Annotated in this window: 43 protein-coding genes and 1 pseudogene (1 of these 44 only partly in view); 36 read left to right on the top strand and 8 right to left on the bottom strand. The window is 34.9% G+C overall.

Annotated features, from left to right (window positions below):
- Nucleotides 1-31 precede the first annotated feature (31 nt).
- Nucleotides 32-748, bottom strand: a pseudogene (locus tag ACHRWY_RS24070) (recombinase family protein); the annotation flags it as partial.
- On the opposite strand from ACHRWY_RS24070, the gene ACHRWY_RS24065 reads away from it, so the two are divergent.
- The 3 genes from ACHRWY_RS24065 (at nt 734) to ACHRWY_RS24055 (ending at nt 4,341) form a co-directional block, all read left to right on the top strand.
- Complete coding sequence (locus tag ACHRWY_RS24065) at nt 734-1,315, top strand: Wadjet anti-phage system protein JetD domain-containing protein (RefSeq protein WP_395357935.1); 582 nt, start codon at nt 734-736, stop codon at nt 1,313-1,315. The pseudogene ACHRWY_RS24070 and the gene ACHRWY_RS24065 sit on opposite strands and share 15 nt — an antisense overlap.
- Before the next feature lie 539 nt (nt 1,316-1,854).
- Complete coding sequence (locus ACHRWY_RS24060; protein WP_395357934.1) at nt 1,855-2,169, top strand: DUF3892 domain-containing protein; 315 nt, start codon at nt 1,855-1,857, stop codon at nt 2,167-2,169.
- A gap of 564 nt (nt 2,170-2,733) precedes the next feature.
- Nucleotides 2,734-4,341, top strand: coding sequence for a class I SAM-dependent methyltransferase (locus tag ACHRWY_RS24055; RefSeq protein ID WP_395357933.1), 1,608 nt, complete (start codon nt 2,734-2,736; stop codon nt 4,339-4,341).
- A 123-nt stretch (nt 4,342-4,464) separates the two neighbouring features.
- Here ACHRWY_RS24055 and ACHRWY_RS24050 read toward each other — a convergent pair whose 3' ends face one another.
- The 5 genes from ACHRWY_RS24050 to ACHRWY_RS24030 form a co-directional block, all read right to left on the bottom strand.
- A complete protein-coding gene (locus ACHRWY_RS24050) occupies nt 4,465-5,103 on the bottom strand; it encodes a porin family protein (RefSeq protein ID WP_395357932.1) in 639 nt (212 codons plus the stop codon).
- A gap of 57 nt (nt 5,104-5,160) precedes the next feature.
- Complete coding sequence (locus tag ACHRWY_RS24045; RefSeq protein ID WP_395357931.1) at nt 5,161-11,295, bottom strand: M4 family metallopeptidase; 6,135 nt, start codon at nt 11,293-11,295, stop codon at nt 5,161-5,163.
- Nucleotides 11,296-11,391: 96 nt separating this feature from the next.
- Nucleotides 11,392-11,529, bottom strand: coding sequence for a hypothetical protein (locus ACHRWY_RS24040; RefSeq protein WP_395357930.1), 138 nt, complete (start codon nt 11,527-11,529; stop codon nt 11,392-11,394).
- Between the two features lie 185 nt (nt 11,530-11,714).
- Nucleotides 11,715-13,328 carry a hypothetical protein gene (locus ACHRWY_RS24035; protein ID WP_395357929.1) on the bottom strand — a complete coding sequence of 538 codons (1,614 nt, stop codon included), beginning with the start codon at nt 13,326-13,328 and terminating at the stop codon, nt 11,715-11,717.
- A 171-nt stretch (nt 13,329-13,499) separates the two neighbouring features.
- Nucleotides 13,500-15,365 (bottom strand): TonB-dependent receptor plug domain-containing protein, encoded by a 1,866-nt coding sequence (locus ACHRWY_RS24030; protein ID WP_395357928.1) that lies wholly within the window; start codon nt 15,363-15,365, stop codon nt 13,500-13,502.
- A gap of 66 nt (nt 15,366-15,431) precedes the next feature.
- Here ACHRWY_RS24030 and ACHRWY_RS24025 point away from each other — a divergent pair, with 66 nt between their 5' ends.
- A complete protein-coding gene (locus tag ACHRWY_RS24025; RefSeq protein WP_395357927.1) occupies nt 15,432-16,925 on the top strand; it encodes a PLP-dependent aminotransferase family protein in 1,494 nt (497 codons plus the stop codon).
- Nucleotides 16,926-17,098: 173 nt separating this feature from the next.
- Here ACHRWY_RS24025 and ACHRWY_RS24020 read toward each other — a convergent pair whose 3' ends face one another.
- The gene (locus ACHRWY_RS24020) at nt 17,099-21,073 is read right to left on the bottom strand and encodes a hypothetical protein (protein WP_395357926.1); all 3,975 of its coding nucleotides are present in this window, start codon (nt 21,071-21,073) and stop codon (nt 17,099-17,101) included.
- A gap of 419 nt (nt 21,074-21,492) precedes the next feature.
- On the opposite strand from ACHRWY_RS24020, the gene ACHRWY_RS24015 reads away from it, so the two are divergent.
- From ACHRWY_RS24015 to ACHRWY_RS23965, 11 genes are all read left to right on the top strand, one after another.
- Complete coding sequence (locus tag ACHRWY_RS24015; protein ID WP_395357925.1) at nt 21,493-23,613, top strand: hypothetical protein; 2,121 nt, start codon at nt 21,493-21,495, stop codon at nt 23,611-23,613.
- 20 nt (nt 23,614-23,633) lie between these two features.
- Nucleotides 23,634-23,825: a hypothetical protein gene (locus ACHRWY_RS24010; RefSeq protein ID WP_395357924.1), complete on the top strand. Its 192-nt coding sequence runs from the start codon at nt 23,634-23,636 to the stop codon at nt 23,823-23,825.
- 190 nt (nt 23,826-24,015) lie between these two features.
- Nucleotides 24,016-25,674 carry a leucine-rich repeat domain-containing protein gene (locus ACHRWY_RS24005; RefSeq protein WP_395357923.1) on the top strand — a complete coding sequence of 553 codons (1,659 nt, stop codon included), beginning with the start codon at nt 24,016-24,018 and terminating at the stop codon, nt 25,672-25,674.
- A 657-nt stretch (nt 25,675-26,331) separates the two neighbouring features.
- Nucleotides 26,332-28,434 (top strand): hypothetical protein, encoded by a 2,103-nt coding sequence (locus ACHRWY_RS24000; RefSeq protein WP_395357922.1) that lies wholly within the window; start codon nt 26,332-26,334, stop codon nt 28,432-28,434.
- A gap of 451 nt (nt 28,435-28,885) precedes the next feature.
- Nucleotides 28,886-29,080 carry a hypothetical protein gene (locus ACHRWY_RS23995; RefSeq protein ID WP_395357921.1) on the top strand — a complete coding sequence of 65 codons (195 nt, stop codon included), beginning with the start codon at nt 28,886-28,888 and terminating at the stop codon, nt 29,078-29,080.
- 61 nt (nt 29,081-29,141) lie between these two features.
- Entirely contained in the window at nt 29,142-29,612 is a 471-nt protein-coding gene (locus ACHRWY_RS23990; RefSeq protein WP_395357920.1) for a hypothetical protein, read from the top strand.
- 19 nt (nt 29,613-29,631) lie between these two features.
- The gene (locus tag ACHRWY_RS23985) at nt 29,632-30,189 is read left to right on the top strand and encodes a DUF6046 domain-containing protein (RefSeq protein ID WP_395357919.1); all 558 of its coding nucleotides are present in this window, start codon (nt 29,632-29,634) and stop codon (nt 30,187-30,189) included.
- Nucleotides 30,182-31,483 carry a hypothetical protein gene (locus ACHRWY_RS23980; protein WP_395357918.1) on the top strand — a complete coding sequence of 434 codons (1,302 nt, stop codon included), beginning with the start codon at nt 30,182-30,184 and terminating at the stop codon, nt 31,481-31,483. Before ACHRWY_RS23985 ends, ACHRWY_RS23980 begins: the two co-directional genes overlap by 8 nt.
- 9 nt (nt 31,484-31,492) lie before the next feature.
- Nucleotides 31,493-32,491 (top strand): hypothetical protein, encoded by a 999-nt coding sequence (locus ACHRWY_RS23975; protein WP_395357917.1) that lies wholly within the window; start codon nt 31,493-31,495, stop codon nt 32,489-32,491.
- Nucleotides 32,492-32,494: 3 nt separating this feature from the next.
- Nucleotides 32,495-33,130 carry a DUF4280 domain-containing protein gene (locus ACHRWY_RS23970; protein WP_395357916.1) on the top strand — a complete coding sequence of 212 codons (636 nt, stop codon included), beginning with the start codon at nt 32,495-32,497 and terminating at the stop codon, nt 33,128-33,130.
- Nucleotides 33,131-33,137: 7 nt separating this feature from the next.
- The gene (locus ACHRWY_RS23965) at nt 33,138-34,094 is read left to right on the top strand and encodes a hypothetical protein (protein WP_395357915.1); all 957 of its coding nucleotides are present in this window, start codon (nt 33,138-33,140) and stop codon (nt 34,092-34,094) included.
- A 124-nt stretch (nt 34,095-34,218) separates the two neighbouring features.
- On the opposite strand, the gene ACHRWY_RS23960 is transcribed toward ACHRWY_RS23965, so the two are convergent.
- Complete coding sequence (locus ACHRWY_RS23960; protein WP_395357914.1) at nt 34,219-35,019, bottom strand: XRE family transcriptional regulator; 801 nt, start codon at nt 35,017-35,019, stop codon at nt 34,219-34,221.
- Between the two features lie 284 nt (nt 35,020-35,303).
- Here ACHRWY_RS23960 and ACHRWY_RS23955 point away from each other — a divergent pair, with 284 nt between their 5' ends.
- The 21 genes from ACHRWY_RS23955 to ACHRWY_RS23855 form a co-directional block, all read left to right on the top strand.
- A complete protein-coding gene (locus tag ACHRWY_RS23955; protein WP_395357913.1) occupies nt 35,304-35,879 on the top strand; it encodes a hypothetical protein in 576 nt (191 codons plus the stop codon).
- A gap of 598 nt (nt 35,880-36,477) precedes the next feature.
- Complete coding sequence (locus ACHRWY_RS23950; RefSeq protein WP_395357912.1) at nt 36,478-37,809, top strand: DUF2586 domain-containing protein; 1,332 nt, start codon at nt 36,478-36,480, stop codon at nt 37,807-37,809.
- A 137-nt stretch (nt 37,810-37,946) separates the two neighbouring features.
- Nucleotides 37,947-38,372, top strand: a complete 426-nt coding sequence (locus ACHRWY_RS23945) for a hypothetical protein (protein ID WP_035684757.1) — start codon at nt 37,947-37,949, stop codon at nt 38,370-38,372.
- A 400-nt stretch (nt 38,373-38,772) separates the two neighbouring features.
- Nucleotides 38,773-39,117 (top strand): hypothetical protein, encoded by a 345-nt coding sequence (locus ACHRWY_RS23940; RefSeq protein WP_395357911.1) that lies wholly within the window; start codon nt 38,773-38,775, stop codon nt 39,115-39,117.
- 37 nt (nt 39,118-39,154) lie between these two features.
- The gene (locus ACHRWY_RS23935; RefSeq protein WP_395357910.1) at nt 39,155-40,453 is read left to right on the top strand and encodes a hypothetical protein; all 1,299 of its coding nucleotides are present in this window, start codon (nt 39,155-39,157) and stop codon (nt 40,451-40,453) included.
- Nucleotides 40,454-41,024: 571 nt separating this feature from the next.
- Nucleotides 41,025-41,507 carry a M15 family metallopeptidase gene (locus ACHRWY_RS23930; RefSeq protein WP_395357909.1) on the top strand — a complete coding sequence of 161 codons (483 nt, stop codon included), beginning with the start codon at nt 41,025-41,027 and terminating at the stop codon, nt 41,505-41,507.
- Between the two features lie 4 nt (nt 41,508-41,511).
- Nucleotides 41,512-41,979: a hypothetical protein gene (locus ACHRWY_RS23925; protein WP_395357908.1), complete on the top strand. Its 468-nt coding sequence runs from the start codon at nt 41,512-41,514 to the stop codon at nt 41,977-41,979.
- A gap of 4 nt (nt 41,980-41,983) precedes the next feature.
- Nucleotides 41,984-42,316 (top strand): hypothetical protein, encoded by a 333-nt coding sequence (locus tag ACHRWY_RS23920; RefSeq protein WP_395357907.1) that lies wholly within the window; start codon nt 41,984-41,986, stop codon nt 42,314-42,316.
- Nucleotides 42,317-42,528: 212 nt separating this feature from the next.
- Nucleotides 42,529-42,816: a hypothetical protein gene (locus ACHRWY_RS23915; RefSeq protein ID WP_056252824.1), complete on the top strand. Its 288-nt coding sequence runs from the start codon at nt 42,529-42,531 to the stop codon at nt 42,814-42,816.
- Entirely contained in the window at nt 42,803-43,105 is a 303-nt protein-coding gene (locus ACHRWY_RS23910; protein ID WP_395357906.1) for a hypothetical protein, read from the top strand. The genes ACHRWY_RS23915 and ACHRWY_RS23910 overlap by 14 nt, the downstream gene beginning before the upstream one ends.
- Before the next feature lie 194 nt (nt 43,106-43,299).
- Entirely contained in the window at nt 43,300-44,373 is a 1,074-nt protein-coding gene (locus ACHRWY_RS23905) for a hypothetical protein (RefSeq protein WP_395357905.1), read from the top strand.
- A 15-nt stretch (nt 44,374-44,388) separates the two neighbouring features.
- A complete protein-coding gene (locus ACHRWY_RS23900; protein ID WP_395357904.1) occupies nt 44,389-45,042 on the top strand; it encodes a hypothetical protein in 654 nt (217 codons plus the stop codon).
- A gap of 83 nt (nt 45,043-45,125) precedes the next feature.
- Nucleotides 45,126-47,480 carry a fibronectin type III domain-containing protein gene (locus tag ACHRWY_RS23895; RefSeq protein ID WP_395357903.1) on the top strand — a complete coding sequence of 785 codons (2,355 nt, stop codon included), beginning with the start codon at nt 45,126-45,128 and terminating at the stop codon, nt 47,478-47,480.
- Between the two features lie 94 nt (nt 47,481-47,574).
- A complete protein-coding gene (locus ACHRWY_RS23890; RefSeq protein WP_395357902.1) occupies nt 47,575-48,039 on the top strand; it encodes a hypothetical protein in 465 nt (154 codons plus the stop codon).
- A gap of 15 nt (nt 48,040-48,054) precedes the next feature.
- Nucleotides 48,055-48,525, top strand: a complete 471-nt coding sequence (locus ACHRWY_RS23885; RefSeq protein ID WP_395357901.1) for a phage holin family protein — start codon at nt 48,055-48,057, stop codon at nt 48,523-48,525.
- A gap of 690 nt (nt 48,526-49,215) precedes the next feature.
- Nucleotides 49,216-49,755, top strand: a complete 540-nt coding sequence (locus ACHRWY_RS23880; RefSeq protein WP_395357900.1) for a phage tail protein — start codon at nt 49,216-49,218, stop codon at nt 49,753-49,755.
- A 47-nt stretch (nt 49,756-49,802) separates the two neighbouring features.
- Nucleotides 49,803-50,342 carry a phage tail protein gene (locus tag ACHRWY_RS23875; protein WP_395357899.1) on the top strand — a complete coding sequence of 180 codons (540 nt, stop codon included), beginning with the start codon at nt 49,803-49,805 and terminating at the stop codon, nt 50,340-50,342.
- A gap of 15 nt (nt 50,343-50,357) precedes the next feature.
- Nucleotides 50,358-50,897 carry a phage tail protein gene (locus ACHRWY_RS23870; RefSeq protein ID WP_395357898.1) on the top strand — a complete coding sequence of 180 codons (540 nt, stop codon included), beginning with the start codon at nt 50,358-50,360 and terminating at the stop codon, nt 50,895-50,897.
- Between the two features lie 66 nt (nt 50,898-50,963).
- A complete protein-coding gene (locus ACHRWY_RS23865; protein ID WP_395357897.1) occupies nt 50,964-52,094 on the top strand; it encodes a hypothetical protein in 1,131 nt (376 codons plus the stop codon).
- A complete protein-coding gene (locus tag ACHRWY_RS23860; protein ID WP_395357896.1) occupies nt 52,091-53,029 on the top strand; it encodes a formyltransferase family protein in 939 nt (312 codons plus the stop codon). The genes ACHRWY_RS23865 and ACHRWY_RS23860 overlap by 4 nt, the downstream gene beginning before the upstream one ends.
- A 16-nt stretch (nt 53,030-53,045) precedes the next feature.
- A protein-coding gene (locus ACHRWY_RS23855) for a T9SS type A sorting domain-containing protein (protein WP_395357895.1) crosses the window boundary here: on the top strand, nt 53,046-57,671 show its 5' portion. 3,027 nt of this gene lie beyond the right edge of the window; only the first 4,626 of its 7,653 coding nucleotides appear in the window; its start codon is at nt 53,046-53,048; the stop codon falls past the right edge of the window.

Below are 57,671 nucleotides of genomic sequence, written 5' to 3'. Positions count from 1 at the left end.
CCGTCCTTATTTTTTCAGGTTTCTTCATTTTATTCTGTACCATCTGCCAGGTAGTAATATCAATAATTGGCTCATGGATAGCAGGAAAAATACCACCCGGATATTCTTTATAGCCCTGGACTTTTAACATACCGGCATAAACAGGGTTTTCAAGAACCCTTTCAATAGCCATATTTCCCTTTGTTTTAAAACCTAATTCATAGGCTTTTTCTTTGATTTTATATAATGGCATATCGCGAAGAAAAGCATCATATATGAACTTTATGACCTTCGCTTCCGTCTCTTCAATAATTAACCTTCGTTCTTTCCTTTCTCCCTGTTTAATATATCCGTATGGAGGTGTAGTCGCTATATAGCGTCCTTCCTTCGCTCTGGCAGTATAAAGCCCTCCCTTTATTTTTATACTTCTATTGATGTTATCTTCTTCGGCAAGTAATAACTGTAATCCAGCTCTGAAGAAACTGCCAGGAGTGTCATAATCAAATGTGATCCCCTCCGTAACGCTAACTACTTGTATGCTGTATTTCCGCTGAAGCATTTTAACCATGCTCATTGCTTCTCCTGCATCCCGGCTGAACCTGTCCAATTGATCCACCAATAGGTAGTCAACTACTTTATAATGTTTTGAGATAAATTCTTGCAGCTTTATAAAGTCAGGTCTGTCGAAAGTCTTGGCACTTTTACCTCTATCAATAAAAGTATCTACCAATTCCACACTATTAAATTTTAGCCATTGGTCTGTGTACATTTCCTGCCGCTCTATGGAGCAATTAGAATACGTTTTTTAGACAATAAAGAGCAACATGATTATCGGTTTGCTGACATCAGCATTCCACTTTCAGATTTTGAGAAACTTGAATTGCCAGCAAAAAATATACTGATCACCGAGAATAAAATGAATTTCCTCACCCTGCCCTTAGTTGCCTCTACAATAGCTATTTGGAGCGGAGGTGGTTTCAATATCAGCTACCTGAAAAATGCAACATGGCTTCTGAACAAAAAAATCATTTATTGGGGCGATATCGACGAGCACGGTTTTCAGATACTGCATCAATTACGGAGCTATTATCCGCATACTATAAGTGTAATGATGGATAGGCAGACTTTTGACCTTTTCCATACTTATGCGGTAGATGGCTCACGCAATAAATCTGAAAGCCTTAGCCTACTAACTAATGACGAGAATGACCTTTTCCAATTTTTAAAATCGTTGAATAAAAACAATAGACTGGAACAGGAAAAAATACCCCAAGTATATGTGGACAATTGTTTGAAAAATGGTATGATTGAAACTAGCTCTGATGGACAGTCCTAAAGAATGGTTGGTAAATTGACAATGGCATGTAATTTTTAAAAATCTGGGGGATGATTTTGACTTTTGTTTTCATGTATAGCGTAACCTCTCCTACATAAAGTAGAATTTTTCGAAGTTTATATATATAGTCTGATTGACAATGTTCTAGTAGATAACTTTCGTATTTTGACAGTCTAAGTTTTTCTCAAATGACATATTGACATGCTTAGTCGCTCATACGCTCGTATTTACCATTTGGTATGCAGATTGTAAATATTTGCAATATCAAAACAAATAGAATGGTGGACATGCTTTGTAATGAAGCAGAAGGATCAGCAGTTAATAAACCCAGACTGTCCCGGAGGCTAACCAACCTCTTAAGAGCAGGACTATTTTTCAGCAAGATGCAAAGATTTTTAACTACCAAGTCTTGGTGTTCTCTCAGGGTTTCGAATAGTTCATGATTCGTACTGGAAATTCCAATGGACAAATTTAATAACAAATCCACCGGTTAAAAAAAATATCGGGCTGAATGAAAGAGGTCAGGAAAATCTATATTTATGAGTACATTTTACATAACAGCAGTACGCTACAGTTCAGATCCATCACATATTAGCCATGTTTTGGTACACACCCCAACAGAATCTGGTAGGTTATCAAAAGGCGTAATAAGGAGTAAAAACGAGGTAATAACCAGTATGGGTCAAAAAAACACGTATAAAACAGCCGTCCATAATTATAATACAGGAAAATGGAATAACGGTGCGGACGTAGGTACAGTAAATATTGGCAACATTACTTACTTGCGCACCGATCCTGATAAAACGGCCAAGGATAACCTAGGTAACCTTTTGTTGATAGACGAGTTGCGCTAGTTGCCAATTACCTTTAACAATTCAGTTTTGTTAGGCAATTTATTACAGGTAATCGTCAAAGTTTATTTTACATTTTAAGTTCGGAGAATAGTGGGCTCGATTTTGTTTTAGAGTAATCATTTTTTTTTAATTGCTAGGTTAAAGAGAATTCAAACCAATGATCCCGATCGCCATCTGCAGATACTCCTTTTTTGCAGATGGTGATTCTGGATGCAAGACATTAAGTATAAATCGTGTATTATCTAAGTAACTCTTAATCTATTTATAGGAATTCCTGATAGAACTTCTTAAGCAAAGAACTTAAGTATTAAATGCAAGTCGCTATTCTTACACAATTTTAAGGCCATCAAAAAAGGTCAAAATGGGTATAAGGTGTTCGACTGTGATCCCTCCCAGTCCACAAAAAAGCCTGTAAACTTATTGTTTACAGGCTTTTTTTATTAATCCCTTTTTGCACAAACAAGATACTCAAAACAGCGGGCAAATTTATAGTACATAAAAATACAATTGATATCGTCTTCGTTTAAAAAATCACTATTTTTGAATAAACCATCATCAATTCTTATGACTGAGAAATCTCAACTCCGCAGTTCTATTTTTAGACATCTCGATGGATTAGCCGTTGCTCCTGTAGCAATCGCATTGAAGAATAATGGAGTTTTAGAATTTATTCTAAGCAAAAAACAAGTTGAGTTAGCAGAGCTTACAACTGTTTTAAAAGCAAATGAAGGTTATCTGAATGTTGGCTTGAGGATCCTCGCCTCTCAGGGTTTTCTGGATTACGAAGTCAATAACGATACACAGAAAATTGTGATTTCAGTAAATGAGAGAACAGAAACAGCGTTTTCTATGTTTTATCTTTATAAAGATGTCGTTGATTTACTTCATTTTTCTACCCAGTTTCATCCACGTCTTTTTGAGGATGCACCTTTTGAAAAGCTCAATCTTATTTTTGAAAAATATAAAAAAAATTATGGAATCAAGCCGTCAGAAGATCATCTGAATAATAGCATTCAAGATCAGATTTTAAAACATATTGAGGGTTATTTGATTGGACCAACGATCGTGCATTTGGCAATGAACGGGATGTTTCACAAATATTTTATGGAAACTTCTTTCAAACCCGAAGAGTTTCATAAATCTCCTGAACAGTTTACAAAAATATTAGATTTCTTTGTGTACCTTGGATGGTTTCTGAAGAAAAATGGCAATTATCAATTTACTGAAACAGGCTTATTTTATGCAAAAAGAGCCAGCGCTTATGGGGTTACAGTTTCTTATTTACCCACCTTTGCCAAAATTGAAGAATTAATTTTTGGTGATCCTGTTATTTTACGAATGATTAGCGATGGTGAAAATGAAATTCATGTTGATCGCGAGATGAATGTCTGGGGAAGCGGTGGTGCACATGATACTTATTTTAAAATTGTAGATGAAATTATCGTCAGGCTTTTTAACCTGCCAATTGAAGAACAACCCAAAGGAATACTAGATATGGGTTGTGGGAATGGCGCTTTCCTGCAGCATATTTTTGAAGTAATCGACAGACAAACTTTAAGAGGAAAAATGCTCGATGAATATCCTTTGTTTCTGGTTGGGGCTGATTATAATCAAGCTGCTTTAAAAGTAACGAGAGCTAACCTCATCAAGGCAGATATTTGGGCAAAGGTAATCTGGGGAGATATTGGACGCCCTGATGTACTTTCAGCCGACCTGAAAGAAAATTATAATATTGACCTGAAAGATTTACTTAACGTCAGGACCTTTTTGGATCACAATAGAATTTGGGAAGAACCAAAACATATCAATAAAGATAGAATTAGTAAATCTACGGGTGCATTTGCCTATCGGGGAAAACGAATCAGCAACAATCTGGTAGAAGATAATCTATTAGAACATTTACTAAAATGGTCACCGTTTGTGTCTAAGTTTGGTTTGCTGTTGATTGAATTGCATACTGTAGATCCAAAACTTACAGCCCATAACTTGGGAAAAACTGCTGCAACCGCTTATGATGCGACTCATGGTTTTTCTGATCAGTATATTGTTGAGATAGATGTCTTCAATAGTATTGCTGCAGAAGCGGGATTATTTCCGGATCCATCAATTTTCAGACGATTTCCAGATGCTGATATTGCTACGGTAAGTATCAATTTATTGAAAGGAAACTAACTTTTAATATAGTTGAGTTAAGAAATACAACTACTAAATTAAATTTTCAGCAAAAAATAAACATAAAAAAACCACTCTGTATGAAAGTGGCTTTTTAGAGAGGCTTAAATAATACTAACTCTATTAAAAAAAATAGCCAATCGTAACTTGAAAAACTCTATTCTTCATGTCTCCGTCAATGAAATGATTGGCATCTCCATCTTTGAAAACATTAGAATAAGAGACATTATATCTTACATCTGTATAAAATTTATCTTTAAACTGATACCCTAATCCAAAATTCACCGAAGTATCAATACCGGTGGAATAATCCTTCAAATTAAACGTTTCATGATTTTCGTAACCTAAAAAGTTGTCCTCATATTTATTATTTGCCTTAAGAAGTATTCCTATTTGTGGTCCGGCTTGCACACTGAATCCCTTAACTATATAATACTTTAGCATTAGCGGAATGTTTAAATAGTTCAATTCGATGGTACTTTTATAGTTCGAATTTGTTACATCTTGATCATAAAAAGAAGTTTTTGATCCTTGCTGACTGTAGAGTAATTCGGGTTGAAGCGAAAAATTTTTCGCCATAGGAATTTCGATCATCACTCCTGTCGTGAATCCCGTTTTACCTGACGAACCCAATCCGCTTTGATCAAAAGTAAGGTTAGCCAAATTCAAACCTGCCTTCACTCCTACTTTCACCTGTTGATTTTGAGCAACAACTGTCACACCTAAAAATAGTGTGCACAATATTAGCATGTATTTTTTCATATCGTTTGTGTTTTAAGAAGGGTAACTTTCAAAAGGAAAGCTACCCGATTCTGTTTTTTACTTCTTAATCATTTTGGTCGTATATTTTTTGCCTTGCACATTGCATTCCAAAATATATACTCCGGGGCTTAACCCGCTTACATTTATATTTGACGGCATACTTGCATACGTTTTACTCAGGACTGCTTTACCATCCATTCCATAAATTTTGATTTGCGTTTCTCCTTCAACTTTGTCTGCCAGGAATATATTTACTGTATCAACGGCCGGATTTGGGAACGCTCTAAAAGGATTTGTTATTTTTCCGACCAGCATACCTTTCGAATCAAATGGCGCCGAAATACTATTACATCCGTTATTATTGGTAACCTGAAGGCTATAATTCCCTTCCCAAATTGTAATTACAGATTTTTCAACAGCATTGGGTATTGGTTTGTCATTTAAGAACCATTGGTACGATACTCCCTCAGTTAAGGCCGTTAATTTTTTATCGCCTACAAGCTCAATTTGTGGTACAATATTGTTTTCAAGAATTGAGATGGTAGTATTTAAAATTTTACCAATGCCATTCTCATTATACACGGTTACATAATAATCTCCGTCCTCTGTTGTAACATAAACTGGTGCTGTTGAGCCGTCGAACCACTCGTAAGATTTGTAATTTCCCGGAAATAAAGTGACCTCTGGACCACAAATAGCTCCGCTTGATAATTCAGATTCAAAAGTGTCAAATGTTGCAGTTATAGTTTCTGTCAGTATGCACCCATTTTTCATCACTATTGTTACACTATAATCTCCTTCTTTATTAATTGAAATACCATTAGTAGTATCTCCTGTACTCCATTTGTATGAAGCTGCCTTTAATTTTTTAGCACTAAGATTAGTTTGGGCATTAATATAGAGCGTTTTACCGGCGTATCCATGAACTGCCGGATGGTCAAATATTTTAAAATCTGACGGTACACCCTGATAGATATAATTTTTTATTTCATTGTTTTGCTGAATAGCATCATTCTCTAATTTTGCAACAATATTAAAAACATGAGAATCACCACTTTGATCAAGCTTAGGTTGTTTTTTCAGAATATATTCTATGCTTTCACCAACAGGAATTCCTGAGTCAATAGATTCTGAAATAGTTTCATTGGTGTTGATATATTCTAAATTCAATTGAATTGCGTTTGCGGAAATTGCAATTTCTCCTTCATTAGTCAATTTAACTTTAACTTCAGATCCTCCACAGACATCTTTTGGCGAAAGCAGCTGTATTGCTACATCCAGAATAGGATCTGTAATTACTTTTAAATCATCAAACACCATATAAGAATAACCTGCTGTCAGGGAATGCCTAAATCGAAGCAGGATAGATTTTCCTTTATATTTATCTAAATTAATGCCCCCTTTTTGCCATTCTTTGTCTGCATAAATTCCTTGTTTAGTAGTTCTGTATACTTCATTCCATTCACTTCCTATGGTTTTAACATCTAGAATAAAAGTGTTTTCGCTGTTGCTGTCGATTGCATAATAAAATTCCATGGCAGTTGCGTTTTCAGGTAATCTGTACATTGAAGTGACTAATTCTCCATAGTTAGCACCTTTTTCGAGCGGATGGTAAAGCATGGTAGCGGCAGCATCTCCTGTATGATCTTTAACAGGAATACCTAAATATTTATTATCAGGTTTAACTACTGCAGTCCATGGAATTGTTCTGTCACTTTGGCTCGAAACAAACCCTTTTGATCCAAATAGCACACCTTCAGGAATAGCAGAAAAAGTCTCCAGATCTAATTGTGGTGCCTTCGCCATAACCTGAAACGTTCCTGTAAGGCTTTCTGCCTCAGATTTTGGCTGTCCGTTTGTCATTATTTTTACAGTAATATCATAATTTCCTGCCGGCAATTGCGGAATACCATCTATTGTATAAACAATAGTTTGATACTGGAGAATCTGATTATTTCTTTCCAACACAATGGGTTCGGTCACCGCTTTGCCATTTTGGCTGATTTGATATTCGATCGCTGCTTTAGTAACTGTATTATAATATAGATTCTTTGCGCTTATAAAAAATTGATGTGAAGGTGCATCTTCATAAACATTTTCTGCTACACTTAGATGCGACAGCTGCACATAATCTGCTTTATCTTTGATTTTAATATTATCAACTGCGAAACCACTGGCAAATAAGCCGTTATCATCCTGCTGAAATGCTACAAGAACACAAGGTTTACCTGCATAAGGGCTCAAATTCACATGATATTCGAACCAGTTACTGATATAAGGTATTTTAAATACCGTCTCCCAGGTTATACCTCCATCTGTACTTACTTTTACATATCCGTCTGAAAGTTTTTTCCCGTCTCCAAAACCATCAAATGATAAATGTGCTTCTTTATAATTGCTCAAATCAAATACAGGAGAGATTAACATATCGTTTGATGAGTCACATTTACATTTATCATCGTTACTCGCCATAAAATGTGAGTGCTCTGTTACAAGCCATCCTGGAGAACGCAGATTAGTGTCTACGCCATGTTGCCAGCCTGCAGCATCTTTGTTTTCAGATGTTCTCCATCCTTTATATTTGGTCGCATCTTCAAAATCCATGGTATACGGAAGTACAGCTACTTTCATATCTTCATTATTCCAGCTGTCGTAACCTAATGTGAAGGAATTATTTTGTGGTTTAACGTCCTGAGTTACATCCTCAGGAAAAACAGAAACTACAATTGTATTTGCACCAATGCTTGCTAAATTAATATTTGGAATAGAATACGCTATGGTATCTCTGTATTTAGTAAATACTAATCCCGCTTTCTCAGTTTTTGAGAAAACTTCTTTTTGTTGACTGTCAAGAATTTTGACTGAAATATTGACCTGTTCATTAGTTGTTGAGAAATTGTTAATGATCTGCGCCTTTATCGTTACATTATTATTGTTAATAGTACAAGTTCCGGCATCTAATTTTACATCTGCAACTTCCAGATCATAAGGCGCATTACTTACACTGATATTGTCTATAAAGGCTCCTAAATACCTACTGCTATTATTATCTGTAATTATACGAAAACGAATAGCGCCTTTTTTACCTGCCAGTTCATTGAGATGCATTCCGTATGGCTGTTTTTTCAAATCAGTGTTAATTCCGCTAAACCATGGCCCCGAAACTAAATCATTGTAATGCACAGTATCAGGATAATTGATACCACTAACTTTTTTCCAGTTTTTACTGTCTTCAGAGTATTCAACAATCAAACCGTGATATCCTTTGTAAAATAAATACATCATATCAAACTCAACATACGGAGAGGTGATATTGGTAAAATCAAATATTGGCGATTGTAATGTAAAATCAGCATTAAGCGGCAATACTTCAGAAGTGCCAAGTTTTACAGAGCCCCACAAATATTTCGAATTCGTGTCTCTAAATGAATAAGCAGCAGGCTGCCATGTAAATTTTTGATTGCTAACCAATGATTCTGAAAACCAGCCTCCAGGTGTTCTTTCAAAATTCTGACTGTATGGAAACTGATTTACAACACCGTTATAAACAGCATTTATAGTACTGTTATTAGCTGCTACCGGATCCTGGCTGTAGGTTACAAAAGCTTCGTATGTATGCAGACCAGCCATAGATAAATCGATCGTATCATCAAAAGGAATTGTTATTTCTGAGTTCCCTTTAAAGGCAGTATCTAGTGTAGTTTCTTTCCATACGGTTTGATTTCCCGGAAGCGTATTTGTATATCCTATTTTTAACTGAGATCCCGCCGGGATATCCTGACAGCCTAAATTGTAGATCGTAACCGCTAATGGATGACTACCCAACAAGGCTGCGCCTGAATATGCCGGAAGATTTAATCCTACCAGTTTTAAGTCAAAATCTTTTTGCCCCGGAGGAACCACTAAATCCGAAACGAAGGAAACTCCGTCTTTTGGACCAAACGCTTCAACAGGTTTGAAATCAAATTTAACTTCTAAATAGTTTACAAGGGTTGCACTTATTTCATAAGGAAGTTTCTCCTGAATCCTGATAGTAGTTTCTTCGCCTAACGCCAGATCTTTAGCAAAACTAATACTACCCGTGTTATCGTAAATAGTAGTAAACTTACCACCAAATCCAGGTATCATTAACCTTAATTTATAATTTAAGGTTTCATTTGCTTTAATAACAGAAGATCCTGTGTTTTTAATTTTCACATAAAAAGGTTCATCTCCTTTTAAAGGACCACATGTTACAGATGGTTTTTCAACGGAAACAATGGCTATTTGTTGATCTGCATAAGCAGCTCCAATACCAATAGCATACCAGGCATTGGAAACTTGTTTGTATTCTTCAGAAGCTAATCCGTACAGATCTTCGACAACCATTAAACTTGCCTGGCGCATATCGCTAAAGTTTGAAGAAGGAGATAAATATTCTGTAAGCGTGATATAAGCAATTTTCTCTGCCTTAGCAAGACCAATAGCTTTAACATCGTAACTGTTCTTAAGGTCATTTACACCCTGACCCCCTTCGCTTAAAAGATAAAACCAATAATTTGTAATGCCGCTATTAATATGTACACCTCCATTATCGTAAGTAATGGCCAATGGACTTACCCAGTTTACTCCTCCGTAGGTGTCGGGTTGTCCCTGAGCTTTCGGATTAGACATATTTCTCATGCTGCCATGGGTGTACAATTCATTACCCAGCATCCAAATATCTTCTTTTTTATCTTTTCCAACATAAAATTCAACGGCTACGCCAAAGATATCACTGAAAGATTCATTCATCGCACCTGATTCACCCTGGTAGATTAAACCGGCCGTGAAACGTGTTACGCCATGAGTTAGTTCATGCGCTGTAATTCCCAAACCAACATAAGGACTATCAAAACCATCTCCAAATTGTGCCCATCCGCCAGTCCATGAAGCATTTTCGACGTTAGTTCCTAAATGTGCCAGACCAATAATGGCCATTCCTTTATCATCGATACTATTTCGATTAAACCTTTCACCATAATATTCTATGGTTTTTTGCATACCCCAATGAATATCCATAGCCACCTCATCATGATCTTTATTATGGAGCTCATTCCAGATATTATCCTGATCAATAAATTCTGTGATCACTTCATCTGAAGCATTATCGGCATGATTCATATTCCAGGTATACATCGGTACATTGTATTTACCCTGCAGCCCCTCCAATCTGTATCCGTCGGCATATTGCCTGGTATTAAATTCTACTTCTCCGGAATATCTTGATTTGCCTTTACCTAAACTTTGCCCGGTAAAGACAGCATCCCGATTAAGGTCAATAGTAAGAATTATTTTTCCTGTATTTGCATCTGTATAAATGGTTTGGCTTGACTGCGGATTGGTCGCATAAATATCAAATTTCCAGGCCAGATAATACTCTTTTAATTCAGAAGAAAAATTAGGCCCCACATAAACCAATTCACCTTGCGGTTTTGTACTGATATTTTTGTCTAATAAAGAGCCTAATTTTTTATTTTCCCAGATATATTGCTTCGCATTTACCCTTTTAAGCACACTCTCTAAAGCTGTTGCAGCATTTATTTTATAAGTACTGCTTACTGACAATTTCTTAGCGGTAGATCCAAATGCATCAATCTTAGTTTTATTTTCTCTCACCTTATAAATGGCGCCTTCAACGGGAACCGAGTTATGCATTTGCTGATAAGTAGCCAATGTTCTGCCATGATTATCAGAAATTGATTTTAACTGCATTTTATCGGACGCAGACAAATCAAAATCTCCCTTTTTAACTTCAAATATATTTTTCGCCGTTAAATTTGAAGACTTTGCAAAAGATCTGACCTTTGTACTCACGGAATCCTGCGGATTTGTTTTCCCGGAGGTATTTGTTGGATTTTGTCCTACTATTTTTTGGCTTTCCTGAAGTTGTTTTTTTACTGCCTCGCTTTCTTCCTGAGAAAGTTCTTTGCCTTTTATCTTTTCTTCGTTCTGACTAAAGAGATTATTGGCATCCTTATCCTGATTAGAATTTGGATCAATGTTTTTATTAGAGACCTGATCCTTTTTTTGGCTTGCTGCCGGCGGTCCTATGGCCGTTTTTACATTGCCATTTTGCGGTTTTTGAGAAGGCGACTGAGCGATTCCTGCGGAACAGGCAAAGAGACTTAACAAAACCAGCAAATACTTGCTTTTGAAGTAAATTTGGTTCATTCTTTTAAATTTAAAATTAATAATACAGTTTAGTTTGGTTCATAATCATTACGCTTTCATGGCTCATAGCAAAGCCATAAAAGCAGTTTCTAAATATCAATTTGGAGGTTGACCTTTAGGATTTTCTTTTGTTATTTTTTGCAGAATTTTTAAGAGGGTTTCTTTTTTTGTTTTTGTTTCTTCTAAAAGCTGTTCTAAACTTTTAGCCGGTTCCTTTTTTTTCTTTGCATTCATTCCAGCTTATTTACATCGATTGGGTAAATGTAGAATGGACGTCTGTTTTTTGAAAAAAAAGGACTATTGCAAAAACACTCTCAGGTGAAAAAGGGTTACCTGAAAAACACTCAAAACAACATAATACAAACTAAATCAGTAAGTTAATTTTAATTCCGGATTATTCCAGTCTGTATTTAATCCAGTTAAAATGTATTCAGGTAAGTAGAGAGATTAACTTTTTCATTGGTTAAATCAAACTTTTTCCGAAGTCTTGTCCGGGCATTTTCGATAGATTTAAAAGATTGACCTGTAATTTGAGAAATTTCTTTTGTACTTAAGTCCAGATACAAAAGAGCACATAGTCTGCGATCCTTTGGGGTAAGAGATGGATAATCTATTGTTAATTTATCAAAGAAAGATTTATGCACCTGCTCAAAACTGATTTCAAATTCTTTCCAGATATCTGTATTCAGATTCTTTTCCAGGCGCTTTAAAACGATATCAATAGCTTGCTGCATTTCTTTATTAATGGTTTTGAGCTTAATTTGTTTAAGATCAGTCAGGATTTCATTAATACTATCAGTACGATGTATTTCTGCCATTGCTTTTCCTATCAGAACCTTTTTTTTAGCTTCAAGACTTTCGTTTAAAGCCTGCATATTCGATTTTAATTTTTCTTGTTCAAGCTGATTTTTAATATTCTTGTTTCTGTATTTTATCAATAAAATAATTAAAATTAATATCCCGATAACTAACACCAGACCTACTACAGAATACTTAAACAGCTTTTTTTGTTCTATAAGCGTTTTTATTTGAGTACGCACTTTGTAATCCTGTTCCAGCTTTATTCTTTCTATGTTCACTGCTTTTTCTTCGACATGTATACTATCGTTTATTGCATTATAGCGCTTAAAATAATAAACTGCATTCTTATAATCTTCTTTATTTATATATACCTGATAAAGTATTTTGTTCAGGTTTAAACCGGAATAACTGTATACATTTTCTTTGCGTAATTCTAATGCCTTTTTTGCGTTTACAATTACCTCATCATATTTTTTGTCTTTTAGCTTGTACTCTGAAAAAGATTCATAGACAAAAGCCTGTCCTATATTATCAACGTCATTATTTAATAAAGAAAAAGCTTTGTCAAAATAATAATCAGCCTTTTTTTTGTCTTTTTTTAAAGCATAAGCCCTTGCTAAATTAGTACAGACATTAACCTCTAAAGAATTGTCTTTTATGAGTTTATTTATAGAATAAGCCTGATGATAGTAGTGCAAGGAAGAATCTAAATTTTTATTTAGATATAACGTGCCAATATTATTTAAAATTTTTATACGCTTAACAGAATCATTCTTAGATTTTTGATAGCGATATACATTTAAAAAATATTTTAGTGCTTTTTCTTTATTGTTTCCTACTGCATAAATAATCGCAAGATTGTTTTCTAATTTGGCTACTTCCTCAAGATTGCCGCTATTTTTATAAATATCATACGCTTTCAGATAATATTGTAACGCAATATCTAAAACATCTTTTGAAGCATACATTTTGCCTGCAGTACTGTAAACATTAGCCAAAGTAAGTTCTGATTCCTCTATTTTTTTTGCTTCAGATTCAGCTAATTCTATATATTTTATCGCTCTGTCCCAATCTGATTTTTGCAATCTCAATGCTATTTTACGGGAGAGTTCTGATTTTTCCTGATGATTGTTAATACTGTTTAAACTATCAATCAGCTCTTTTGTTGAAGACTGTGAATGAATACTAATAGACTGAATAAAAAAGAGCAGGGATAATAATCGTACTAACATAGTTTAAAATCTAAAAATGAATATCAAATTTATAGATAATACGCAAGAATTATAGTACAGAAAAAGAAAAAACAGCGGTTGATTTTTACTACTTCTGAGATTATGATCAATTAAAAAAAGCCTGTAAACATTAAGTTTACAGGCTTACTAAAGTTTATGATTTCTTTTCTTTTAAAAACTAACAAATTTCAATCCCGCACTAAACCATCTTCCTGGCAAAGGGAACGCGCCAACTTCGTAATAAGTGGTATTGAATATATTTTGTGCATCTATAAAAACAGTAAACTTTTTAATCGACTGACTGACTCTAAAATCATTAATCCAATAAGACGCTCCGGTGACTCTTTCGTTAAAACGGGTAGCCACTAAAACCGTAAAATTTTCATGTTGAAAATCGATGGTATTGGTGATCTGGTGTTTTAAAGATGAAATTAGATATTTTGAAAAAGGTTCCGGACGTGTATCTTTAAATTTAGAATCTAAATAAGAATAACCAAGGTTAAAATTTAATTTAGATGCTTTAGATAAATCAATTTTGTAGTTCCCCCGCATATTGATCCCATTTGTAATTAAGTCTCCATAATTTTGACTTTGCCAGGGCATGGTCGTAACCATTCTTGTCCAGTCAATGTAATGGCTTATTTCTCTGTAAAAATAATTTACATTTAGGTTCAACGCTTTTCGGTTGAATTTAAACCCTAACTCACTTTGTAAAGCATTTTCAGATTCAAGATCAGGATTTCCGATATTTCCCGGACGCTGATTCAGGTACAAATCTGTAAAAGAAGGAATCCTTTGACTAGTACCTATATTTCCTATTACTTTCAGTTCGTTTGTTAATTCGTAACTTGCATCGATACCCGGATAAATCTGCCATTTATAGTCTGAATTATAGTTTAAATAAGTTCCTAAATTCACATTTAGTTTTTCAAACAGGTATGTTCTGTATTCGGCATAAATACCAACATTTTCACGATCATGCTCGCCAATATTTGAGGAATTAATATTTTCATTTCTGAATTCAGCTCCAAAACCTATCTCTCCTTTTTCTGTTTTAATAGAAGAATTCAGTTCTGCTGCAATAGAATTGGTGTAATGCTGGCTTCTTCCCGTGTTTAGGTTATTGTTACCCAAATATCGGTAGTCATCATAATTATATCTGTAACTCACTCTTGGCATTATTTTCCATTTATCCGTAATAGCATGTTTAGACTGAATGGTCGCAAATGTAGTTTGCACTACTTCTGTTGAATTTCTATCGCCGGGCGCAGCATAAAATCCGTTTGCTCCAAAACCGTTATTTACATAACCAAATGATCCCAAAATTTCATTAAAGTCATTTATCTGAACATTTCCCTGGTACAATATTTTATTGTTTTCAAATCCTGTATTATAGCGATATCCATTACTTTTATCATGTGATGCAAAAATAGAATGCTGCTGTTTTTCTTTACCCAAAACAGCTCCTGCCTGAATACCTCCTCCATAAAATGTATCACCTGTATACTGAGTGTCTTTTTCAAAATTAGACCCTGCATAAGAACTCACTAAAAATCCAGATTTCGTTGGTTTTTTAGTAATAATGTTGATGGCCCCTGTTAAACTGTTAATTCCAAATATTCTGGCAGCCGGTCCACGCAAAATTTCGATTCTTTCAATAACTTCCACCGGAAGAGGCAAATTGAGCATATTATGAGCAGTTTGTGAATCGATTATTTTCGCTCCGTTTAGTAAAACAACGGTTTGCTCAAAACTTCCGCCATCAATACTTATATCGGCCTGGCCTCCAAATGGTCCTCTTTGTCTGATATCAACTCCGTTGGCATATTGTAGTACTTCCTGAATCGTCCGGCCTGGTAATTTTTTAATAGTTTCGCTATTAATAACATATACATTTCTGTTTTGTTTCGAAATTGGCGTGCTTAAGCGGTTTTCATGAATTATTACCTCATCAATTTCTATAATAGTATCCTTTTTTGTCTGAGAATACATATTGGCAAAAATTAATGTTAAGATAATAAAGTAGTTTTTTTTCATTTCGGTTTAATTTTTTTGCAAAAGTAGTACCTTTCCGTACTAATAAAGTATACCAGTTTTGTAATTATGAGTGGTCCGGTTCAAATTCCTTTTAAAAGTTTTATTCATCTTAAGCCCGAAGAAAACACAGCCCTATACCTGCAGATCGTTTTTGAATTTATTAAAGCGATACAAACAGGCTTTCTGCCTGAAGGTACAAAACTTCCGGGTACACGTATATTGTGCAAACTGCTTGTGGTTAACAGAAATACGCTTATCAAAGCTTTTCAGGACTTAGAATCGCAGGGATGGATTGAAACACTTCCTAACAAAGGAACTTTTATTCTATCGCAACACAAACAAAAAAATCAATCAGAATTTATTGCCTTTAAAAATCAAAACGTATCTAAAGGGAATACAGGCTTTACTTTTAGGCGTTCAGCAATTCTTGAAAACCCAAAAGAAACAAGCGATCTCAGCTGTCAATTTAATGATGGCATGCCTGATGTAAGACTGGTACAAAATGAAGTTTTAGCCCGTCTTTATGTTTCAAAATTAAAAAGGCAGAAAACCTCAAAAGCATACGAACAAATCCAGATACAATCTCATTTAAATTTTAAAACGCATTTTTCAAACTATTTAAACCTTACCCGCGGTTTGCGTATTTCTACATCCAGCTTACTGACGACCAACAGTCATGAAATAAGTTTGTACCTGGTTACAAAGGCACTCATTTCTGCTGGCGATAAAGTTGTGGTCGCTTCTCCGGGTTATTATATTTCTAACATGACGTTAACAAATACCGGAGCAAAGATTATAACAATACCCGTTGATCAGGACGGAATTGACACGAATCGCCTCAAAGAAATTTGTGAACAATCGAAAATCAGGATGCTGTATCTTACCTCGAACTATCATTATCCTACCACAATTTCCTTAAGCGCCAAAAGAAGAATAGAATTGCTGGAACTGGCAAATCAATACGGGTTTATCATTTTAGAAGATGATTACGATTTTGATTTTCATTACGATAATAACCCTATTTTGCCTTTGGCTGCTTTCGATTCCAATCAAAAAGTAATCTACATAGGCTCTTTTGGACGATTGCTTCCGTCGGGATTTAGCTATGGCTTTATTACGGCGCCACCGGAATTTATTGAAGAGTTAGAGAAATATCAAAATATTTTAGAACCCGGAATCGACGTTATTAAAGAACAGGTCTTAACGGAATGCATTACAGAAGGCGAGGTGCATCGTCTCATAAAGAAAAACAAAAAAATCTATCGCGAACGCAGGGATTATTTTGTTTCGCTGCTAAACGAAAAATTAAGCGGCAAAATTAAATTTAAAATCCCTGCAAGAGGACTGGCTGTCTGGATTGAATGGCTTGATAAATTCAATCTGATCACATTACAAAAAGAATGTAATGCAAACGGATTATTCCTCCCTAAAACTATTTTATACCAAACAAAAGATCTCACGGCGACAAGATTAGGATTTGGACATTTAGAAAAAGAAGAAATAGAAAAAGCAGTCTCTATTTTATGCCAGTCAATTGAAGCGATCTCACTAATTTCTTAAAGATCCTTTAAAAACAAAAAAGCAGCTGTACCATCTAATCAGCCTTGTAGCAATCATCTGTCAGAACATTAAAGAAATTTTAAATTGCAGGATCATTTAAGAGAAAAATATACTCCGTTTTTTGATAAAAAACATCTAAAAGCGAAGAGTATATTTTCCTTTATTACCTGAACTTATTGTTTTATTTGAATATGATAACAATTATTCTCTATAAGTACTTTGTCTAATTCTTTTCTTTTGTTTATTTCATCAAGGAAATCATTTTTATTAGATAGTTTACCATAATCAATGTCCAGTGTATTCATTACTTTAAAATCAGCAATATGCTTCGATACAGTAGATGGACCTAAATCTTTAATTTTATTTTCCATGGCCGTAATAATCGCTTCTTTGCTGTCTCCGGATTTTACCCTTTTAGCATAAACATCTACCACTTTCTGTCCCGGAATTGCGTAAATCCCCTTCTGTCTTTCAATTCCTCCAGGTTTTGCACAATTTTGATACATGATTCTTGCCTGATCATATGTACCTCTAGCGGTACTAGTAATGTGAATATTGTAATTCTTAGATTTTATACCAACTTCTTTTAAAATATTTTTTGTTTTGGCAGACAATGAATTCTCCACTGCTGTTTTCCCTTCAAAATGTAATTTCACTTTCTCCAATTCACTATTCGCAATTATCTCTTCCTTTTTCTTAACATTTACACTTGGAATAGTAGTACTTGCAATAGTGACACTTGCAATATTGACCTTTTCATTGCCCTCTTTTAAACTCTCTCGATATTTTACCAAGAGTTCACTTTTCTGAATACCATCATTATTTTTATCCAAACCAGGATTTGCTGCATAGCTATCAGTTCCCTTTTTATACAAAGTATCTGTATTTTCGCTGCCCACAAAACCCGGTGAAAATACCGCTACATAAATATCCTCTGGTACTTTAGGTAAGCGAACAACACTTTTAAAATATTTTCTAACCTTTTCAAGCTGTTTTACTTCAGTCATTTTTGCATATTCCAGCTTTAACTCATGTAGTTTATCAAAGCCTTTTCCATTTTCGAATTCTTTCATGCTTACTAATGCTGCCTGTGTAAATTGTATTAATCCGACTGCTCTGGAACTCATTTTTCCAGTTTTTTTATTAATATTTTCAAAAGATTCTTTAGTCATTTGGTTTCTTGGAATAAGTGATTTGTATCCTGCCATTTGATTTGCTGCAAATGTTTTATTCGTTTCCCTGTACATCACTGCCATAAGTCCATTGGCCATTTCTAATGTGTTTTGAGGCCAAAGGTCTGAACAAATTTCTATTACTTTATCTCTGAACTCTTTATTTACCCTGGCTCCCCAGGTTAGTTCGAAATTAGTTCCACCTGTATTTTCGGTTGTTTTCCCACTATCCATAACCATAGTTAGTGCTTTATTTGTCAAATGTTTTGTCGAATAGCCTTCAACACCCACATAATATTTTATTTTTGTTCCCTTTTTCAACTCTTCATTTAGGTTTTTTAAAATAAAACTTATCGTTGCCACACCTTCTGAATTTACTTTTGACTCGTGTCTGAAAGATGGTTTTTCTCCCTGTTTATGGGCTATTAACACAATCTCTTTTCCTATCATATTTTGCGTTTTGGCTACTATCGTTATAGTTGTAGCTTTATTGCTAAAAGGAATTTCATCTTGTTGCGTTACTCTATTGCCCTCAAACATGAAGTAAGCATCCAGAATTTTTGGATCTGCCGTCACAGACATCACTGTATCAGAATCTTTATAAGCTGGTGTTTTAAATTGATATGGCTTCCCATTTTGAATTCCTTCTATCGTAAATCCAATTTTGGCGTTTTTTGTTTTCGGGAACCCGATCCTTTTCTTAAAGGCAGAATCAAATATTATTTTTTGAAAAATCTCTCCCTTTTTATTAGTTTTTACATCGCAAAAACTATTTGTTTTTGCACCATCCAAATAGAAATATATTCTGGCAGTCTGATTATTGTAATAAGGAATATTGGCTTTTATCCAGTTGCTTTCACCTGAAAAACCGGATGATTCTTTTTTACTTCCGCCACTCCAGGCCCAATAAGCCTCCTTAACCTGTGGGCGCTGTACTTCTATTTTAAAAACACATTCCGCTTTACTGCCTTTTTTAACCTCACTGTAAGCTTCTATTGTATAATTTCCCTCTTTTTGAGGAATAGACATCACATAAGAGCTCCATTCAATAAGGTACGTTTTTTCAGGATCCTTATTTTTGGTAAGCAAAAGATCGCCTGGTGGCAGATATGGTTTATTATTGGAATCGTAAATGATCCATTTTACACTTTCTTTTTCTTTGTCTGTAGGAGGGTTTATTTTAAAGGTTTTAGCTTCTAAAGTTAAAGTTCTGCCCGGATTACCCAATATAAATATGCTTTTGCCTGAATCTTCTTTGATTGGGCCAATACTGACAACTTCATTTTGAATTACTGAAATTTTAGCTTCCTGAGTTAATGCATATTGATCTTTACCAGTTACTTTAATTTTATATTCACCTAATTCAGGCATAGCCAGTTTAATAATACCTTTTGGGTCTAATTCCTGTTCTTCTGCAATTTTGGTTACTTTATTGGCAGTTGTAATTTCGACCTGATAATAAAGCTTTAATGAGTTTAATGTTTTTACTTTAGGATTTTTCAGACTGACGTTAAATAATTGTTCTTTTGTACAAACTCTTGTAATTCCGTTTGTGAGATTACCCGGAGCTGTAATTATAATTTCCTGAGCCACTATTTTTAACTCTATAAAAGCAGATTCTTTTGCACTTTTACTATTTGCGCCAAAACTATTTCCATAGGCTTCTACTTTGTAAGTTCCCGCAGTATCAAAATTATAAATAAACGAAGTTCCTTTATCCTTAAATATTGTTCCTTGTTTTTCTTTACCTTTATAAACCATCCAATTGATATTTTCTTTTTCATACAGGTTTTGTTTTATAAAGGTCTCATCAAGGAAAAATTCGAGACTTTCCCCCACAATAAATGAATTGGCATTGGTATTCTTAATTTTTACAGCTCCTTTGTTTACGACGCTTCCGCGGACGTCCAGATCATTTACTTCTTTAAGAAATATATAAACATGCTCTTTTCCGATGGCAGCATATAACTTGTCCGCACTTAAATTAGGGTATATTTTGGTTTTGGCTGTTATCGTGATGTTGTTTGGCAAAACATCTAATCCTTCGACTTCCTTCAACAACAAAAATAGTTCATCGTATTGCTCGAAAAGATTGGCAATATTGGTTTTATCGTCGCCTAATTGTTTTTTAATTGCTTTCCAGCGTTCTTTACTTCCTGGCGAAATAGTACCATTCAGTATATTAGTATCAATTGATGCAATCATTTTTTCACGAATGATATCCCAATTAAAGTTTTGGGTTTCTGTCGCCACTGCATTTGACTGATTCAGTATCGCATACATTTGGGTAAATAAAATATGATCTGGTTTTCCATCAAAATCTTTGGCTGTAGTCCCTTCATCAAAAGCCTTAGCAAGATTTGTCCAATACCCGATTGCAATAGTATCTTTTGCTGCAATTGCAGCTTCTAATTTCTTTTTGATTTCGGCTTTAATGACTTCTACAGTTGGTTCACCACTATTTGTTTGAAGATTTTGTGGCACTTTTAAGCTTTCCTGAGAGGTTACAGTAGCATAAGTCTGTGTCGTAAGTCCGGTACTAAAGTTTAGAGTGTTATTTTCCACTCCAAAAACCGGAGAAGTAATGTTGGCTGATGTGGCAGAACTCATTGTTGCTTTGCCGTTGATATCAGGAACGCCTCCTCCGATTAGAGCGCCTGAAGTTGACGTTGTTAAACCTGTTAAAACATTCGGGCCTATTTCCCCTGAAGACGAAGGAGTATTACCTGCCGATATTGCTGTTTTTGTTTCAGCTTTGGCATCGGTGGTGCCTCCTTCGGTTAAACTGTGGGATTTTTTCGACATTATACCATTTTGTTGTTCCTGCCATATTTGTACTATATCTTTTTGTTGGTTCATTTCTTTTGAAACTTTAGCCAACTCTTTTATCATAACATTAGTTAGATCTTCTGAGCTTTTAACATCAGTACTATTTTGTATTGAAAGATTGAAATTATGAATTACATTTTTACTCATCGCTAGGGTGTTTTTCTGGATGTAAAAGTAATATCAAAGTTTGCCATTTCTAAATTTTAAATCACTTGTATTCAGTAGTTTCAGCAAATTACCTTTCTACTGAAACTACTGAATAGAGAGCACTTTTTTTACTTCTTTTTCTATTCTTCTGTCTTACTTTTACACCCTCAAAAATTAAATAATTGCGATGTCTTTTTACGCAATATAATGGATCACTGTCTTCTGTTGTTTTCAGAAAAAAAACTCCGCATTCTATTGTAATCATATCAAAAACAATAACCATTATGGATTATCTATTATCAAAAGGCATGGAGAAAATGCCTAAAATTCCCGATAAGGGTAATTTTTTACTTTTTTCAAAATCAAACATTAAAAAAACTCTAATTAGAAAATCAATAATTAATTAAAAACAGAAAAATATGGCCATACAAACATTAGACACCATAAAACAATGGTTTAAAACTAGTTTAAAACCAACACAGACCCAATTTTGGGACACCTGGGATTCTTTCAGACATAAATATGAAAAAGTTCCTGTACAGGATGTTGAAGGAATTGAGGAATTGCTCAATTCTAAAGCAGACAAATCTGATTTTAAAACCATTAATGGAGAAACAATAGTAGGAAATGGCAATATAACTATCGATGATGGAAAATCAGCAACCTTAAATGACGTAGTAAATAATGGTAACACTACACATTATGATCTACAGTTATTTGATGGGGCTGGTTTTAGAGTGCAGGATGTAGAAGACGGGAACGATATAGCAGGTCTCTACTCTATTAATAGTGACACCAATTTATCTGGAAATTTAAGTTTAGGCAGAAAAGACGGAACAGAGATCATAACAAGTGCAATAACACCAAATGAAGCGACGATAGCAAATACGACTTTTAAGCTTCCAATAGGAGATGGAGAACCTAAAACTTTAGCGACTTTAAATGATGTAAAAACGCCAGATATCAATCAGGTTTTAGAAACTGGATATGAAGCATTTGACAAATACTTGTTTATGAAATCAAACTCTTCACCAGATATCTATAATGTACTATATAATCAGGGATTAAGTGTTGTAAACTTAAATAACGGCAGTGCTACCGGAACAGGAATAGGGCCTGATGCGATAAATATGACAAATGTTCCGGCAGGAAGACAACTTTCATTAAATTCTTGGAGTGGTATGAGAATAGATAATTTATCTAATACCAGAACTATGCAAATAGACTTAGAAAGAATTAATTTTTACAATACTGAACCAGAAGGCTCAGCGACTTTAAAATCACTAGAAATAAATGTTAATGGATTGGGCTACCGATATAATTCTGATAGTGGAATAGGTACCTTAAACTTCCCTCAAAAATATCATACTTCTACTATACCTATTTCTGTTAATGGAGTATATGCTAATGAAGAAGGAGATATAGAATTACCCGGTACAACTGCCGTATCTGACACAGTATCTGGTATTGTAAACAATACTGAATTACAAGAACTTGGAGGAACTGACAAAACAATCAATGGAATCAGGATTGGTAAAGGAAATGCTAATTACGAGAATAATTTAGTAATAGGAAGAAATGGTTTAGCTGCTATTACGACAGGAAAATATAATGTTGCTATTGGTAATGGAGATGGAGATGTCGAAGGGCCTTTACAGTATTTAACAACAGGTAACAACAATACAATGGTTGGTTCTGATTCAGGCGTCAGTAATATTACAGGAAACTCTAATACTGGCGTAGGAGCTTTATCATTATTTAGTAATACGACCGGAAATTACAATACTGCGGTAGGAGTAGCTGCACTAAAAAATAACACCACAGGACTATACAATACAGCGGTAGGCTCCAGTGTATTAGTTAACAATACTACAGGGTTATACAATACAGCTATAGGTTCCGGAGCATTAAATAAGAACCAGTTTGGAAGTCAGAATATAGCCATTGGAGTTAACGCCCTAAGGGACAATGTTGGTACTGACGGGTCAAATATATACGGTCACAGAAGTGTTGCAATAGGCGCAAACGCCATGCAAGTAAATACAACCGGACACGGAATAGCGATTGGTAATTTCGCAATGAGTCAGCAGACTACCGGAACACATAACGTTTCTATAGGATTTCAAGCCGGAAGCGGGATTACTACCGGTAACGGAAATGTAATAATCGCAGGAACTGGTTTTATTCAGGCCGGTGGCGGGATTACAACGGGAAATAATAACATGATTATGGCGCCCAATAATGGGAATACTACTGGAATTACAACTGGAAATGGCAATATTATTTTAGGAAAAGTAAGTGGATTAGATGCAGCATTAGAAAATAACATTGTAATCAGCAATGGTGTTGGAAATATAAAAGCTCAAAATGATGGAATTAACTGGAAATTTACCGGCCAATTAAATAAAACGGCCTTAGACACCGCACCAACATCAGCTACAGCAACGGGAACTATTGGTGAAATAAGATATACAGCTAATTATATTTATGTCTGCACTGCTTCTAACACATGGGTCCGATCTGCCTTAACTACCTGGTAATAATCTCAAATTTTAATTATATGAACAAACAAAAAATTGCAGTAATCGTCAGCCTCTTAATTGTCTTAACAGGCTTAATCGACACTTATTTTAACCTGCTCCAAGATGCAGGCTTATCATTGGTAACAATCAACAGGATCAAATTAGCCGGCTTAATTCTGTCAGCAGTATTACCTGGTATCACTCCTTTATTTTCGGAAGAAGAAAAGTAAAAAATCAATGTAGAAATAAACTTTTACATCCTTATTAAAATGACACACTCAAGATTATTGGACGACTATTTTTTTAATAGTCCTGAGTGTGTCTTTTGTTCAGATCAAAAGGAGAATATATGGAAAACTAAAACGATCAATTTGATGCAAAAGGTTTTTAATCAATAATATAACTACACATTAATAAAACATGGCCATACAAACATTAAATACCATAAAACAATGGTTTAAAACAGGATTAAAACCAACACAAATTCAATTTTGGGATACTTGGGATAGTTTCCGACATAAAAATGAAAAACTTTACACTAACGAAGTTGAAGGTTTAAATGAATCGCTGAATTCCAAGACCGATAAATCCGATTTTAAAACAATTAACGGAGAATCTATTGTGGGATCAGGGAATATCATTATAGAAAAAAATGTTCCGGGCATTCAATCCGTAAGAGGAAATAATGTAGATAATACAGATCCGCAAAATCCGGTTATTAGAGAATATAGCGTTATTAAAGGTGAATATATCAATAATACAGAAGCATTATCAGGAGGTTTACTTGAAGGAGATTTATATAATCTTCCTACATACAAAAACAATGCGATCGTTTGTGTCGTTAAAGCTCCCCAGTCAAGATTAAGTTTAACTTTTGCAAACATAGAAACAACTTGCTCAAACGCCGGGATATTAGACAAAAACAATATTAAAGACTGGAATACTTATTTTACATCCGTCAATAGTATGCCCTTTAATTCTGTCCTGATAGAAGGAAATAAAGCGAGTTTTATTGGAAACAGTTTTGCTACACCTGTTATATCATTAAATGGTATGGGGATTATTTTTGCTAATTTCATCGAAGGCTTTAACGGAACTATACTACTAAATTTACAAGAGAATCAATTAACAGAATTTTACTTTGATTCATCAATCGTACTAAAAGGTTTGATGGCCTTATTATTAGGATTTAATAATATAGAAACATATGATCCCCCGACACCTTTACCAACCACTTTAAACTCATTAGTAATTAGAAACAATTTATTAACTAACTGGAATACCACAATACCGCTACATGAAGGTTTTACAGACCTTACTTTAGAATACAACCGGATATCAAATTACAATCCTGATAAATCTCCAATTTCGTTAATTTACTTAAATATTGCCAATAATTTACTTGATGGATCATTTGACCCGAGTGTCGATATGAGCCACGCAATGTTTTTAAATTTAAGCAATAATAATCTGACAGAATTTAATCCTACACAGCCCTATAGCAGTTTAAAAGAATTAAATTTATCTCATAACCTATTATCAACATTTAAGCCTGAATACGCATTAAGTAATCTTCAGCTTTTGAATCTGAACTATAATAATTTAACCCATTTCTATACTTTAAATAACAATAATGTATTGACACAACTGTATTTAGGATTTAATCATATAACAACTATAGACTTTACAGTACCGGAATCATTAGAAGCTTTTGCAATAGATTATAATGGATTAACAGATTTTGATATTGATTTATCAGGGAACATTAAAACAATTTCTCTAAATGGCAATCCAATAAATGTATTCGAGCCAACCTATTCATTAAGTAATTTACAATATTTATATTTGAATTATACCGGAATTTCAAAATTCAATCCAGTTTCTCCTTTAACTAGTTTAGTAGGTTTAGACCTTGCTAATAATCTTATCACGACAAAAGAGTGGAATTCATCAGCATGGACCGATAATTTGCCAAGTACAGGCTTTCTATTCATTAGTTCAGGAGGCAATTCTGACAGTATTACAGGAACAGCTGCAGAAACAGCGTTGTTAAGTAAAAACTGGAACATCATCAAGTAAAAATATTGATATGAACCCAACAACAATATTATAATATCAATTTTAATACGCCTCCGGAATTAAAACTTCATTAAATATAATTACAACCTATAGTGTAGGATTTGAGTTAAATCAATCAGGTCAATACCTCAAAAAACATAAACAATCTCAAAACACACTATAAAAACACGAAAAAAATCAAACAAACGATTCTAAAAAAATTTAATCAGTTCGTGAAATAAAAAGCAAAAAATATGGCAATACAAACATTAAACACCAGAAAACAGAAATAAAAAAACGCTCCAACATTCAAAAATAAACTCTCATTTTATTTTAAAATAAAGACATTCCGGATCCCGGAAGAGCATAAGTTTACCGAATGATCCCGGATGTTTTTAATCATAAATACTTACAGCAAAACTACTCGTTTCTATGAATTTCAAAGCTAAAAAACTTTTATCCAATTTGAAATTACGCTAAAACAAACACTTGTTTTTCAATAGATTGAAAACATATTCTCATCTACTGAAACTACAGAACAGAGAGATCTGATTTTTCTTTTTTTACTTTTTCAGGGCGTATTTTTACTACTCCAATTACTAAGGTATTCAATATCTAATTAGCACTTACAAAGATTAGATTTCAATTTTTTTTTCAAACAATTAACTTCAATATAATATGGCAACAAACATTAATTCAATTTTAGACTGGTTTAAAACCGGTAAAAAACCCACTCAGGAACAATTTTGGGCCACCTGGCAGAGTTTCTGGCATAAGGATGAGAAAATTCCCCAAAACAGTATTATCAATTTAACTAACACCCTGAATGCTAAAGCAGAAAAATCTGAATTAGACGCTCACAAAAATGATCCGGATGCTCATCCTGATTTGTTTACTGCCGGAGATAATATTACGATTACAAATAATGTAATCAGTGCCTCAGGAGGTAACCTATTTGGAGATTCCGACAATTTAGCAACAGGAAATAGAGTATTCGACGCTGCAGCAAATAATTTTACATTTAAAAATATAAATGAATTTAATATTACAGGTTCTTCAACACCCTCATTTATTAGCTACATTCGATTGAGCAATGGCATATTTTATTCTACTGAAATTCCAGGCAAATGGATTTTCATGGAACTTTACAACGGTATTCCTAAATCCCTGGTTAATGGTGATGAGTTGTTAGTCAGATTAACCATTGATTCTATAGAAGAAGAAATATTATTTACCGCTTCGCTTCTTCCTGAAGGTGGTGATACACTCTACTATTGGATTCCTGCAAGAGAAGGATCAACATCTGTTGTTTGCAATGGATTCTATGGTGATACAGACACAAGTATAGTTAAAATGGCTGTAGCTACCGGCACACCAAACTCAAATAGTATCGCATATTTTGATGATAACCAACTTAAAAAAGGAAAATTTGCCGCCGACTTACAATCGGTAACAAATGGTGGCAATGTAACAAGTCACAGCATCATAGTAGACGATTCTTATAATGACCAAATAACAAAAATAAACACTACGGGTGTAAATTGCGAAAGCAGGTCAGATAGTAAACGATATACGAATATTGGAGCAGGCGGCCTAAGTTTAAATGTTGGTAACAATCAGGCGAATTTATCACCGCACCAATTAAGCTTTGGTTATTCTGAACCCGGATCTGCAGGAGGACACAGTTTTGTTATTACCAACACCGATATAGCTTATAATGATGGTATCTATGGAACCGGTGGCAATAGATTAAATTTTAAAAGAACAAATGGAGATCCCAACATAAGTCCAACTTTTAACTTCCCTGAAAAATTACATGGAACTTATACATTAGCAACAACAGAAGAGATGGGTACTCCGGTCTCAGCAACACAATCAGGATTTGTAGATAACACTCAACTACAAGAACTTGGAGGGACAGATAAGGCAATTAATGGAATCAGGATTGGTAAAGGAAATGCTAATTACGAAAATAATTTAGTAATAGGGAGAAACGGTTTAGCTTCTGTGACCACAGGAAAATATAATGTTGCGATAGGCAATGGTGACGGAGATGTAGAAGGCCCTTTACAATATTTAACAACGGGTAATAATAACACAATGGTTGGTTCTGATGCCGGAATTAGTACTACTATTGGAAGTAACAATACCGGGATAGGAACTTCTTCTTTATTAAGTAATACAACCGGAAACAGTAATACAGCCATAGGAACATTTTCTCTAACGAAGAACTTAACATCACCTTATAATGTCGCTATTGGTACTAATGCTCTGTCAAAAATGGAGTCAGGATTAGGTCAGTCTACGGCTATTGGAGCCTTTTGTATGTCTGACGCTACAAGTACAGATAAAAACGCTGCTATTGGAACGTATGCTTTACGCTACAATACATCCGGATTCTCTAATGTCGCTTTCGGGCACACTGCTTTAGGTCTAAATACATCCGGAAATTCTAATAATGCGTTAGGTAATTACTCATTGGGAGCTGTCACTACAGGAGCAGCTAATATTGGAATTGGGAAGTTTGCCGGAATGCACATAACCACAGGAATTGGTAATATTTATATAGGATCTGAAGGATCTGTAACCGATGCCGAAGCTAGCGGTATCATCAATATTGGAAATAGATTTATTGCAAAAGGAGCAAAGATTTCTCTCGTTGGAAATTTAAATATAGGGACTGCCCCTGTTTACGAAGATAATACAAATGCTTTAGCAGGCGGCTTGGTTGCCGGTGATGTTTACCGTACCTCAGCTGGAGTTCTGATGATTACTTTTTAGTCCTTTTCATTATTTAGACTACACAAATGAAAAACAGGATTAAAAGCTGATACTTTGAAAGTAGGAATAAAAATACTTCACAAGGTAAAAATTTCTTATTCATCATTATAAAGGAGTACGTCAAAGCCTATCAGAGTCTTTTAATGCTCTCATAGTCTTTGGCGTATTTTTTTATAAAATAACAAAGAATACACACTCCTAAATTACCACAATTACCACTCTTTAAATCAATAACTTAAGCCTGTAAAATTTCACTGAAACTACTGAAAACAGAGCTCCTGTTTTTCTTTTTTCAGCTTCTTATACCCTACTTTTACATACTCTAATAACAACTGTTAGCATCCCAAAAGAACATAGTAGTATACTTTATTTTCAGAATATTCCTGAGAATGAATAGCTCATCTATATCCATCATTTTTAATCGTATTAACAATTTAACATTCAACCCATCATGGATTTTACATCAAAAGATTTAGGCGAAACTCCTCCGGCACCAGACATGACTAATTTTAAAAATCCTTTAGGACAACAACTGGAAGGCAACATTATTATAGGAAATTTCAATATCACTCCTTTAACCGTATCCGAAAAAAATGAAAGCCTGACTGAAACCCTAAGAAAAGAAAGCAGAGACAGCTCAATTTAATAGCTGTAAAAAATACCTTTTCTGCATTGTATAAAATGACAAAATCCCTAAAACCATAAAAATGCCAGACGAAATATCTCTACAAAAACTTAAAGAAAAATATGGTACCGTATTAAAACTTACCTCAGATGATCAATTAACAGTTACTTATTGCAAAAAACCATCTTTCACCACATTTTTAAATTATCAAAATAAATATAAAGACAATCCGCATGAAGCAATCTTGTTTTTATTTAAAGAATGTGTTCTCAATCAGGAAAAATATGATGACGAGTTCATGCTCTCAGCAGGAAATTCGATTGTAGCGATGATCAAAAACGATAGTGAATTCACCATAGATCCAACACCACAGAAGGATGAATTCAAAAAATCGGCTGCCCTTATCCGACAGGCCTTTCAGGTAGATCCGTATCAATTGTCAATGGATGAATTTTACAAATTACTCGAAGAAGCCTTGTGGTTGCAAAAACATAACGAAACCAGAATGGAAAACACTCTTATAACAGCTTTTGCAAAAACTTTTTCAAATTAAAAACAAAAAATAAATCATTATGAAATTCAATTTTAATGTAAACGAAATTTTAGATGCCAAAGACATAGAATATGCAGGCCTTAACTATAACGAATCAGAATCAAAAGATTTTATTATAGATAAAACCGGAGGCGAATTTAATCTGAGAGTCTTTGCCCCGTTGGTTTTTGAACCTCTGGTAAAAAACGATCTTAATTTACCCAGTTTACGGGTAGATGCTGTTACCGTTAATTTAAATCGTTCAAAAACCATAAAAAAAGAGAGTGTAGATGGAAGAGATTCAACTATCAAAGAACATATCACAAATGGTGATTTTAATATTGGAATCGAGGGACTAATTGCGAGCGAAACAGGAGATGAATATCCAAAAGAAAAACTTTTCTTATTGAAACAATTCTTAAATGCACCTTACGCTTTAAGAGTAACACATGCTATTTTGAATCGATTTGGCATTTATGAATTAGTAGTAGACTCCTACTCTATCCCTTCTATTTCAGGAACAAAAAACATTCAAAAATTTACTGCAAATGCCACATCAGACGAAACTGTAGAACTAATTATTAGAGACAATGTTTAAACTAAATGCTAAAATTAAAGTTTACGAAACAGTAAAACTTATTCCTACGCCTAAATTTTATGAATTTACTTATGTGAAAAATGTAGCTATAAGCAGTTCATACAAATCCCTTACCGATACCGCTACTCTTGTAATGCCTCAAAAAGTATATACAGATACCAAAGGATTTGATCAGAACTTGTTCGCGAATGCAAGCGGCGAGCAAAAAACAATTCACGATTTTTTTAAACTTGAAAATTATATCGAAATATTCTTAGGCTATGACGGGAATTATAAACCTGCTTTTAGAGGTTATATCACCGGAGTACAAACAGATATAAATGCTGTAATAACTTGTGAAGATGTTATGTACGCTTTTAAAAAAGTAAAAGCTGTAAAAGATGATGATATCCAGGACAAGAATGACGTTCTGAATTTTGTATCAACCAATCCAACAATAAATGTTGCAAGTTTTAATCCCAAAAAATTCTTTGAAAAAAGAATTGCAGAATTAAAATTACCTTTTAAAGTAAATGCCCTGAGTGAAGAATTAGGAAACATAATGATTAACAGAAATCAAAGTCTGGCTCAGGTTTTTGAAATGCTAAAAGACAAAGGAATTTATACCTATTTTAAAACCGAAGAAACAGCGCCTGTTCTTACCATTACCAACAATCCGCAAGAACATACTACCACTGAACTAGCTGGATTTATTGACAGAAACTTCATTAAAAGCCCTTTAGCAGGAGCGATTGTCAAAAAATTAATCAACCAGGGCCTTAGCCTTTTAAGTTCTCAGTTAAATAAAGCAGTCCAGTCTGTTTCCGGAGTTTTTTTAGGAAAAGCAAGTTTTAGATTTCGCTATAATATTATCGAAGACAAATTAGTAGTTGTTAATGAATCGACTAAGAATACGCGTATACGAGTCGAAAAATATTTTAAAAACTCAAACACCCCCATTTATATTGAATTAGGTGACCCGAATGGACAATTGATAAAGACTCACGTTTTGCACAATGAGAACGATGATTTGCCCAAAGATCCTCTAGCTTTTGAAAATGCAGCCACACAAGTTACTGCAGAATTGTATCAATACGCCGCTTCAAGGGCAATGGAATCAAAACCAAGCGGATTTGAAGGCTATTTCCTCACTTTTGGAGAACCTTTTGTACGGCCAACAGATAAGGTAATTCTGGATAACGCTAAGGATAAAGAAAAAAACGGAACCTTTCAGGTAGAAAAAGTAGAACGAAGTTATGGCGAAAACGGCTATAGGCAAAAAATTTATATAGGACGAAGAGTAGAAACAGTATAAAGATACAAAATGGGAAATATAACAGATTTAATAAAAGATGTCGCCGGTAAAAATCAAATCATTGAAACTTTTGCTGCAAAAGTCATCGAAATAAATAAAGAAACAGCGTCACCTTACAATATACAGGATGCTTATACTGTAAACATTATGCGCGCTGACGGAGCCATCATTAAAAACGTGCGGTTAAAAGCTTCAATTCTGGACTTGGAACAAGGACTTGTTACCATTCCAAAAAAAGACAGTTGGGTTTTAGCTACCATTATAGACGGAGTAGAAACACGGGCATTTGTCTCACAATTTTCTGAAGTCAATCGGATAATGGGAAGAATTCAGGCTACCATTGACTCCAGTTTTTTTCTGGATTATAGTGCTGATGGCAATAAACTGCATGTCCGTTACATCAACACAGATACCGCAACAGAAACTGATGAAACTAAGATTATTGATGTCGCTAAAATAGAGTTTGATAAAGACCAAAATTTTAAAATTAGTTATTTTGACAATGATGAAAAACCCTTGGCAACTGCAATTTTTACTCCTGATAGTTTAACCACAACTTTTAATTCGATTGAAAACAAAGAAGTAAAAGAACGTTTAACCTTAGCCGTTTCTAAAGATGCTGTTTCTTTCAAATTTAAAAATAACACAGGCAAAGAATTAAATTCACTGCTGGCCACTCCGGAAAAGTATGCCATTTTATTAAAAAACGACGATGATAAAAAACAAACTTCAGTAGCCATTGAAAAAAATAAAATAGCAGGATACCTATTTGAAGATGATGAACTTAAAAAATTAACATTTGAATTAAACGGAGAGAGCGATAGTATCCGATTAAAAAAAGACGATCAAAATTTAATTGAACTAAAAGGAAAAACAGCAATTACTATAAAAACCGAAGGTGATATTAATATTGAAGGAAAAAACATAAATATGAAATCGACTGAAAAGATCAGTATTAATGCAACCGGAGATACCATTATTAGCGGAGATAACGTAAAAATCAATTAATCTATGGCTACCAAATATGTATGTAATGGTGCTTTATGTGCCTGCAACCAGGGGTCTAAATCAGGTACCCTGGATGTAAAATCTCAAAACAACATCTTTATCCAGGAAAAACTGATGGCTACAGATGATGAGAAAACTTTCGAAAGTCCCTTTTTTGGAACTTGTGCAGTAATTCAAAACAAACCTTGCAGTCCCAGTATAATGACCAAATGGGAAAAACCGGCCAGTACCGTAAATGGAAGTGATAAAAAAGCGCTCTTAGAAACCTCAACCCTAATATGTACCATTGGAGGACAAATTATGATTACAAACCCTCTTCAAACCGGATCTAAAATAGTGGTATTTGATGAATATTCACCGCCGGTGATACCCCCTTTAGTAAAGGAAATACTAAATATCAGCTGGAAAAATGCTGATTTGAATAATGACATAGATACGGCCTACATTGGGGATAAGGTGAGCCTGGTTGCAGAAACAAAAAATTATAAAGAAGGAGAAACAATCGTCATTGTAATAGATGAAGTAAACGGAAAAGACATCAAGGAAAATACCAAACTAGTAAAATTTAGTGGAGAGGTAAATGCAGATGGCCTTGCTATTTTAAAAGAAGAAATCTCACTTGAAGATATAAACCAGTAGCAAAAAAATGGACAGAACATTTAGAATAAAAGAAGTAAATGGCAATACTGGTTTTCAGGACAAAACGTTATTTGTAGAAAAAAAGAAGATCAATCTTTTGATCGTCTTAGAATTTGGAGGTAACCTGCAATTTAATAGAATCTACAACAATATCTGGAAGGTTGTAAAGCTGGACAGCATAGCGGATATTGAAAAAATTAAAGAGTTAAACGCAGAATATGAATATAACAATGTTTGTCTTGTACATCATGGTAATATATTCTCAGACACTTCACAACAAAAAAGTAACTGGGCTATTTTATTTGCAAATAAAATCCGGGAAATCAAACTCGTGATTTCTAAAATGGGCGAAAGCCCTACAGAAATAAACCAGGAATATGTCACAAAAGTTGTTGAAAAGTCTAAACTTATGTTTGCGAAAAATGGCCCTGATGAATTAAAAATTAAAACTTTTTTGGGCTTAAAACTTTTAATAGGAGCTATACTTGATCGCGGAACGTTCATTTCAGTAGCTTGTAAAGAAGCCAATAAACCTGATTTCTTAGAAGAGCTTGGAGATTTTACAGATAAAAACATTAAAATATTTGGGAACACTAATTTTTCCCTTATTGATGATGGCGGAGATCAAAAAGTAGGCAATCTTGTGGTTAAAGATTATCGTTGTATTTTAAATTCGTTTCTGACATCAGAATGGAAAAATAAAAATGGATGGCTGTATTATGATACAGCACTAAAAGAAACTATTACTACAAAAAAAGATTTATGGCTGTTTAGTAAAGGTTCCGAAATTTACCAATTGATAGCCAGAACTCACGACTTAACACCCAATCAGGCTAAAAAAGAAGGTTTTGCACAACAGTATTATTCTAAGACTTTTGAGGCCTTTTTTATTAAAAATTGGGGAGAAGCAAAATATAAAGTCTGGAAAAAAAATACAGAAGCCATATACCCGGAATTCAAATAAATTAAATTCAAAAAAAGGCACTTATCTCACTCAATAACAAGTCCTTAATTACCTTATTTGCTATTCAGAAAATTGAATAAAAACAAAAAACTGCAACATATTTATTGCAGTTTTTTGTTTTATTTTAGTTTTGTTTTTTTCTTACAGTCTCTTCTAATTCAAAAAACTTACTCTCAAGAGCATGAAGTTTTTCATAGATATTAATTGGGTCGGGCATTTGTTTCGAGGCATACATACTGGCATACCACACTTCCAGAATATCCTCGGCATAAATAGAATACATTGGGTAATTTCCGTCTCTGTTGTCTGATTTCAGGATTAATTTGCCGCTTTCCCTGATTCGGTTTAAAACCCTTTTTACCACTACTCCATCATTCTTACTGATAATAACATAAATTCTACCATCAAGAATATCATCAAAATTATCAACATATTTTCCAAAAAGATAATCTCCGTCATGTATCGTTGTCGACATCGAGTTTCCTTTTATTTCAAAACATCTGTAGGTTCCGTTCTTGAGCATTGGCATACTGAATGACGGAAGGGTTTCCATATATTCCGGATCAGAATAACCATCTAAATATCCCGCCCGGGCCTTGACCCCGACAAAATTAATATTTTCTTCGCCGTCTTCATTTACCGTAATAATCTTTGGTAAATTTAAACCTACTGTCTCATTTGTTTTATTCACAAAAATCTCATCACTCCCTCCAAAGAAATAGTCCGGATTTACATTACAATGTGTAATAATACTCTGAAGCAAATCAAAACCCGGTTTTGTTCTTTTTCTATCGCCATCAGATTGCAATCTTCCAATAGTGATACTGTCTATTGTTGTGCTGGTTACCCCTATTAACTTCGCAAATGAGTTATTGTTTAACTTCATCTCGTCTATAATACGTTTTATCTTAGTATGTATTTCCATGTTGTAATTGCATTTGATTTAATTATGTAATATGTTTAACACCCGTAACACATTCCACTATATGTTGCAAAACTAAATAATATTATGCAAATAATTGCATTCTTTTCTATATTTTTCATAAAACCACTGATTTACAACGCATTTGTAACCTCTTTCTTATTGTATTACTAGAACATATGATCGAAATAAACAAATCATATTACTGAAACTATTGCATTTTTTACCGTAATAAGTTGTATATATTAAAACATATGTTGTATATTTGTCAAAAAATAATCCATCATATGATTCTAAAAGATTTTTATACCGAGAAAAAAAATGCGATCGAAACAGAGTTTTCGACTAATGCCCCAGCAGTACATTTATATAGTGATGCTATTTTTAAAACGGCTCTTACAGTACCTACAGTAATGTTTAAATACGATGCGGTATCCTGGGAAACATCGTCTGAAAAAAATTATAAAGCCGACGTCTCTTTTTGTGTTTATATTGTATTACCAGTTGGTACTCTATCATCAACAAGTTACGAAGATGTATTCGAAATTGCACACCGTATCGATAAAGCTGTATTATCTCCTGCCAATAGCAATTTCTTCATAGACACCAATTCAACGTTTAAAGCTAAAGAGAAGCAGTACACTAATGAGGAGGTTTATTGGGCTAAAAACGATTACTTCATCTGGGAGATCACTTACAAAACCACATTAATTGAAAATATCTTAAAAAAGAAATATATCCTTTTCAATAACGGTTTAAGCAACGAAGCACTGGAAGAATTAGGATATAACCTAACTACCGGAATAATTGGAATAAATCCTAATCAGCTTAAAGGAGTTATAGATCTGGAAACTAACATCTAATAATAATGATTTGCTGCTTAACATTTCAATACCACTTACAAATCATTAAATGATATAAAATTACAACCGCTTACCCCACCAAAACAAAATTAATCCATACTATTAAAACCCCAAAAAATGAAAAGAAGCAGAACACTATTAGAAAAAAGGAGAGAGTATGTAATCAACTACCTAAATAGAAATCAAGCTAAACAAATGAAAGTTGTTGTATCTGAACTTTCAGATACTTTGTTCCTGACAGAGCGCACTATTTATACAATTATAAATGAAGGACTCGCTACAGAGGCCAGAGCTTAAAGCACTGAAACTACTGGTTTTGACCATCAAAAAAATTGGAAAAAGCAAACTTGAGCCTTAAATTTGTACTCGATATCAAAAGCAAATTTATCTCTTGGCCAAGAGTAAAATTCAATTAGAAAAACCCGTTTTTATCGATCGTCCAAAAATACCTGTTCTACTTTTTGGATTCCGGATTACCAATATTTAAAAACATACAATCACTGATAATAACAAGTTGAAACACTTGTTACAGCCCTTCTTTTGCTCTTTTCCAGGCAAAACAAAAACAACTTTTAAACAATTAAAAACAATTTATATTATGAGTACATTAAATGATGTAGTGATTAACAAACTATCAGGTGGATTAGGAAGAAGAACACCAGACCAGGACATGGTTTCAGGCTTACTTTTTGACGGAGTTGCAACCACAAAATTAGTAGTAGACAAAATAGAGCGTCTGGCTTCACTTGAAGATGCTGAAGCATTAGGAATTACAGCTGATTATGATGTAAATGGACAATCAGCTTACTACCAAATTCAACAATTTTTCAGAATGAATCCTTCCGGAGACTTGTACATTATGGCAACTACAGGAGATTCCTATGAAGATATCGTTGCAAAAGCGATGAATATGCAAGAGCTGGCAAACGGAAATATTCGTCAAATGGCCGTAATCTTTAGCGGTGAAACAACATTCGCAATGACAAAAGACGCAGTTAGAAAAGCACAAACAGAAGCAGGACTGGGTTACAAAGATTATATGCCTTTTGAAATAATTTTAGAAGGAAAAGGATTTGATGCTGATACCGCTCCTGGTTTAGCTGAATTAAATGCAGAAAACGTATCTGTAGTAGTGGCTATGGATGTTGAAAAAGCTTTTGAAAAAAAATTATTCAAAAAAGGCACTACGCCCGCAGATGACACCTTATATACCTTAGCATCTAAAGAGGAATTAGTTCCGGCAAGCAGTTTATTGGATGTTTACAATGTTAAAGATGAAAAGGGCCTGAAAAAAGAAAATGAAATTATTCTTGAATTCGTTTTCAAAGATTCATACAAAAATACCGCAGCAGTTGGATTGGCCCTGGGAGCTGTATCTAAAGCAAAAGTATCGGAGAACATCGCCTGGATCGAAAAATTCAATCTTACCGGCGAAGGTTTCGCAAAAGCCGGTTTTGTAGGCGGACAAGAAATTAAAACTTTAGGAACTTTAAGCGAGCTAAACGAAAAAAGATACATTTTTGCAAGAACGCACACTGGTTTGCCTGGTGTATATTTTAACGACAGTCATACAGCTACTTTGGGCACATCAGACTTTGCTTATGTAGAAAACAACCGTACAATTAACAAAGCAACCCGTTTATTGCGTACCGCTTTATTGCCAAAATTGGCTTCTCCGGTTTTAGTAGATATTGATGGTAAATTACCTCAATCTGTTTCAAAAAGCTTTGAAGGTTTATGCAGAAGTGCCTTAGAAGGAATGGTTTCCAACCAGGAAGTTTCTGATTTTGATGTCTATGTAGATCCAAAACAAAACATTTTAGCGACTTCAGAATTAAAAGTAAAAGCAGAAATCACTCCAATTGGAACTGCCCGTAAAATTACGGTTGATTTAGGATTTAAAAATCCTTTTGGAATCGATAAAGCATAATTTATCGAATCTCTTATAATTCAAAAACAATAAAATCACTAATAGCATCGCCCTAATTCAAATGTTAAAAGAACAAATGAATAAAAGTGATAGTCCCCGAGCGTTATCGGGATTATAAAAAATAAATCAAACGACATATGAATAAATTACCATTAATTAACGGACAACAACACAGCTGGTCATCAATTGAAGTAAGTATTGCAGGTAATATCGTTACCGGAATTACAGCTGTAAATTATAGTGACTCAGTATCTAAAGAAAACCATTACGGAGCCGGAGATATGCCAGTACACAGAGGCAGAGGAAAATATGAGGCAAAAGCTTCAATCACTTTATACAACTACGAGGTAGAAGCGATTTTAGCAGCTTTACCAAAAGGACAAAGGTTACAGGATATTAATCCGTTTAGCATCATTGTAAGTTACCTGGACGACAGCAACGAAGTAATTACACACACAGTAAGAAACTGCGAATTCAACTCAAACAGCAGGGGAATTAGCCAGGGAGATACCAAAATCGCGGTTTCTTTTGACCTGATCTGTTCTCATGTTGAGTGGAATTAATCATCCCGATAAATTCCTAAAATTATAATACCCCTTCCCTGTCTCTAAAACCGACTAAAAAGAGAAAACCAATATCTAAATGCGTTACGCAAAAAAGAAGTTCAAAAGCAACATGATTTTTGCAAGCAAACTATTCTCCACGCTCTTTATTAGTCCGTTTTAAACAGGGAATCTTCTTCAGGAGGCTGCTTTGAGATTATTCAACTTCAAAACAATAACTCAGGCAGTCTCTTTTTTTAAAATTACACTTAAAAAAATCCAATTTCTATAAAAATAGAAAAACGTCAATTAGTTACGATAACCGATATGACATTTATACTTGTGTCCAATCAACAATAAAAGACACCACTAAATCAGACATCAATTCACCCTATCATAAAACCAGCAACAACCTTTCAAAATGGAAATAGAAAAATCTAAAAATGTCGACGTTCTTGACGGAAACATTACCCAGGCACAATTCAACCAATGGAAATACAAACATAAAAAAGTGGTCAAACTCACCATCGCAGACGACGACGAAACCACTTTGTTTGCCTATTTCAAAAAACCGGATATCGCTATTCGTTCTGCCGTATTACAAGCTTCAAAAATGGATGAATTTAAAGCACTTGAAGTATTATTCAAAAACTGTTATCTGGGCGGTGATGCCAAAATTGAACAAGAAGACGATTTACGTCTCAATATCACCACAGCATTCTCAGATCATATTCAGCCAAAACCCGTTAAAATAGAAATACTATAACAAATGCCTTTTTTGCCCTTTCATAAAAACTATCCTAATGATTATTAAAAACCATACTATAGAACTAAAAGATACCAGTGCTTCTGAAATGGCTCGGTTTAGGCAAATTATGCTCAGTATTTGGCGTCAACAAATTGAAGATGATAAAAATTCTCGTGAGATAAATCCCTACATTAAACTAAATGAAGTTAATCAACGTCCTACAGAGCCCCGGACGCCTGATAAAAAACATGCTGGTAACTGGGCTAGAGAAACCTCATTAAAGAGTGATTTTGATCTAAATGATCAGAATAATCACAAATTTAATATCTTAAAACCTTTAACAAGCAATTTTGGTAATCCAGTAGAGGATATGTTTGCTGATGATATTGTATATGTAAATGGTCATTTTTATAATGAAGACGGAACTTTTGAAGGAAAAGTAAATGAGCCTGAAAACGAAGGAAGTTTAAGCGATGTATATACTTGTACCGGAAAATCTAAAGTTAAAAACACAAAAGAGGAAGAAATTATAACCTATAATAACATTCAGATATTAAAAGAAAATGAGAAAAACATATCTCACTCTGATTTTTGCTACGTCGCTTATGTAGTAAAAATGGAAGCTGGAAATGAAGATATAAGAGAATTAGAATGTATTGCATATACAAGTTTTAACAGATCAAAGAATATCAACTCAACATGGAAAAAATTACTGTCCACCAGTTATTCTCGTGTTGAACATAAAAAAGAAATGGTATCATCACTTAAGGATAAAAAATCAAAACTTACGAGACAAGCACTTTTTTATGTTTTAAAAGGCGAAAATGATTTAACAAATGGAGCTGAGTTTTGGGATGGAACTGATTTTCTTGCCTGGGGTAATTCAGAAACCAATCCGTATAATAAACTTGGGCAAAATAAATTTGATGAATATAAATTTATAGAAATTCCAAAAGACGTTTATGATAGTTATTTAGCAGCAAACGGAACTTCTATTAGATATCCTATAGAAAAAAAATTTGCACATGATAAAGAGAATGATAAAGGAAGTCATGAAGACTTAACAAAAAAAGTAAAAAAACAACTTAAAGGAAAAGATAAAAAACCCATATTAGACAAAGACGGCAAACCAACATTCGAAATGGTAGATGAACTTGTAGGTGCCAGATATAAGCTTCCTGCTGCGGATTTTGAAAATAAAGACTATTGGGTTTCGGGAAGTTTTTATTATGATACAGGAGTAAAAGTAAGTATTGGAATTTCGGGAACCATAAGTGCCGGGAAAAGTATATTTTGGAAAAAAACAAAAAACAGATTAACAAGTGAAACACCTGTCAAAAAGGAGAAAAAATAATTAGTATTCCTTTCCGCTCCTTGTTTATTGTTGTTCTTTTGCAGCTTAAAAGCTAAAAAAATGATGCTGCTAAAAGTCACTTTTAGTAATCAAAATAAAAAAACTTTTTTCGATTCTATTGTTGGAAACAGAGTTAGATATCCCAACGCGACAGCTTACTCTTAGACAAAATCTCAATCAGAATTAAAAATTCAATTTTCAATCTATTACAACCCGTTTTTCTTAATTAGAAAAACGGGTATTTTTTTTCTTTTATTTTCGTTTTTTGCTTACAAAACAAAACTATAAAAGACCTAAAAATCTCTACTGAAACTACTGATTTACAATATACTATTATTTTTAAAACACGCTATTTCGGCGTATTTTTACAGTGTAATAAAAAGCACTTATTCCATCAAGATTGCAATCACAAAAACTGAACATTTTCAGGATTTATTTAAGGAATTCTTTTTAACCTTAAATAAATTTTAAAACACAAAAAATCTTATCGAATACTAAAACTCCTGATTGTCTTCAAACAATCAGGAAAGCTTTTTATGCTCAGAATTTGAAATCTTTAATACATACAAATATGGATCAAACAACAAAAAAGCACATTGATTTGCTTCATCCTTCGGTCAGGGAAGAAGTTACTAAAATCATCGAAGAATGCGATCTTGCCTTAACCGGAAGAGCGAAAGTGCGCATCACGCAAGGGCTTAGATCTTTTCAGGAACAAGAGGATCTTTATGCTTTTGGAAGAACGAAACCAGGGAAAAAAGTAACCAATGCCAAAGGCGGACAATCTATTCACAATTATGGCTTTGCGGTAGACATCTGCCTGATTATAGATGGTAAAACGGCTTCCTGGGATACTGCAAAAGACTGGGATGGCGACCAAATTTCGGACTGGCAGGAATGCGTGAAAATTTTCGCCAAATACAACTGGAACTGGGGTGGAGACTGGAAAACCTTTAAAGATCTTCCGCACTTTGATAAAAAAGGATACAGCGACTGGAAAGTTCTCAGCAAACTGAAACGAGACAAAAAAAACTATGTAATCTTATACAAATAAACACATGAAACATTTGAAATTAAAGTATCTCACTTTTCTAATAACCTTCTCTTTTGCAATTGGTTCCTGTACTTCGACGAGAACTGCCTTATTCGATTCTTATTCTTATCAAAAAACTACCGAATTAAAAGTTGAAAGTTCCAAATTAATGGATCAGGCGACTATGCCTTATAACACTCACAAAGCAGAAATTGAATCTTTACTTCTGAACATCGAAAAATTGGCCGAATATGAAAAAAACAAACCCAGTAACGAAATCACTCTGGCGATGTGGGAAATTCTAACCGATAAAGAGAAAAATCTTCTGGCGGCATTTTTCAAGTGCTGGGAAACAAAAGGAGTTTTATCTCCGGCTTTTGTGGGGGAATCCAAAAAACAGATTTTAGATGCTTTCGATTTAATGATTCAGTATGAAATTAAAAAAGACAAAGAATCAAAAGATGCCCTTTTAGACTTAATCAACAACAACTAAAGCAATGAATAAAGATCAGTTAACAGAAGAGCTGAAAAGCAAATTAAAAACGATTATAACAAAAAGTTATAAAGAAAACAAAACCGAATTAGAGAAAGACTTAAACACATTTCTGGAAATATCCAAAGAAAAACTGGAACGCTGGATGATTCTTTTTTCTGCAGGAAATTTAACGGAAGAAGAATTAGAATGGCTTTTAAAAAGTCAATTGGATTTAGTGGCATTACAGGCGCTTCAAACTACCGGGATTTCAAAAATAAAACTGAATGAAATTAAAAACAACATCCTAAAAGTCATTTTTAATTTTATTCTTGAAGTGATTATTCCAGGAATATAAAAACCTTGTCCCTGACTCAGCAACCAACTGATTAACAATACACTTTAAGAAAATTCAACTTACTGAAACTACTGATTCGCAGCCCTTAAAATCTTGGTTAAAGCAAAAGCATAACGTATTTTTACAGTATCAAATAAAACATACTTCTTTTGGATATGGCGCGCAAATTCAAAGGAAATATTAATTAATAAAACAATAAATAATAACGACATATGAAAGATTTTATCATAGATGAAGACTTGTTAATTACAAATGGAGATTTCGCCATTAAAGAGGCAGATCAGCAAAACATAGAACATCTATTGTTAAGCCAGAAAGGAAGTTATAAAGAGTTTCCTATTCTTGGAGTAGGAATAAAAAAATACATCAACAGCCCGGATGCAACCTCCAGGCTACGACTAGAAAACGAAATAGACAAACAATTATCGTATGACAATTTTTATGTAAAAACATTAGATGTCAACGATTTACAAAACATTAAAATCGATGGAAACTATTAAACCACAGGAAAACCAAAACATTTTTGACATCTCTTTGCAAGAATACGGAAGTATAGAAAAAGTATTCGACCTTTTAGAAGACAATGATCAATTTAATCTTACCGATGACATTTCTGTTTACGAAGATTTAAAAATAGGCAGAGAAGCCTTTAAAAAAGATATCGTAGAATATTACAATTCCAGAAACTTAAAACCTGCCACTTCAATTACAGACGAAGAACAGTATTTACTGGACAATTTCTCCGGAATTGATTATATGATTATTGAAGATGATTTTATTATTTATTAATACACTTCATTCATTATTGCTAAGAACTGTTATGCAACAACTTAATAGACGGATAACAGCACATTTAAATCTATCTTTTTAGAAATCGCTAAAAGAAAGTTACTGCTCTTTAGTATTTACAAAAAAACATAAACAATTATCTATAAGCATATTACACATGTCTTACAGGCTAAACTATATTAAAAAATTAAAATATGGCACGTACAATTGCTGAAATACAGGATGAAATTCTGATTGAGAAAAATAAACAATCCTCTCTAAACGGCTTAACGAAATCAAAGACTGCTATTTGGCAACTTTGGATCAACATCGTCGCTACTGCTATTTGGGTACACGAAAAAATAGTCGAAAAAAATGCCCTGATTTCAAGGCCCCACACTTTAAACTGGTATCGCGAACAGGCATTAAATTTTCATTACGGGATACCTTTAAATCCGGATTCGGGTAAGGCCATGTCACTAATCTGGAAAGAAGGTTCATATCAATTTGATACGACAGGACTTACAGAATCAGAAATTGAAGACTCTAAGATCATCAAACATTGCGCAGTAAGCGAAATTGATTTAGGAACGGTGCTGGATCCCAAAAAAGAACCTGAAGAAATCTTCTCGGACTTTTTCCACAATAAAGTCGGGGTTGTTTTTATAAAAGTGGCCACTGTAAAGGATGATAAAATATCGAGAATCGATGTGCCCAATGAGCTTTTTGCTTTTAAAGAATACATTGCCAAAATTAAAGACGCAGGAAATCAAGTGTATATCACTTCAGATCAGGGAGATAGTCTAAAATTAAGTCTGAATGTTTACATCGATCCTTTGACGCTGTTTATCAATCCAAAAGACATTGAATATTATCAGTTAAAAAGTTTAAACAGGCTTTTAAAGGCAGACGAGCAAGCCAAATTAGATAAATACGAAGAAGATCTATTAGAGGATCCGTTAGACCCAAGAAATGGTTCATTAATTTTAAGTAATACCGTCTTTCCAGTACTTGATGCCGTTAAAGACCATTTAAAAAATATCGAGTTTAATGGTGCTTTCGTAAAAACATATCTCGTTGACTCAGTTCAAAAAGCACAAGGAGTTAAAATCCCCATATTGAGTAAGGTTGAAACCCTTTGGGCAACAAATCCCAGCGATCAGCCAGAGAGTCTTAAAGATGTTACCAATATTGAATATTTCATTCCAAGTGCAGGTTATTTTGATATGGACGCACTTCAGGTTGAGGTAAATTACATTCCTTATACATTTTACCGCGATAAACAATAGTCTAATATATATACAATGAATAAATACACCGTTTTAAAATGGGAAAAGCTGTTGTTATGGCTTATCCCTCCTATTCTTAGAAAAAAAACACATTATGACTGGCTCGATGTTTTACTGACGCCTCTTCATACCATTTATGAAGAAACACTCTATAAAATGCAGCATACAGGTCAGATTATTTATCTGGAAAAAGTACTGAACGAGGCTTATAATCCAACAAAAAATTACAATCCTAATCTAAATACAGAGCAAAAGCGATCCGAAGATTTAATTTATATAGACGAATCGATCAAGCCTACTGTACAATATGTGTACCTCCACAAAGAGTATTATGAGCCCGTTATTTTACCGGATGGCACTGTAGCCGATGGTGCGTTAATAATTCCGCAATTAGAAGTATTTACACATGAGGAATACAAAAACAGAAACAACAAACCTGTTTATCTCGCTCATCTTCAAGATTACACGAAAATAAATTATGCCAATTTCAGAGTATTTATTCCGAAAAGTTTAATCGACAATCAAACTATAATTGTCGACTCTAATAAAGAGGTATCCGTACCAACTGAAGCTATTAAAGTAGCCAATATAGAATACCACAATTTGCTGAACTTTTATAAACTGGCCGGCAAAAGTTATGAAACCTACTCTTATTCAGCAAAAGATTAAACTTTAGGCTGAAATATAAAGCAGCGGTAATCTCAACCAAAAATAAAATAGTACAAAAACAACAGACATTTAAATAAATAAAAATGAAACAAGTAAATTTTAGTCATCCGGGAGGATTTCCTCTGGAGCAGGAAACTTTAGAAAGACTTCAGACTGCTTACAGGTCGGAGTTATTCGAAGCTTTAAAAAAACACTTAAGCATCGAGCCTGGTGAAAATTATATCGTAGCCCCGGCAACAACCGAAAAGCAAGGTTGGGCTATTATTCATCAGGAAGAAAAAGACATTAAGGATCCTGAAGGAGCTATAAAGCTGGAAGGAATTTTATATCCTATTAAAAAAGGTGCTAATACAGGTTATTTAAAAACAACGCGAAAAGGGACAAGTTTAATATACGGCAGAGGCGTATCTCAAACCGCCTATTTTGATTACGAAGCTGAATATATCACTCAGACAGCCTTTAATCTTGGGGTTACTAAAATTAGTGATGCCCTAACAGAATATTATTATGAGTCATCAAAATTTAAAGATGTACTGACCCTTCAGAAAATTGAAGATAATATTGATGCAATCGAAGCAGCTATTAATCTAATCAATCAAACTTATCTTCCTCTCAATGGCTCAAAACCCATGAAAGGTGATCTGGATTTAGACATTTATAAATTATCAAAATTAGACATTAAAGAATCTGCTGTAGCCAATGTCAGAGCGATTGATTTTAGATTAGGTTCAGCAAGTAAAAGAGGATTTTTACATCCGGCAGATCCGTTAGGGAGAGCTTTAGTAGATGACAGTAACCAGTCTACAACAAGTCTTTCTTTAAATTATCAATCTGATTGGCAGAATACTAATATAGGCGGAAAAGTATATTTAGAAAATTTAAACACATCAAACTCTACTGGTTCTTTGTTAGTAATAGACAATGCAAATCACGTTACTAAAAGTAATTCTCTACCCCAGTTACTGGATCGTATTACCGCTTTAGAAAGTAAAATTGCCAATGGAACAGCTGTACCTATCGGGATGATTGCGCTTTGGGGTAAACCGGCTCCTTTTCCGGAAGGCTGGGAAGAATACGTGCCATTGAAAGGTAAAATGCCTGTAGGATTTAATATTGATGAAACCGAATTTAATAGTATTACAAAGTCCGGAGGAATAAAAAGTAAATCATTATCAATTGAAGAAATGCCTCCACATAGTCACACGTATGAAAAAGCCATACCGATTCGAGGTTATGATTTTCAAGACAGAACACCTCCTTTCGGTGGTTATGAATCAGCAGACACATCAACTGTTGGAGAAGGTAAAGCTTTCTCCATTCTTAACCCCTACAAAGTAGTTTATTTCATAGAATACACAGGAATTTCCGGAAATAGAACAGCTCCAACAGATCTAAGAGCATCAAACATCGGCAATACAACTGCAACTTTAAGCTGGACAGCACCGGCTGACAATGCGGATGTTACTAATTATCTGATTTATAAAAATGATGCTTTATTAATCGAATTGGGCAATATTCTTACTTACAATGCTATTGGATTATCTTCAAGTGCACCTGATAGTTTCTATGTTAAAGCAAAGAACACAGCAGGAAACGTATCAGCCGCTACTAATACATTATATGTTACGACAGTACCGGATACAATCGCACCAACAGCACCAACAGGTTTAATAGCTTATTCTTCAGGTGATAGTCATATAACGCTTGAATGGAATGCTTCAACTGATAATGTAGCAGTTGACCGCTATCGAGTTTACAGAAGAACTTCCAGCGGATCTTATGAAATATATCTGGGAACTACTTATACCAATTGTACTGTTTTGGGTTCAGCAAATACAACCTATTTTTTTAAAGTAACAGCTTTGGATGCTGCAGGTAATGAATCCGGTTTTAGTAATGAAGTTACAGGTGCTGTAGAACCGGTAAACTCTTGTTTCGATGTAGAATCTCTGGTAACAATGGCATCAGGTCAATCAAAAAAATTAAAAAACATTGTTGTGGGAGATAAACTTCAGGGACTTACTTTTCCAAATGAGATTGATGAATCTGAAGGAGACTATATGCAATGGAACGGAAAACTAATTGAAGCCACCAAAGTAGAAGTGACCGTAGTAAATAAAAGAACAAGTGTAGAACCCAATTACTACGAAATTAAAACAACGGATACTACAATTAAGGCTACCGGAGAGCACCCTTTATTAGTTACTGAAGATGGTGAAAACCTACAATGGGTAAGTGTTAAAAATATAGTACAAAGTATGTTATTAATTGATAAAACCGGTAAAACAAAAGCCATTGAATCAATCTTATTCAAAGAAGAACCTCTTGAAGTAGCCCTGTTAGATGTTGAGAATGTTGATAATTATGTTATCTCAGGAATTGTTGCCCACAATAGTAAACCTATAGATCCAAAAGATCCCAATGCTCCGGAACTTTAACAGAAAATAATAAATACAATATCTTAATCCTTTGGGGCATAAATACCCCAAAGGATTTCCTACCTAAAAACCATTAAACTTAAAAAGACTATACATGAAAATTGTAAAATTTATTTTTACAGCTATTGCATTGCTGTGGCTTTTATTTACAATCCTGACCATGATACCCATAGCAGCTTTGCTGACACTAACGCTCTTTATTTCCAAAAAACATTATACAGAATGGATCCTTTTTTTATTTGCATCAATATGTTCATTAGGCATTTACCCGATTTGCTTTATATATGCCGCTATAAAATGGAAAGGCTTTTTGAGCTATTTAAGAAAACTAAGCCTAAGCATCGATATTAGCGGAAATATGGTTGCAGGAGCATTATTAAACGACAATTTTATTATAGCTTCCTCAACCAATAAATTTGGTGTTGTTCAGGAAACCATAAGCGACAATTTAGGAGAAAATGAAAGAGACAATACACTATCTGTTTTTGGGAAAAGATTTACCAACTTACTCGGAGTAATTGATTTTGACCATGCCCAAAAATCCATAGTAGAAGATTAATACAAATAAAAAACGATGATGCATAAAATTTCAGAATATTCAAACGAGATAAAATTATTGCTTTATGGAATTTTTATTTACTTAGAAATGGATATAGAAATTGTTAAAGTGTTGTTTTACCTCATGGTAATGGATACTTTTTTAGGCATTATCAAAACCATAGTATTAAGTAATACCTTTAGCTTTAAAAAATTAGCTTTGGGTTTCGTATCCAAGTTAGCTGTACTGTTAATTCCAACCGCACTCGCATTAATGAGTAAAGGACTCAACTACAATTTTAAATGGTTTGTAACCATAGTAATGGACCTGCTTATTGTGAGTGATGGCATTTCAATCATTAGTAATATCATTGCCATCAAGACAAAAAAAGAAGTAGAAAATTTCGACGCAATGACATTAATACTCAAATCAATAAGAAACAGATTAATACTTTTGTTTAAAAGACTCCTAATTACAATCGACCCCAAATACCATATAGAAAAATAAACCCCTATTTTAATACAATAACTCTTTTTATAATTAAAAGAGATACGGAATTCACCTTCAGGGATTACAAAGCAAAAGAGATAGTACAGAAAAGGCCATATGTCGATTTCTGTACTATCTCTGTTTTATTTACAGCTGTCTGAATTGAAAAAAAAGTAAGATCAGGAACTTCATTTACAATAATTAAACTCAAGACGGATCACAATTCGAAATTCCTGAACATCAAACGGATTTCACAATTCAATTTGATTTAGAAAATAGTTTTTTATAGCAACCGATGAGGTAGAAAGAGGATTCATAAGAGTGATACAACCAATACCCATCGCTTTCTGAATCTATAAAATAAAATATAACCAAAAACAAAAATCAGCATTTTCAAACAAGCTAATGCCCTGCATTAAAAAAAGCAATTTCATGACAAGAAAAACCCGTTCTGTGACATATTTCTTCCAGTCAATACTTTAACTCTTTACATTTAAATCCTGAAGTAAGCGCTAGTATTTATAATCACAAAAAGAATAATTTATGCGCTTTCAAAAACAGGTATAAACACCTGTTTTTAAAACACTTATATAAAGTAATTTAGCTTAGTAGTAAAAACATCTCATGATCAATTACAATACTTAACCATTACTGTAATATGACTGTTGCTATAACACCATTAAGTTAACTATTTAAATCAATATAATTATGGAAGGAACAATTGGAGAAATACGTCTAATGGCTGGAAGTTATGCACCTGTCAATTGGGCATTTTGTAATGGTCAGATACTTGCGGTACAAAGCAACACACCATTGTTTGCTATTATAGGTACCACATATGGCGGAAATGGCTCTACTACATTTGCGCTGCCCAATTTGGGCGGTCGTACAGTTATTGGAAGTGGTCAGGGAGTAGGCTTATCAGATTATGATTTAGGTCAGACATCCGGAACAAATGGGATAACACTAACAAGTTTAGAACTCCCTTCGCACACACATGTCTCTTCGGCTTCGATTTCAATTCCCGCTTATTCAGATTCAGGTGATCTTGATACGCCCGCTGGAAACACTCTTGCCGCTAAACCCAATATGTACAGTTCAGCACCAGGTGAAGATGATATGAAACCTACTCCATTCGGTGTAACTGTTGGGCCAATTGGCTCGGGGCAGCCAATCAATATAACTCAACCCACATTGGGCATGAATTACATGATCTGTTTAGTTGGAAATTTTCCTCCCCGCTCATAAACGAACAAACTCAAAAACTATAATTTAAATCTAAAAATATATTAATTATGGAAGGAAATTTAGGAGAAATCCGATTATTTGCCGGAAACTTCCCACCAGCAAATTGGGCTTATTGCGATGGGTCTTCACAAAGTATTGCTAACTATGACGCTCTTTTTGTCATAATAGGTACCACATACGGCGGAGATGGTGTATCAACATTTAATCTTCCTGATCTTCGTGGCCGGGTTCCGGTTGGTGTTGGTCAGGGCATAGGCCTTCCTAATGTTGAACTGGGTCAGATAGGCGGAACAGAAACAACTACCATGACCATAAATCAAATGCCCACACATAGTCATATTGGAACTGGGTCAGTTGCAATAGCTACCGTTAATGCACCAGGAAATACAGGATCACCAACAGGAAATGTTTTAGCCGGTTTAACAAAAGCTTATACCGCAATAGCAGGCGACAATACGCTAAAACCCGCTACGGCAACGGTTACTCTTACAAATACAGGCAACACTACTCCTTTCAGCATTATACAACCTTATCTTTCTACAAATTACATTATTTGTATGCAGGGTATTTTTCCAACTAGAAACTAACTAAAAACAATAATTATGGAAGGAATAATCTCAGAAATTCGATTATTTGCTGGAAATTTTGCACCTAGATACTGGGCAATTTGTGCAGGCCAAACACTTAATATTAGCACTAACCAGGCATTATTCAGTCTTTTAGGGACTACATACGGAGGTAACGGAATTCAAACCTTTCAATTGCCTGATTTTAGAGGACGAATTGCAGCGGGAACAGGTCCTGCGCAAGGAAATACTCAATTTCCATTAGGTGGCATAGCAGGTACAAATACTGTAACAGCAACTCTTGCAAATCTGCCATTGCATACACATGCAGCTCAGGGTTCATTGACATTAAAGGCGTTTGCAGATACAGGAGATACAGGGTCTGCATCAGATGCCAGTCTGGCCTCTTTACCTAATCTTTATTCTACAGCTACATCAGATAGTGCTTTAAAGCCAGTAACAGCTGTAATAACAATAGGACAAACCGGAAATAACCAGCCCATGTCAATTCAACAGCCTTATTTGGGCCTGAATTATATAATATGCCTTCAGGGACTTTTCCCTTCAAGAAACTAACATGAATTACCCATTAGAGTTTCTAATGGGTTGTTTTGTTTTTTAAAATTATCTATTCAATTGCTTATGAAAATAGCTTTACTCCTGCCCCGATCTGTCATTTACCCTTCGATGTCTTTTGACATAATGGATGGATTTAAATCTGCCCTGAAAAAAACAAGCCACGACGAAAAACATGAAATTGTAACTGCCAGTATAGGAGTTGGCGGTAACAATAAGGAAATTTATACTTGTTCTGAACAATTACTCTTAAATGGTACAGATATTATAATTGCTTATATAAACCCTGTTACTGCTGAATTTATACAACCGCTTTTTGAAAGTTCGGGTAAATTACTGATTGTATTAGACAGCGGTTACCACTTTCAAAATTTTGAAAAAAAATTATCTAACGTTTATTTCATTTCATTAGAAGGTAATTTATGTTCACGGGCTATAGTTCGTAAAGCTATCGAAGAAGGTCAAAATAATTTTGTTTTTACCTGCTCTTTTTATGATGCAGGATATCGCCCACCCTACACCTATTCGACTGCTGCGGAAGACAGAGGAGCCACTATTAGTTATAACCACATTACTCCTTTGAAACGTTCAGAATTAAACTTAAGTCCATTAGATCAATATATTGAACAGCATAAGGATGTCTCCATATTTACCTCATTTTGCGGAGACATGGCAGAAGATTTCTTTAGAGAATCATCAAAATTAAAAAATATTGCTTCTTCCAACACATACGGAAGTGGCTTTACAGCTGAAGAATTATGGCTTAATAAAATACCATATCCAGGATACAACTGGAGCTGTGCAGTTGCATGGTCTTCAGTTACTGACAATAAGGAAAATGAAGACTTTATAGCTACAATGAAAAATATTAAAGAGCAGAAAGCGAATCTCTTTTCTCTTTTAGGATGGGAAGCTGCTTTGTTTATTACAAATTCAGATGGCCAGTCATTAGATAATATTGCTATTGACTCTCCGAGAGGAAAAGTATACATGAATCCAAACACTGGATTTTCCGAAGCACCACTGTATTACGCTACTGTAACCAAAAATGAAAAAACAGGCAATTGCCTCTTAGAAAATATAACTGAAGTTTCGGGCTTGGAGGAAGAACGTGAACGCTTACAATATCATATTCTGGCTGTTCAAGATATACCTTCAAATTCCTGGATTAATTCTTATGCCTGCCTGGAATCATGAGTACTATACGAGACATAGTGATTTTATGTAATAACAGAATGGCTTTTCCGGCTATACAAACTTTACATAGCCTTGGAAGGCTACATTCTATTGGAGTACCTGTAGAAAATGAAGATGTAAAAGCCTTTTGTGCTGTTTTTGCTTCAGATACAGGAATTAATTTAATAATAATTGAAAAATCGAAACTAAAATTTCAGCTTCAGGAAATCACGGCAATTAAGGATCTGAAATTCATTTTTACAATGACTTTTCCATGGAAAATCCCTGAAGAACTGATCAGGCAACATCCTAATTTGTTTTATAATTTCCACTATGGTCTGTTGCCGGAAATGCGTGGAGCAGATCCTGTTTTTCAATCGATCAAAAAACAAAAAAATGAAACTGGAATTTCTGTTCACGCTATCGAAAAAGAAATTGATAAGGGAAAAATAATCCTGCGAAAAACGCTTCCGCTGCATACAGATTTTACACATGGAATGTTATGCACCCATTTATCATACCTCGCTTCTTATATTTTGCCAGAAGTCTTAACGCTTCTGCATCGTAATGATGAGGGTATGCATCAGGATGAAACAGTAGCGGAATACTATAAAAAACCCACGATTGCTGATGTCAGCATTCAATGGGAACATCAGGATTCAAAATCAATTCAGGCTCTAGTGAATGCCTGTAATCCCTGGAATAAAGGAGCTTACACGCATTGGAACGGTTTAAATGTACGAATAGTAGAAGTCTCACAAACGGATACACTAAGTGCAGATCAGCATGCTCCCGGAACTATTTTAGAAATAAATGAAAACAAGGGATTAATCATACAATGTTATAATAACACCCAATTGCGTATCAACACAGTTTATACGGATGAAGGGTTTATGAGTGGGCATAAATTGCTCGCTTTTGGTATCAAAAACGGTGAACAATTTGCCACTTTATAATTTAACTATCTTAATTATGGAACATTTTTACTCTCAAATCAAAAAATTTTTAAATATCGCCTTGTTTTTGGGGATATTTTTACAAAGCTACATTGGGAATTCTCAGACTCTGGCAAACGGTGACCTTATTTTTACCGGCTACGATTCTAATTTCTCACAAACCGATGGCGGTGATGTATTTTCGTTTGTACTTCTTACCCCAATACCTGCAGGTACTGTAATTAATTTTACAGACAGAGGCTATTTTGAAACCTTAACCTGGCAAGCAGTCAGCGGCACAGAAGGATCCATTTCATGGACTAGTGGAACTGCTATTCCGGCAGGAACAGAGGTCATGATAAAAGGTCTGACTGCTTCGACTTATAACGTGGCTACTGGTGCTACACCAACAAATGGTACCGTAGTTATTACCGAAGGAACTATGACAAATGGACTAAATTTATCTTTTACGGGAGATCAGGTTATCGCTTTTCAAGGTGGTGCAGGCTCTGTTACCGGAAGCGGAGTTACCCTTATTAGTGGATTACATTATTTTCATTGTGCTACTGCACCGGGAACTTCTCAGGCAACCTGGGATCCTGATGCCTGTGCCAACGGAACAAATGGCTCTATCAGGCCTCCGGCTCTAATTGCAGGTACAAGTGCATTTTATACAGGAGGTTCTACTCCCAGCGCTGCAAAGTTCAATCTAAGCAGTACTGATCCTATTACTACTATAGCAGAAATTAGAACCGCAGTCATGAATCCGGCAAACTGGACACTTTCTGCTATTTCAATTACCATGCCATCAGCTGCTCCTTTTTTAGGAACACCTCCAACAATAACAGCAAACCCACCTAACAGAACGCTTTGTATTGGCGGTACCACTACTTTTCCAATTACGGCAACGAATGCCACTGGTTATCAATGGCAGCAAAATGCAGGAAGCGGTTTCGTAAACCTTTCTAATACGGCACCTTATTCCGGCGTAACTTCGGCAACTTTAACCATAACAGGAGTAACGGCAGCTATGAGCGGTTACACCTATAGATGTATTGCAAGCGGAACTGGCACAGCTACTTCTAATCCGGCAACATTAACCGTTCCTAATACGATCGTTACTACAACTGCACAAAGCAATGTTACCTGCAATGGCGGAAACAACGGTTCAGCCACCGTATCAGCTTCAGGAGGTTTTGTTCCATATACCTATTCATGGTCATCTTCTGCAGGAACAGCAGCAACTGCAACAAATCTTACTGCAGGAACTTATACAGTTACGGCTACAGATAATATTGGATGTCCTACAACCCATACTGTAACAATAACAGAACCTACATTAGCAGCTTCATCGCCATCAATAACGACCCAGCCTGCTTCTTATTCAGCTTGTACAGGATCAACTGCTTCATTTACAGTTGCTGCAACAAATACTGCAACTTATCAATGGCAGGTAGACAGCGGCTCTGGATACACCAATATTACCAATGGAGGAGCTAGTCCTAATTACTCCGGATCTAATACTGCAAACCTTAGCATAAGTTCTATTACTTCTGGAATGAATGGCTATTCTTACCGAGTTGTACTTACAAGTTCATGCTCCAATACAATTGCATCGAATGGTTTGGCACAATTAAATGTAACTTCTTTACCAGTAGCTACAGCAACACCTGCTTCTGCATCAATTTGTAGCGGAACTTCTCCAAATATTGCTTTAACATCAACACCAGGTGGTGCTACATTCTCCTGGACAGTTTTGACAACAAGTGGTACAGTTACTGGTGCTTCTGCTAGTTCGGGAACTTCTATCAATCAGACTCTTAGTGGCAATGGTATTGTTACTTACACCGTAACACCCAGCCTTAATAGTTGTCCTGGTACACCGATTACCGTAGTCATTACGGTTAATCCTCTTCCCGCTATAACAGCACAACCTTCAGCTTCTACCATCTGTGCAGGAGCCAATACCACTTTTTCTGTAAGTGCTTCAAATGCTACTGGCTATCAATGGCAGGTAGATCAGGGTGCTGGTTTTTCTAATATTTCAAATGGAGCACCTTATTCAGGAGCCACTACAGCTACACTTACTATAACAGGAGCCACTGCTGGACTTAACGGATATGTTTACAGAGCTGTCGCTACAGGTACATGTATACCAAATGCAGTTTCAAACGCTGCAGCACTTACTATTAATTCTGCACCGGGTATTACAGCACAACCTTCTGCCAGTACAATCTGTGCAGGAGCGAATACTACCTTTTCTGCTACAGCTTCTGGTGCTACCGGATATCAATGGCAAGTAGATCAGGGTGCTGGTTTTTCTAATATTGCAAATGGAGCTCCTTACTCTGGAGCAACTACTGCAACACTTACTATAACAGGAGCAACTACGGGACTAAACGGATATATATACAGAGTTGTCGCTACAGGTACATGTACACCTGATGCTGTTTCAAACGCTGCAGCTCTTACCATAAATTCTGCACCAGCCATTACGACACAACCTAGTAATAGTATTACCTGTTTAGGTACAAATGCTACTTTTACCGTTGCTGCTTCCAATGCTACCGGATATCAATGGCAGGTAAATCAAGGTGCTGGTTTCTTTAATATTCCAAATATCGCTCCTTATTCCGGAGCAACTACAGCAACACTGACCATAACAGGTGTTACTGCCGGTATGAATGGATATGTATACCGGGTTGTAACGACAGGCTTATGTACACCTGCAGCTACATCTTCAGCAAGAACATTAACAATACCTATTATTATTGCAGGCGCATCACAAACTAATATTGCTTGTAATGGTACTGCAACTGGTATTGCAACCGTTAGCCCAACCGGAGGAACAGCTCCTTATAGCTTTCTCTGGTCTAACAATGCGACTACTGCTTCTATAAGCGGCCTTACAGCGGGAACTTATAGTGTAACGATTAAAGATAATAACCAATGCGAAAAAATACAAAATTTCACAATAACTGAACCACCCGTATTAGTGGCATCTCAGGGAGCAATAAATAATGTAAGCTGTTATGGCGGTTCAAACGGAAGTGCTACAGTAAATGTTACGGGAGGAACAGGTATAGGCAGTTACACTTATTCATGGGCTCCAACAGGAGGTTCTGCCGCTACAGCGAGTGGACTAGCTGAAGGAACTTATACCGTTACCGTTACTGATGGAAACTCATGTACGGCTACACAAACTTTTTCTATAACTCAGCCAGATGCATTTTCTATAGTAACATCACAAACTAATATTTTATGTAATGGGGCCGCAACCGGAGCTGCAAGTGTAACAGTTACCGGAGGAACAGGAGCATATACGTACTTATGGTCACCTGTTGGTGGTACCGCTGCTTCGGCTACAGGCCTAACAGCGGGAACTTATACGGTAACCATTACAGATGTCAATACTTGTCAGACTAGTCAAACATTCACCATAACAGAACCTTCAGCATTAGTGGCTACAGCAGGAGCAACTACTAATATAAATTGCTACGGAAACGCTACCGGTGCTGCTACCGTAAATGTAACGGGAGGAACTGGTACTTACAGTTATTCCTGGTCACCCTCTGGAGGAACTGGCGCCACAGCTTCAGGACTAACCGCTGGAAATTATACGGTAACAGTCACAGATGAAAATTCATGTACAACAACACAACCATTTACAATTACTCAGCCAGCTAATGCTCTTACTGCTACTGCAGGATCTCAAACGAATGTTTCATGCAATGGAGGATCTAATGGGTCTGCCACTGTAAATGTTACAGGAGGAACGGGTGCACGTACTTATTCATGGGCTCCTTCAGGAGGAACAGGGGCTACAGTTTCTGGCCTTGCAGCAGGAACTTATACGGTAACTGTGACTGATGCTAATTTATGTCAGACTACGCAAGCCTTTACAATTACGCAACCTGCTGTTTTAGTAGCCACTGCAGGATCTCAGACAAATGTTTCTTGTAATGGAGGCTCTAATGGATCTGCAACAGTAAATGTTACAGGCGGAACTGGTACTTATACTTATGTATGGGCACCTACTGGAGGAAATAGTGCTACTGCATCTGGATTAACGTCAGGTACTTATACCGTTACTGTTAAAGATGCTAATTTATGTCAGACTACACAAAGCTTTACTATTACACAGCCTGCTGTTTTAGCAGCAACTCAATCACAAACAAATGTGTTTTGTAATGGCAGTGCAACTGGTACTGCAACCGTTAGTGTAACAGGCGGAACACCTAATTATTCTTATGCATGGTCTCCTTCTGGAGGAAATCAGGCTACTGCTACAGGATTAACAGCAGGAGTTTACAACTGTTTAATTACAGATAGTAACGGATGTATACTAAATAAAACATTTTTTATAACAGAGCCTTCAGCCTTAAGTGCAACAGAAAGTCAGATCAATGCAACTTGTTCTACAAGTGGCCAGGCAGAAGTAACCGTAACTGGCGGCACAACACCATATACTTATTCATGGACACCACCAGGACCTACTACAGCAGTTGCAACCGGACTGGCAGCAGGAAGTCATACTGTTTTAATTACAGATGGTAATGGATGTACTTTAACAAAAACTTTTACCATTGGCACTACAAATACATTAACAGCTGTTCAATCTCAAACTAATGTTTTTTGCAATGGATCAAACACAGGTTCTGCA

This window comes from Flavobacterium sp. FlaQc-48, assembly GCF_044007335.1.
In the GTDB taxonomy this organism is placed as follows: Bacteria; Bacteroidota; Bacteroidia; order Flavobacteriales; family Flavobacteriaceae; genus Flavobacterium.
The sequence above is the reverse complement of the archived record's forward strand: the minus strand, read 5'-3'. Positions and strand labels throughout refer to the sequence as shown.

Excerpts from the sequence above, each read along its gene's own strand:
- ACHRWY_RS23915 (WP_056252824.1), top strand. The coding sequence starts at position 42,529 with ATGAAAGATTTTATCATAGATGAAGACTTGTTAATTACAAATGGAGAT.
- ACHRWY_RS23985 (WP_395357919.1), top strand. The coding sequence starts at position 29,632 with ATGAAATTCAATTTTAATGTAAACGAAATTTTAGATGCCAAAGACATA.
- ACHRWY_RS23945 (WP_035684757.1), top strand. The coding sequence starts at position 37,947 with ATGAATAAATTACCATTAATTAACGGACAACAACACAGCTGGTCATCA.
- ACHRWY_RS23975 (WP_395357917.1), top strand. The coding sequence starts at position 31,493 with ATGGGAAATATAACAGATTTAATAAAAGATGTCGCCGGTAAAAATCAA.
- ACHRWY_RS23910 (WP_395357906.1), top strand. The coding sequence starts at position 42,803 with ATGGAAACTATTAAACCACAGGAAAACCAAAACATTTTTGACATCTCT.
- ACHRWY_RS24020 (WP_395357926.1), bottom strand. The coding sequence starts at position 21,073 with ATGAGTAAAAATGTAATTCATAATTTCAATCTTTCAATACAAAATAGT.
- ACHRWY_RS24005 (WP_395357923.1), top strand. The coding sequence starts at position 24,016 with ATGGCCATACAAACATTAAATACCATAAAACAATGGTTTAAAACAGGA.
- ACHRWY_RS23935 (WP_395357910.1), top strand. The coding sequence starts at position 39,155 with ATGATTATTAAAAACCATACTATAGAACTAAAAGATACCAGTGCTTCT.
- ACHRWY_RS23995 (WP_395357921.1), top strand. The coding sequence starts at position 28,886 with ATGGATTTTACATCAAAAGATTTAGGCGAAACTCCTCCGGCACCAGAC.
- ACHRWY_RS23865 (WP_395357897.1), top strand. The coding sequence starts at position 50,964 with ATGAAAATAGCTTTACTCCTGCCCCGATCTGTCATTTACCCTTCGATG.
- ACHRWY_RS23860 (WP_395357896.1), top strand. The coding sequence starts at position 52,091 with ATGAGTACTATACGAGACATAGTGATTTTATGTAATAACAGAATGGCT.
- ACHRWY_RS23940 (WP_395357911.1), top strand. The coding sequence starts at position 38,773 with ATGGAAATAGAAAAATCTAAAAATGTCGACGTTCTTGACGGAAACATT.
- ACHRWY_RS23990 (WP_395357920.1), top strand. The coding sequence starts at position 29,142 with ATGCCAGACGAAATATCTCTACAAAAACTTAAAGAAAAATATGGTACC.
- ACHRWY_RS23900 (WP_395357904.1), top strand. The coding sequence starts at position 44,389 with ATGAATAAATACACCGTTTTAAAATGGGAAAAGCTGTTGTTATGGCTT.
- ACHRWY_RS24035 (WP_395357929.1), bottom strand. The coding sequence starts at position 13,328 with ATGTTAGTACGATTATTATCCCTGCTCTTTTTTATTCAGTCTATTAGT.
- ACHRWY_RS23960 (WP_395357914.1), bottom strand. The coding sequence starts at position 35,019 with ATGGAAATACATACTAAGATAAAACGTATTATAGACGAGATGAAGTTA.
- ACHRWY_RS24045 (WP_395357931.1), bottom strand. The coding sequence starts at position 11,295 with ATGAACCAAATTTACTTCAAAAGCAAGTATTTGCTGGTTTTGTTAAGT.
- ACHRWY_RS24055 (WP_395357933.1), top strand. The coding sequence starts at position 2,734 with ATGACTGAGAAATCTCAACTCCGCAGTTCTATTTTTAGACATCTCGAT.
- ACHRWY_RS24050 (WP_395357932.1), bottom strand. The coding sequence starts at position 5,103 with ATGAAAAAATACATGCTAATATTGTGCACACTATTTTTAGGTGTGACA.
- ACHRWY_RS23870 (WP_395357898.1), top strand. The coding sequence starts at position 50,358 with ATGGAAGGAATAATCTCAGAAATTCGATTATTTGCTGGAAATTTTGCA.
- ACHRWY_RS24030 (WP_395357928.1), bottom strand. The coding sequence starts at position 15,365 with ATGAAAAAAAACTACTTTATTATCTTAACATTAATTTTTGCCAATATG.
- ACHRWY_RS23895 (WP_395357903.1), top strand. The coding sequence starts at position 45,126 with ATGAAACAAGTAAATTTTAGTCATCCGGGAGGATTTCCTCTGGAGCAG.
- ACHRWY_RS23880 (WP_395357900.1), top strand. The coding sequence starts at position 49,216 with ATGGAAGGAACAATTGGAGAAATACGTCTAATGGCTGGAAGTTATGCA.
- ACHRWY_RS24060 (WP_395357934.1), top strand. The coding sequence starts at position 1,855 with ATGAGTACATTTTACATAACAGCAGTACGCTACAGTTCAGATCCATCA.
- ACHRWY_RS24015 (WP_395357925.1), top strand. The coding sequence starts at position 21,493 with ATGGCCATACAAACATTAGACACCATAAAACAATGGTTTAAAACTAGT.
- ACHRWY_RS23875 (WP_395357899.1), top strand. The coding sequence starts at position 49,803 with ATGGAAGGAAATTTAGGAGAAATCCGATTATTTGCCGGAAACTTCCCA.
- ACHRWY_RS23925 (WP_395357908.1), top strand. The coding sequence starts at position 41,512 with ATGAAACATTTGAAATTAAAGTATCTCACTTTTCTAATAACCTTCTCT.
- ACHRWY_RS23965 (WP_395357915.1), top strand. The coding sequence starts at position 33,138 with ATGGACAGAACATTTAGAATAAAAGAAGTAAATGGCAATACTGGTTTT.
- ACHRWY_RS23885 (WP_395357901.1), top strand. The coding sequence starts at position 48,055 with ATGATGCATAAAATTTCAGAATATTCAAACGAGATAAAATTATTGCTT.
- ACHRWY_RS23980 (WP_395357918.1), top strand. The coding sequence starts at position 30,182 with ATGTTTAAACTAAATGCTAAAATTAAAGTTTACGAAACAGTAAAACTT.
- ACHRWY_RS23930 (WP_395357909.1), top strand. The coding sequence starts at position 41,025 with ATGGATCAAACAACAAAAAAGCACATTGATTTGCTTCATCCTTCGGTC.
- ACHRWY_RS23950 (WP_395357912.1), top strand. The coding sequence starts at position 36,478 with ATGAGTACATTAAATGATGTAGTGATTAACAAACTATCAGGTGGATTA.
- ACHRWY_RS23955 (WP_395357913.1), top strand. The coding sequence starts at position 35,304 with ATGATTCTAAAAGATTTTTATACCGAGAAAAAAAATGCGATCGAAACA.
- ACHRWY_RS24025 (WP_395357927.1), top strand. The coding sequence starts at position 15,432 with ATGAGTGGTCCGGTTCAAATTCCTTTTAAAAGTTTTATTCATCTTAAG.
- ACHRWY_RS24010 (WP_395357924.1), top strand. The coding sequence starts at position 23,634 with ATGAACAAACAAAAAATTGCAGTAATCGTCAGCCTCTTAATTGTCTTA.
- ACHRWY_RS23890 (WP_395357902.1), top strand. The coding sequence starts at position 47,575 with ATGAAAATTGTAAAATTTATTTTTACAGCTATTGCATTGCTGTGGCTT.
- ACHRWY_RS24000 (WP_395357922.1), top strand. The coding sequence starts at position 26,332 with ATGGCAACAAACATTAATTCAATTTTAGACTGGTTTAAAACCGGTAAA.
- ACHRWY_RS23970 (WP_395357916.1), top strand. The coding sequence starts at position 32,495 with ATGGCTACCAAATATGTATGTAATGGTGCTTTATGTGCCTGCAACCAG.
- ACHRWY_RS23920 (WP_395357907.1), top strand. The coding sequence starts at position 41,984 with ATGAATAAAGATCAGTTAACAGAAGAGCTGAAAAGCAAATTAAAAACG.
- ACHRWY_RS24040 (WP_395357930.1), bottom strand. The coding sequence starts at position 11,529 with ATGAATGCAAAGAAAAAAAAGGAACCGGCTAAAAGTTTAGAACAGCTT.
- ACHRWY_RS23905 (WP_395357905.1), top strand. The coding sequence starts at position 43,300 with ATGGCACGTACAATTGCTGAAATACAGGATGAAATTCTGATTGAGAAA.